This is a genomic window from Jannaschia halovivens (assembly GCF_046452375.1).
Taxonomy (GTDB): domain Bacteria; phylum Pseudomonadota; class Alphaproteobacteria; order Rhodobacterales; family Rhodobacteraceae; genus Jannaschia; species Jannaschia halovivens.
In genome coordinates, this window is the sequence record NZ_JBKFDJ010000002.1 from 712,501 (window position 1) to 767,457 (window position 54,957).

The 54,957-nt window shown below is 69.4% G+C and carries 57 protein-coding genes (2 of these 57 cut by a window edge); 29 read left to right on the forward strand and 28 right to left on the reverse strand.

From position 1 onward, the window contains the following. From ACK8OR_RS17035 to ACK8OR_RS17090, 12 genes are all read right to left on the reverse strand, one after another. Window positions 1-408: the 5' portion of a protein-methionine-sulfoxide reductase heme-binding subunit MsrQ gene (locus tag ACK8OR_RS17035; RefSeq protein WP_410190575.1), read on the reverse strand. 126 nt of this gene lie to the left of the window's left edge; only the first 408 of its 534 coding nucleotides appear in the window; it begins with the start codon at window positions 406-408; its stop codon lies beyond the left edge, outside the window. 77 nt (window positions 409-485) lie between these two features. Then, a complete protein-coding gene (gene msrP, locus ACK8OR_RS17040) occupies window positions 486-1,382 on the reverse strand; it encodes a protein-methionine-sulfoxide reductase catalytic subunit MsrP (protein WP_410190576.1) in 897 nt (298 codons plus the stop codon). A gap of 116 nt (window positions 1,383-1,498) precedes the next feature. Continuing rightward, window positions 1,499-3,004: an FMN-binding glutamate synthase family protein gene (locus tag ACK8OR_RS17045; RefSeq protein WP_410190577.1), complete on the reverse strand. Its 1,506-nt coding sequence runs from the start codon at window positions 3,002-3,004 to the stop codon at window positions 1,499-1,501. Between the two features lie 123 nt (window positions 3,005-3,127). After that, window positions 3,128-3,613, reverse strand: coding sequence for a fasciclin domain-containing protein (locus ACK8OR_RS17050; protein WP_410190578.1), 486 nt, complete (start codon window positions 3,611-3,613; stop codon window positions 3,128-3,130). A 198-nt stretch (window positions 3,614-3,811) separates the two neighbouring features. After that, window positions 3,812-4,549, reverse strand: a complete 738-nt coding sequence (locus ACK8OR_RS17055) for a M48 family metallopeptidase (RefSeq protein ID WP_410190579.1) — start codon at window positions 4,547-4,549, stop codon at window positions 3,812-3,814. Window positions 4,550-4,652: 103 nt separating this feature from the next. Continuing rightward, entirely contained in the window at window positions 4,653-7,268 is a 2,616-nt protein-coding gene (gene clpB / locus ACK8OR_RS17060; RefSeq protein ID WP_410190580.1) for an ATP-dependent chaperone ClpB, read from the reverse strand. 190 nt (window positions 7,269-7,458) lie between these two features. Next, window positions 7,459-7,797, reverse strand: a complete 339-nt coding sequence (locus ACK8OR_RS17065) for a DUF2853 family protein (protein WP_410190581.1) — start codon at window positions 7,795-7,797, stop codon at window positions 7,459-7,461. An 88-nt stretch (window positions 7,798-7,885) separates the two neighbouring features. After that, on the reverse strand, window positions 7,886-8,593 hold the full coding sequence (locus ACK8OR_RS17070) for an extensin-like domain-containing protein (RefSeq protein ID WP_410190582.1): 708 nt from the start codon (window positions 8,591-8,593) through the stop codon (window positions 7,886-7,888). An 82-nt stretch (window positions 8,594-8,675) separates the two neighbouring features. Then, the gene (locus ACK8OR_RS17075) at window positions 8,676-9,911 is read right to left on the reverse strand and encodes a PRC-barrel domain-containing protein (RefSeq protein WP_410190583.1); all 1,236 of its coding nucleotides are present in this window, start codon (window positions 9,909-9,911) and stop codon (window positions 8,676-8,678) included. A gap of 150 nt (window positions 9,912-10,061) precedes the next feature. Next, the gene (locus tag ACK8OR_RS17080; protein WP_410190584.1) at window positions 10,062-10,529 is read right to left on the reverse strand and encodes a PRC-barrel domain-containing protein; all 468 of its coding nucleotides are present in this window, start codon (window positions 10,527-10,529) and stop codon (window positions 10,062-10,064) included. 194 nt (window positions 10,530-10,723) lie between these two features. Beyond that, window positions 10,724-12,109, reverse strand: coding sequence for an adenosylhomocysteinase (gene ahcY, locus ACK8OR_RS17085; RefSeq protein WP_410190585.1), 1,386 nt, complete (start codon window positions 12,107-12,109; stop codon window positions 10,724-10,726). 80 nt (window positions 12,110-12,189) lie between these two features. Continuing rightward, entirely contained in the window at window positions 12,190-12,495 is a 306-nt protein-coding gene (locus tag ACK8OR_RS17090) for a hypothetical protein (protein ID WP_410190586.1), read from the reverse strand. Between the two features lie 111 nt (window positions 12,496-12,606). Between ACK8OR_RS17090 and ACK8OR_RS17095 the strand changes: the two genes are divergently transcribed. After that, entirely contained in the window at window positions 12,607-13,209 is a 603-nt protein-coding gene (locus ACK8OR_RS17095) for an HD domain-containing protein (protein ID WP_410190587.1), read from the forward strand. After that, entirely contained in the window at window positions 13,206-13,661 is a 456-nt protein-coding gene (locus ACK8OR_RS17100; RefSeq protein WP_410190588.1) for a GNAT family N-acetyltransferase, read from the forward strand. Before ACK8OR_RS17095 ends, ACK8OR_RS17100 begins: the two co-directional genes overlap by 4 nt. A 16-nt stretch (window positions 13,662-13,677) precedes the next feature. Here ACK8OR_RS17100 and ACK8OR_RS17105 read toward each other — a convergent pair whose 3' ends face one another. Beyond that, a complete protein-coding gene (locus ACK8OR_RS17105) occupies window positions 13,678-13,830 on the reverse strand; it encodes a hypothetical protein (protein ID WP_410190589.1) in 153 nt (50 codons plus the stop codon). Between the two features lie 108 nt (window positions 13,831-13,938). Here ACK8OR_RS17105 and ACK8OR_RS17110 point away from each other — a divergent pair, with 108 nt between their 5' ends. Then, window positions 13,939-14,811 carry a LysR family transcriptional regulator gene (locus tag ACK8OR_RS17110; protein WP_410190590.1) on the forward strand — a complete coding sequence of 291 codons (873 nt, stop codon included), beginning with the start codon at window positions 13,939-13,941 and terminating at the stop codon, window positions 14,809-14,811. A gap of 60 nt (window positions 14,812-14,871) precedes the next feature. Continuing rightward, window positions 14,872-15,270 (forward strand): DUF2177 family protein, encoded by a 399-nt coding sequence (locus ACK8OR_RS17115; RefSeq protein WP_410190591.1) that lies wholly within the window; start codon window positions 14,872-14,874, stop codon window positions 15,268-15,270. Here the strand turns inward: ACK8OR_RS17115 and ACK8OR_RS17120 are convergent. Both ACK8OR_RS17120 and ACK8OR_RS17125 read right to left on the reverse strand, forming a co-directional pair. Then, window positions 15,267-15,599: a hypothetical protein gene (locus ACK8OR_RS17120; protein ID WP_410190592.1), complete on the reverse strand. Its 333-nt coding sequence runs from the start codon at window positions 15,597-15,599 to the stop codon at window positions 15,267-15,269. The two genes, ACK8OR_RS17115 and ACK8OR_RS17120, sit on opposite strands and share 4 nt — an antisense overlap. Beyond that, window positions 15,596-16,147: an ActR/PrrA/RegA family redox response regulator transcription factor gene (locus ACK8OR_RS17125; RefSeq protein ID WP_298429020.1), complete on the reverse strand. Its 552-nt coding sequence runs from the start codon at window positions 16,145-16,147 to the stop codon at window positions 15,596-15,598. Before ACK8OR_RS17125 ends, ACK8OR_RS17120 begins: the two co-directional genes overlap by 4 nt. 76 nt (window positions 16,148-16,223) lie before the next feature. Here ACK8OR_RS17125 and regB point away from each other — a divergent pair, with 76 nt between their 5' ends. The 8 genes from regB (at window position 16,224) to trxA (ending at window position 28,128) form a co-directional block, all read left to right on the forward strand. Beyond that, a complete protein-coding gene (regB, locus tag ACK8OR_RS17130; protein ID WP_410190593.1) occupies window positions 16,224-17,588 on the forward strand; it encodes a sensor histidine kinase RegB in 1,365 nt (454 codons plus the stop codon). Window positions 17,589-17,660: 72 nt separating this feature from the next. Further along, window positions 17,661-19,259 (forward strand): PAS-domain containing protein, encoded by a 1,599-nt coding sequence (locus ACK8OR_RS17135; RefSeq protein ID WP_410190594.1) that lies wholly within the window; start codon window positions 17,661-17,663, stop codon window positions 19,257-19,259. A gap of 53 nt (window positions 19,260-19,312) precedes the next feature. Next, window positions 19,313-19,792 (forward strand): tRNA (adenosine(37)-N6)-threonylcarbamoyltransferase complex ATPase subunit type 1 TsaE, encoded by a 480-nt coding sequence (gene tsaE, locus ACK8OR_RS17140; RefSeq protein WP_410190595.1) that lies wholly within the window; start codon window positions 19,313-19,315, stop codon window positions 19,790-19,792. Then, window positions 19,789-20,799 carry an aminoglycoside phosphotransferase family protein gene (locus ACK8OR_RS17145; protein WP_410190596.1) on the forward strand — a complete coding sequence of 337 codons (1,011 nt, stop codon included), beginning with the start codon at window positions 19,789-19,791 and terminating at the stop codon, window positions 20,797-20,799. Before tsaE ends, ACK8OR_RS17145 begins: the two co-directional genes overlap by 4 nt. After that, window positions 20,796-21,464 carry a nucleotidyltransferase family protein gene (locus ACK8OR_RS17150; RefSeq protein ID WP_410190597.1) on the forward strand — a complete coding sequence of 223 codons (669 nt, stop codon included), beginning with the start codon at window positions 20,796-20,798 and terminating at the stop codon, window positions 21,462-21,464. Before ACK8OR_RS17145 ends, ACK8OR_RS17150 begins: the two co-directional genes overlap by 4 nt. Beyond that, window positions 21,461-24,400, forward strand: coding sequence for a PD-(D/E)XK nuclease family protein (locus ACK8OR_RS17155; RefSeq protein ID WP_410190598.1), 2,940 nt, complete (start codon window positions 21,461-21,463; stop codon window positions 24,398-24,400). Before ACK8OR_RS17150 ends, ACK8OR_RS17155 begins: the two co-directional genes overlap by 4 nt. Further along, window positions 24,397-27,762 (forward strand): double-strand break repair helicase AddA, encoded by a 3,366-nt coding sequence (gene addA, locus ACK8OR_RS17160; RefSeq protein ID WP_410190599.1) that lies wholly within the window; start codon window positions 24,397-24,399, stop codon window positions 27,760-27,762. The genes ACK8OR_RS17155 and addA overlap by 4 nt, the downstream gene beginning before the upstream one ends. Before the next feature lie 45 nt (window positions 27,763-27,807). Beyond that, entirely contained in the window at window positions 27,808-28,128 is a 321-nt protein-coding gene (trxA, locus tag ACK8OR_RS17165; protein ID WP_298428997.1) for a thioredoxin, read from the forward strand. A gap of 48 nt (window positions 28,129-28,176) precedes the next feature. Here trxA and ACK8OR_RS17170 read toward each other — a convergent pair whose 3' ends face one another. After that, window positions 28,177-28,740: a TetR/AcrR family transcriptional regulator gene (locus ACK8OR_RS17170; protein ID WP_410190600.1), complete on the reverse strand. Its 564-nt coding sequence runs from the start codon at window positions 28,738-28,740 to the stop codon at window positions 28,177-28,179. Between the two features lie 90 nt (window positions 28,741-28,830). On the opposite strand from ACK8OR_RS17170, the gene ACK8OR_RS17175 reads away from it, so the two are divergent. Continuing rightward, entirely contained in the window at window positions 28,831-29,220 is a 390-nt protein-coding gene (locus ACK8OR_RS17175; protein ID WP_410190601.1) for an MAPEG family protein, read from the forward strand. Between the two features lie 70 nt (window positions 29,221-29,290). Here ACK8OR_RS17175 and amt read toward each other — a convergent pair whose 3' ends face one another. Further along, the gene (amt, locus tag ACK8OR_RS17180) at window positions 29,291-30,637 is read right to left on the reverse strand and encodes an ammonium transporter (RefSeq protein ID WP_298428992.1); all 1,347 of its coding nucleotides are present in this window, start codon (window positions 30,635-30,637) and stop codon (window positions 29,291-29,293) included. 25 nt (window positions 30,638-30,662) lie between these two features. Next, entirely contained in the window at window positions 30,663-31,001 is a 339-nt protein-coding gene (locus ACK8OR_RS17185) for a P-II family nitrogen regulator (protein WP_298428989.1), read from the reverse strand. Between the two features lie 309 nt (window positions 31,002-31,310). Here ACK8OR_RS17185 and ACK8OR_RS17190 point away from each other — a divergent pair, with 309 nt between their 5' ends. The 8 genes from ACK8OR_RS17190 to ACK8OR_RS17225 all read left to right on the forward strand — a co-directional run bounded on the left by ACK8OR_RS17190 (window position 31,311) and on the right by ACK8OR_RS17225 (window position 40,118). Then, a complete protein-coding gene (locus ACK8OR_RS17190) occupies window positions 31,311-33,470 on the forward strand; it encodes a transglycosylase domain-containing protein (RefSeq protein ID WP_410190602.1) in 2,160 nt (719 codons plus the stop codon). A gap of 52 nt (window positions 33,471-33,522) precedes the next feature. Beyond that, a complete protein-coding gene (locus ACK8OR_RS17195) occupies window positions 33,523-35,202 on the forward strand; it encodes a type I secretion system permease/ATPase (protein ID WP_410190603.1) in 1,680 nt (559 codons plus the stop codon). Continuing rightward, window positions 35,199-36,560, forward strand: coding sequence for an HlyD family type I secretion periplasmic adaptor subunit (locus ACK8OR_RS17200; RefSeq protein WP_410190604.1), 1,362 nt, complete (start codon window positions 35,199-35,201; stop codon window positions 36,558-36,560). Before ACK8OR_RS17195 ends, ACK8OR_RS17200 begins: the two co-directional genes overlap by 4 nt. A gap of 68 nt (window positions 36,561-36,628) precedes the next feature. Then, on the forward strand, window positions 36,629-37,084 hold the full coding sequence (locus ACK8OR_RS17205) for a RidA family protein (RefSeq protein WP_410190605.1): 456 nt from the start codon (window positions 36,629-36,631) through the stop codon (window positions 37,082-37,084). Next, window positions 37,081-37,821, forward strand: coding sequence for a glycerophosphodiester phosphodiesterase family protein (locus ACK8OR_RS17210; RefSeq protein WP_410190606.1), 741 nt, complete (start codon window positions 37,081-37,083; stop codon window positions 37,819-37,821). Before ACK8OR_RS17205 ends, ACK8OR_RS17210 begins: the two co-directional genes overlap by 4 nt. Window positions 37,822-37,846: 25 nt before the next feature. Then, window positions 37,847-39,034 (forward strand): GNAT family N-acetyltransferase, encoded by a 1,188-nt coding sequence (locus ACK8OR_RS17215; RefSeq protein ID WP_410190607.1) that lies wholly within the window; start codon window positions 37,847-37,849, stop codon window positions 39,032-39,034. After that, complete coding sequence (locus ACK8OR_RS17220) at window positions 39,031-39,270, forward strand: 4a-hydroxytetrahydrobiopterin dehydratase (RefSeq protein ID WP_410190608.1); 240 nt, start codon at window positions 39,031-39,033, stop codon at window positions 39,268-39,270. The genes ACK8OR_RS17215 and ACK8OR_RS17220 overlap by 4 nt, the downstream gene beginning before the upstream one ends. Next, window positions 39,270-40,118, forward strand: a complete 849-nt coding sequence (locus ACK8OR_RS17225; RefSeq protein ID WP_410190609.1) for a mechanosensitive ion channel family protein — start codon at window positions 39,270-39,272, stop codon at window positions 40,116-40,118. The genes ACK8OR_RS17220 and ACK8OR_RS17225 overlap by 1 nt, the downstream gene beginning before the upstream one ends. 16 nt (window positions 40,119-40,134) lie before the next feature. Here ACK8OR_RS17225 and ACK8OR_RS17230 read toward each other — a convergent pair whose 3' ends face one another. Both ACK8OR_RS17230 and rocF read right to left on the reverse strand, forming a co-directional pair. Then, on the reverse strand, window positions 40,135-41,190 hold the full coding sequence (locus ACK8OR_RS17230; RefSeq protein WP_410190610.1) for an ornithine cyclodeaminase: 1,056 nt from the start codon (window positions 41,188-41,190) through the stop codon (window positions 40,135-40,137). Further along, on the reverse strand, window positions 41,187-42,101 hold the full coding sequence (gene rocF / locus ACK8OR_RS17235; protein WP_410190611.1) for an arginase: 915 nt from the start codon (window positions 42,099-42,101) through the stop codon (window positions 41,187-41,189). Before rocF ends, ACK8OR_RS17230 begins: the two co-directional genes overlap by 4 nt. 116 nt (window positions 42,102-42,217) lie before the next feature. Here rocF and ACK8OR_RS17240 point away from each other — a divergent pair, with 116 nt between their 5' ends. Then, window positions 42,218-42,640: an Lrp/AsnC family transcriptional regulator gene (locus ACK8OR_RS17240; protein WP_410190612.1), complete on the forward strand. Its 423-nt coding sequence runs from the start codon at window positions 42,218-42,220 to the stop codon at window positions 42,638-42,640. A gap of 6 nt (window positions 42,641-42,646) precedes the next feature. Here the strand turns inward: ACK8OR_RS17240 and ACK8OR_RS17245 are convergent, their stop codons facing one another. Then, complete coding sequence (locus tag ACK8OR_RS17245; RefSeq protein ID WP_410190613.1) at window positions 42,647-43,135, reverse strand: peroxiredoxin; 489 nt, start codon at window positions 43,133-43,135, stop codon at window positions 42,647-42,649. Between the two features lie 77 nt (window positions 43,136-43,212). On the opposite strand from ACK8OR_RS17245, the gene ACK8OR_RS17250 reads away from it, so the two are divergent. Both ACK8OR_RS17250 and rsmD read left to right on the forward strand, forming a co-directional pair. Continuing rightward, the gene (locus tag ACK8OR_RS17250) at window positions 43,213-44,409 is read left to right on the forward strand and encodes an NAD(P)/FAD-dependent oxidoreductase (protein WP_410190614.1); all 1,197 of its coding nucleotides are present in this window, start codon (window positions 43,213-43,215) and stop codon (window positions 44,407-44,409) included. Further along, window positions 44,406-44,948 (forward strand): 16S rRNA (guanine(966)-N(2))-methyltransferase RsmD, encoded by a 543-nt coding sequence (gene rsmD / locus ACK8OR_RS17255; RefSeq protein WP_410190615.1) that lies wholly within the window; start codon window positions 44,406-44,408, stop codon window positions 44,946-44,948. The genes ACK8OR_RS17250 and rsmD overlap by 4 nt, the downstream gene beginning before the upstream one ends. A gap of 8 nt (window positions 44,949-44,956) precedes the next feature. Here rsmD and ACK8OR_RS17260 read toward each other — a convergent pair whose 3' ends face one another. Next, entirely contained in the window at window positions 44,957-45,988 is a 1,032-nt protein-coding gene (locus ACK8OR_RS17260; protein WP_410190616.1) for a TRAP transporter substrate-binding protein, read from the reverse strand. Window positions 45,989-46,076: 88 nt separating this feature from the next. After that, a complete protein-coding gene (locus ACK8OR_RS17265) occupies window positions 46,077-46,838 on the reverse strand; it encodes an FkbM family methyltransferase (protein WP_410190617.1) in 762 nt (253 codons plus the stop codon). A gap of 114 nt (window positions 46,839-46,952) precedes the next feature. On the opposite strand from ACK8OR_RS17265, the gene recQ reads away from it, so the two are divergent. Both recQ and yaaA read left to right on the forward strand, forming a co-directional pair. Continuing rightward, a complete protein-coding gene (gene recQ, locus ACK8OR_RS17270; RefSeq protein WP_410190618.1) occupies window positions 46,953-48,995 on the forward strand; it encodes a DNA helicase RecQ in 2,043 nt (680 codons plus the stop codon). A 90-nt stretch (window positions 48,996-49,085) separates the two neighbouring features. Then, window positions 49,086-49,832 (forward strand): peroxide stress protein YaaA, encoded by a 747-nt coding sequence (gene yaaA, locus ACK8OR_RS17275; RefSeq protein ID WP_410190619.1) that lies wholly within the window; start codon window positions 49,086-49,088, stop codon window positions 49,830-49,832. Window positions 49,833-49,835: 3 nt separating this feature from the next. On the opposite strand, the gene dapE is transcribed toward yaaA, so the two are convergent. The 3 genes from dapE to ACK8OR_RS17290 form a co-directional block, all read right to left on the reverse strand. Beyond that, entirely contained in the window at window positions 49,836-50,993 is a 1,158-nt protein-coding gene (dapE, locus tag ACK8OR_RS17280) for a succinyl-diaminopimelate desuccinylase (RefSeq protein WP_410190620.1), read from the reverse strand. Between the two features lies 1 nt (window position 50,994). Further along, on the reverse strand, window positions 50,995-51,327 hold the full coding sequence (locus tag ACK8OR_RS17285) for a hypothetical protein (RefSeq protein WP_410190621.1): 333 nt from the start codon (window positions 51,325-51,327) through the stop codon (window positions 50,995-50,997). A 106-nt stretch (window positions 51,328-51,433) separates the two neighbouring features. Continuing rightward, the gene (locus ACK8OR_RS17290) at window positions 51,434-51,679 is read right to left on the reverse strand and encodes a GlsB/YeaQ/YmgE family stress response membrane protein (RefSeq protein ID WP_410190622.1); all 246 of its coding nucleotides are present in this window, start codon (window positions 51,677-51,679) and stop codon (window positions 51,434-51,436) included. Between the two features lie 287 nt (window positions 51,680-51,966). Here ACK8OR_RS17290 and ACK8OR_RS17295 point away from each other — a divergent pair, with 287 nt between their 5' ends. Further along, complete coding sequence (locus ACK8OR_RS17295) at window positions 51,967-52,233, forward strand: DUF6525 family protein (protein WP_410190623.1); 267 nt, start codon at window positions 51,967-51,969, stop codon at window positions 52,231-52,233. A 25-nt stretch (window positions 52,234-52,258) separates the two neighbouring features. Here ACK8OR_RS17295 and dapD read toward each other — a convergent pair whose 3' ends face one another. After that, complete coding sequence (dapD, locus tag ACK8OR_RS17300) at window positions 52,259-53,083, reverse strand: 2,3,4,5-tetrahydropyridine-2,6-dicarboxylate N-succinyltransferase (RefSeq protein WP_410190624.1); 825 nt, start codon at window positions 53,081-53,083, stop codon at window positions 52,259-52,261. A 74-nt stretch (window positions 53,084-53,157) separates the two neighbouring features. Here dapD and ACK8OR_RS17305 point away from each other — a divergent pair, with 74 nt between their 5' ends. Further along, window positions 53,158-53,604 carry a DMT family transporter gene (locus ACK8OR_RS17305; protein WP_410190625.1) on the forward strand — a complete coding sequence of 149 codons (447 nt, stop codon included), beginning with the start codon at window positions 53,158-53,160 and terminating at the stop codon, window positions 53,602-53,604. On the opposite strand, the gene ACK8OR_RS17310 is transcribed toward ACK8OR_RS17305, so the two are convergent. Further along, a complete protein-coding gene (locus tag ACK8OR_RS17310; protein WP_410190626.1) occupies window positions 53,601-54,515 on the reverse strand; it encodes a serine/threonine dehydratase in 915 nt (304 codons plus the stop codon). The genes ACK8OR_RS17305 and ACK8OR_RS17310 overlap by 4 nt on opposite strands. Window positions 54,516-54,575: 60 nt before the next feature. Between ACK8OR_RS17310 and ACK8OR_RS17315 the strand changes: the two genes are divergently transcribed. Next, a protein-coding gene (locus ACK8OR_RS17315) for an LOG family protein (protein WP_410190627.1) crosses the window boundary here: on the forward strand, window positions 54,576-54,957 show its start. The gene runs 473 nt beyond the window's last position; only the first 382 of its 855 coding nucleotides appear in the window; its start codon is at window positions 54,576-54,578; its stop codon lies off the right edge, out of view.

Here is a 54,957-nt window from a genome sequence, read left to right on the forward strand (position 1 = left end):
GAGATAGACGAGGCGGTGCACCCGCTGCCACGTCTGCGTCCCGAGCCACCGTACCGCGGCCTGGTATGAGGTCGCCGCCAGCGGGATGAGTGCCAGGAACCCGATGAAGCCGACGACAATGTAGGGCCGTTTGGTGAGGTCCGTTCCGATCTCTCCCCAGCGGAGCTGCAGGTCGAGCAGGAGCCACACCAGGAAGTGTAGCGTCAGGTATCCGAAGCCGAGAAGCCCGAGCACCTTGCGGAACTTGATGAGGTTGATGCGCGCATAGCGCAGAAGCGGCGTGATCGTGAGCGAGGCGAGCAGGAACTGCAGCGCAAGCGTCCCAAGCCGATGCTCGATGGCCTTGACCGGATCGACGCCCAGCCCACCGGTGAACAGCGACCAGACCAGAAGTCCGCCCGGCACCATACCCAGAAGATAGACGGGCCAGGTCGGGATCTTCCGAACGGCCGAACTGATCGGCGGACCGATACGCGCCGCGAGGTTCAGAACTTCACCGACAGATCCATGCCCTCGTAAAGGGACGCCACCTGTTCGGCATAGCCATTGAACGGCAGAGTATCGACCCGCTTGGCAAACAGCCCGCTGCCGATCACCCGCTCGCTCGCCTGCGACCAGCGGGGATGGTCCACATCCGGATTCACGTTGGCGTAGAAGCCGTATTCCTTCGGCGCGCTCTGCTGCCAGGTGTTCAGCGGCTCCTCGTCGGTCAGGCTGATCCGGACGATCGACTTGATCGACTTGAAGCCGTATTTCCACGGCACGACCAATCGCATTGGCGCGCCGTTCTGGTTGGGCAACGGCTCGCCATAGAGCCCGGTCGCCATCATCGTCAGCGGGTGCATCGCCTCATCCAGCCGCAATCCCTCGGTATAGGGCCAGTCGAGGATCGGTACGTTCACGCCAGGCATCACCTCGGGCAGGACAGCGGTCTCGAAGAGGACATGCGTCGCGCCGGACTGCACCCCGACCTTCGTCAGAAGCTTGTTCAGCTCGAACCCGTTCCACGGGATCACCATCGACCATGCCTCGACGCAGCGGAACCGGTAGATCCGCTCCTCGGTCGGGATGTCGCCGATCAGGTCGGCCAGATCGTATTCGCCGGGATTGTCCACCAGCCCGTCGACCGCCACGGTCCACGGCTCGGTAACCATCGCACCGGCGTGCTTGGCGGGATCTTCCTTGCCAAGGCCGAACTCGTAGAAGTTGTTATAGGTGGTGATCTCTTCCCAGGTGTTGGGCTCCAGCGCCTCCTGCGCGCGCGCCGCGACCCCGAGACCGCTCGCAACCGACCCCGCCCCCATCGCCGCGATCAGCTTACGGCGATTCATCCAGATGCCCTTCGGGGTCACATCGGCACGGGTCAGGTCGGACTTGAACATCGGGGCCTCCGGGTGTCGGTCGTATCGGTTGCCCTTCGTTACCCTATCGGGCGCGGGCGCGTCGCACTAACTAGCGCACCTCACGAAGAAGTAAGGACGCAGCCGCGGATTTGTTCCTACTCGGCAGTCATCCGCGCTTCGGCGGGTCCGCGCGGGTGCAGGATGTGCATCGGGATCGAGGTGCCGTCCGGCTGGACGATCCGCACATGCCGCCGCCGCATCTGGCGCGGCTCGGTCACGCCGACGGAATGGGCGATGACCTCGACCTCCTTGACGATGCCTGTGGCATAGGCGGCGACCCGCGCCCATTTCTCCTCGGCGACGAGGCCCTTCTGGAATCGCTTGTCATGGGTCGTGATCCCGGTGGGGCAGGTGTTCTTGTTGCACTTCAGCGCCTGGATGCAGCCCAGTGCAAACATGAAGCCCCGTGCGCTGACCACGAAATCCGCGCCAGCCGACATGGCCCAGGCGATATCGCCCGGATTGACCAGTTTCCCGCTGGCCACCAGCCGGATGCGATCCTTCAGACCCGCCGCGTCGCGCAGGCCGCTGACCATCGGAAGTGCCTCGCGGATCGACATGCCCACGAGGTCGATCAGCGGCATGGGTGCCGCACCCGTGCCCCCCTCGCCACCGTCCAGCGTGATGAAATCCGGCGCGCAGTCGGCCCCGCGCGCCGCGATCCGTTCGAACAGCTCGGCGAAGCTCTCCTCGGCGCCGCCCACCGTCTTGATGCCCACGGGTTTGCCCGACACCTCGCGCAGCCGTCCGATCAGGTCCAGCAGCTCGTCCACGTTCGACGCCTCGGCATGGCGGTTCGGACTGATCCCGGCCTGACCCGGCTCCAGCCCACGGATCTTGGCGATCTCGGGCGTGACCTTGGCCGCGGGAAGGATACCGCCCTTGCCCGGCTTGGCACCCTGCGCAAGCTTCAGTTCGAACATCTTCACCTGCGGGATCGCAGCCATTTCCCGCAGCTTCTCTTCCGAGAGGTTGCCCTCGATATCGCGAACGCCGAACTTCGCCGTCCCGATCTGGTAGACCAGGTCGCAGCCTCCTTCGAGATGATACTCCGACAACCCGCCCTCGCCGGTATTCATCCAGATGCCCGCCTCGGCACAACCCCGCGACAGCGCCTGCACCGCGGGCTTCGAGATCGCGCCGTAGCTCATGCCAGACAGGTTGAAGATCGACCGCGCGACATAGGGATTGGGCGTCCCCGCCCCGATCACCATCGGTTCGGTCTTGGCCGCCTGCTGATCGAGCGGCGGGAAGGCCGCGTTCACGAAGAGCGGCGTGCCCGCCACCCGGATGTCCCGCGTCGATCCGAAGGCCACCGTGTTCGGCATCCCCTCGCCCGCGCGTTTGATCCAGTCCCGCTGCGCGCGGTTGAACGGCAGCTCCTCGCGATCCATCGCGAAGAAATACTGTCGGAAGAACTCGCCCAGCTCGGTGAAGAGATGCCGAAAGCGGCCGATCACGGGGTAATTCCGCCGGATCGCGTCCTCGGTCTGGGTTCGGTCGATCACGAAGAGGACGGCTGCGATCAACACGCCGAGCCCGACGAGGAACACGAAGCTCAGGGCCAGAACCTCCAAAACCCATGCAGTCCAGTCGATCATCGCTCGGCTCCTCCGTGACGGCGTCACCTTGCGACCCGCGCCCGCTCTTCACAACCCGGCGCCGATCACGAAGACGGGGCGATCCCGTGAGGAACCGCCCCGTCTCCGCGCCTTGAAGCCGGATCAGCTCGCGGGAAGGATGACGCCATCGATCACGTGGATCACGCCGTTCGACGCCTCGATATCGGCCGTCACGACCGACGCGTCGTTGACCATCACCCCGTCATCCAGATCGATGGTCAGCGCCTGTCCTTCCAGTGCCGTTACCGCCTCCATGTCGTCGGTAAGATCGGTGGACATCACCTTCCCGGGCACGACGTGGTAGAGCAGGACATTCGCCAACTGCTCCTGGTTCTCGGGCAGGAGCAGCGTCTCGACCGTGCCCTCGGGCAGCGCGGCGAATGCATCGTCGGTCGGCGCGAAGACGGTGAACGGGCCCTCGCCGGTCAGCGTCTCGACCAGGCCCGCGGCCTCGGCTGCGGCCAGAAGGGTCGTGAAGCTCCCGGCTTCCGTCGCCGTCTCGACGATGTTCTTGGAATGGGCATCGGCAAAGGCCGGGGCGGTCAGGGCGACCGTCGCGAAAAGGGCCGTCAGGGTCTTGCGGATCATGGGGTCTCTCCAGGTCAGGTTTGCAGGGGCCGACCCGACGAGCGGGGCGACTGAACCCGGAGATAGGGGCGCCATGGGACGGGGGCTTTTCGCCGATGCTGCGCCCGGCCGCATTGACGTGATCGGGCAGCCGCCTAAGCCGAGGACCTGCCGGGCATTCAACCAACGTCAGCTGACGAAAATGTCATCGGAAGCAGGTCAGGCAAGGCTCTCGATGACGGCTTCGAGGTTGCGGATCCGACTTCGTGGCGCGGGATGGGTCGACAGGAACTCGGGGCCCCGCGCGCCTTGGGCCGCCTCCATCAGCCGCCAGAGCTCAATCGCGCCCTGCGGATCGAAATCCGCCTCGGCCATGAACCGGACGCCCAGCGCGTCGGCCTCTTCCTCCTGGTCGCGGCCGTAGGGACGCAGGATGCCGACCTCGACCCCGAGGCCCAGCGCCGCCGCGATCTCCTCGGCATATTCCATCTCGCCCCAGTTCAGCAGCCACGCGACCACGCGCACACCCCAGCCGCTCGCGGCCTGCGCGCTCATCCGCTCCTTGGAGTGCTCGGCATCGATGTGCCCGATCTCGTGACCGATCACGGCGGCGAGCTGGTCCTCGGTCGCGGTCAACCGCATCATCCCTTCGTGGATGCCGATCTTGCGGCCCGGCAAGGCGAAGGCATTGGCGCTCCGGTCGGCGAAGACCGCGAACTCCCATTCGCCGGGCGCGTGGCCCGCCGCGCGCAGCAGGCGTCCCGCGACGCGCGCGACGACCTCGGCATATTCGCCATTGGACGAGAGCGGCTTTTGCGCCGTCATGTCCCGCCACGCAGCCAGCCCCATCCGTTCGGCCTCCGCATCCGAGACGAGCGAGACGTCGCAGGCCGAGACGGTCGCGGCGAGGGGCACCACGGTCAGAAAGCGGCGGCGGGAAAGGCAGAGATCGCACATGCACCCGCAACCCGCCGGACCCGCCCCGCGTTCCGCGCAGCAAAAAGGGCGACCCGCCGGGCCGCCCTCCTGCATCTGACCACCCGGCATGCCGGAGTGGCACTCAGTGAACCACGGCGTCTTCGGGCGGCTGCCGGTCCGAGGTCGCGACCCGGTCGCCGATCCTCAGCCCATCCGCCGAGGCGCTGACCGGCACGACCGCGTCGTCCCCGATCTCGCCGGCCAGGATCATCTCGGCCAGCGGGTTCTGCAGCGCGCGCTGGATCACGCGCTTCAGCGGCCGCGCCCCGAAGACCGGGTCGTAGCCTTCTTCGGCCAGCCAGCTGCGTGCTGCGTCGTCCAGCTCCAGCCGGATCTTCCGCCCCGCCAGCCGCTCGGCCAGCCGCGCGATCTGGATGTCCACGATCCCGTCCATGTCCGACCGGGCCAGCCGATCGAAGATGATCGTCTCGTCCAGACGGTTCAGGAACTCGGGCCGGAAGTGGGCCCGCACCGCGTCCATCACGTCCCGCTTCGCGTCCGAGGCGTCGGCCCCGTCCGGCAGCTGGCTCAGGGCCTGCGCCCCGAGGTTCGACGTCAGGATGATCAGCGTCTGCTTGAAGTCGACCGTCCGGCCCTGACCGTCGGTCAGCACGCCATCATCCAGCACTTGGAGCAGCACGTTGAAGACATCAGGATGCGCCTTCTCGACCTCGTCGAACAGCACGACCTGATAGGGCCTGCGCCGCACCGCTTCCGTCAGTACACCGCCCTCGTCATAGCCGACATAGCCCGGCGGCGCACCGATCAGGCGGCTGACGGCGTGCTTCTCCATGAACTCGCTCATGTCGATGCGCACCATCGCGCCGTCATCGTCGAACAGGAACTCGGCCAGCGCCTTCGTCAGCTCCGTCTTGCCGACGCCGGTCGGCCCGAGCATCAGGAACGACCCCAGCGGCCGCGCCTCGTCGTTGAGCCCCGCGCGCGCCCGGCGCACGGCATTGGCAACGGCGATCACGGCCTGCCGCTGACCGATCACCCGACGGCCCAGCTCGTCCTCCATCCGCAGAAGCTTCTCGCGCTCGCCCTCCAGCATCTTGGACACCGGCACGCCGGTCCAGCGCTCGACGACGCTCGCGATCTGCTCGGGGCGCACGGCCTCCTCGACCATCAGGTCGTTCTCGCTGTCCTCGGCTTCACCCAGTTGCTTCTCCAGCTCCGGGATGGTGCCGTATTGCAGCTCGCCCGCGCGCGCGAAGTTGCCGTCGCGCTTGGCCTGGTCCAGCTCGACCCGCAGATGGTCCAGCTGCTCCTTCAGGTCGCGCGCAGAATCGAGCTTGTCGCGCTCGGACTGCCATTGCGCGGTCAGCTCGGCCGAATGCTGTTGCACCTCGGCCAGCTCCTTCTCGAGCGTCTCGAGCCGATCCTTCGATGCCGCATCGTCCTCCAGCCGCAGCGCCTCGACCTCGATCTGCTTTTGCAGAATGTCGCGGTCCAGCGCGTCCAGCTCCTCGGGCTTCGAGTCCACCTCCATCCGCAGACGGCTCGCCGCCTCGTCCATCAGGTCGATCGCCTTGTCCGGCAGGAAGCGGTCGGTGATGTAGCGGTTCGACAGGTTCGCCGCCGCGACTAGGGCGCTGTCGCTGATCCGCACGCCGTGATGCAGCTCGTACTTCTCCTTGATCCCGCGCAGGATCGAGATCGTGTCCGCGACCGTCGGCTCCTCGACCATCAACGGCTGGAACCGCCGGGCCAGGGCCGCGTCCTTCTCGACATACTTGCGGTACTCGTCGAGAGTCGTGGCACCCACGCAATGCAGCTCACCCCGCGCCAGCGCAGGCTTGATGAGGTTCGCGGCATCCATCGCGCCGTCGGCCTTGCCCGCACCGACCAGCGTATGCATCTCGTCGATGAAGAGGATCACCTCGCCCGCCGCGGCGGTCACTTCGTTCAGGATGGCCTTCAGCCGCTCCTCGAACTCGCCGCGATACTTGGCGCCCGCGATCAGCGCGCCCATGTCGAGCGCCATCAGCTTCTTGTTGCGCAGGCTCTCGGGCACGTCGCCATCCACGATCCGCAGGGCGAGGCCTTCCGCGATGGCGGTCTTGCCTGTGCCCGGCTCGCCGATCAGGACGGGGTTGTTCTTGGTGCGGCGGCTCAGAACCTGCATCGCGCGCCGGATCTCCTCGTCGCGCCCGATGATGGGGTCGATCTTGCCCTCGCGCGCCGCCTCGGTCAGGTCGCGCGCATACTTGTCCAGCGCGTCATAGCTGTCCTCGGCGGATGCGGAATCCGCCGTCCGGCCCTTGCGCACATCGTTGACGGCGGCGTTCAGCGCCTGCGCATTCACCGCGCCCGCGTCCAGCGCGTCCTTGGCCCGCGACTTCACCATCGCCAGCGCCATCAGCACCCGCTCGACCGGAACGAAGCTGTCACCGGCCTTCTTGGCCACGGCTTCCGCCTCGTCGAGCACCTTCGTCAGGTCGCGCGACAGGTAGACCTGCCCCGCATCGCCGGACACTTTCGGCAGTTTGGCAACCGCCGCATCCACGGCCGTGCGCACCCGGTCCGGCGCGCCGCCCGCGGCGGAGATCAGGTTGGCCGCCATGCCCTGTTCGTCATCCATGATCGCCTTGAGCAGATGCTCCGGCACCAGCTGCTGATGCCCCTCGCGCGTGGCGATCGTCTGGGCGGCCTGCAGGAAGCCGCGCGCGCGTTCGGTAAACGTCTCCAGGTTCATGACCCGTCTCCTTGCGTCAAAGCGTCCACCGGCGGCCGCCCCGAATGGGCACGGCCAGGTCGCGGACCTCACGCGATGGAGATGGGAGCACTGTTGCCGATCTGCAACCCATGCGTCCGACGAAAATCGGGCGGCGCCCCGGCCAGGGCGCCGCCCGTCTCTCGGGCCCCGAGGGGCCCCGGATCGCGTCTTACTTGTAGACGCTTTCCTTCCCGAAGTGCTTGGTCAGCATGTAGTAGATCACGGCACGATACTTGTTAGTATCCGAGCGGCCATAGGTCTCCATGACGCTGTCGATGGCCTCGTCCAGCTTGGGTCCGTCCGAGAGGCCGAGCTTCTTGATCAGGAAGTTGTTCTTCAGCGTCGCCATCTCGCCAGCCTGGCTCGCCGCGATGGTCTCGCTGTCGGCGTTGTAGATCGAGGGTCCACAGCCGCGCGTGACCTTCCGCAGCAGGTCCGTGTCCAGATCGATGCCCTTGTCCTTGACCACCTGAATATACTTGCCGACCTTCTCGTCCAGCTTGCTCATGACGTCCTTCTCCACTGTCCTGCGCGCGGCGCTCTGGCCCGCTCGGCCGAAGTCTTGCCGACCCTGCCCTGCAAAATAAAGGAAAACTTCAACGGCAGAGGCCCCAGCCCCGTGCCTGCAGGTGGAAGTGGTCGGCATGGGCGGCGTTGTAGTCGGGCCCGAGAGTCGTGGCGAACCAGCGACATGCGCCGTCCCGCGCCGCATGCCAGAAGGTCGCGTCGGGGCCGGTCCAGCCCTGCGCGAGTTCCAGCCGGCGGCCATCGACCAGCGTCACCGCGCGGATATCGATGGCCTCGGCGGTGGCATGAAGGCTCATGCGCGTACCGCCGCGGATCGCGCGGCAGTTGTAGCTGCCCTGATGGTGGAGGCGCGCGACGGCCTGTCCGAGATGCGCGGCTGCGGCGGGTTGCAGCGCGTGCCGCTCCCACATGGTGAGGCGCAGTGCAGTGCTGCAGGTCGTCTCGACGGGCGCGATGGCGGACGAGCCGACCGCAGTCAGGGCAAGGCGCGGATCGATGCCGCATTGCGCCCCGCCATCGAGGGGCGTCATCGGCTCGAACTGCGCGCCGGTGCGAAGGGCCGCGTCGCATCGCTCGTCGGAGGACAGGGCACGCCGAAGCTGCAGTCCCGTAAGCGGTCCGGGCGCGGCGGTCACGTCGAGGGGGATCAGGGGGTTCCATCCAGCGGGCAGCGGGCTGCGCGCGTCCATCAGGAGCCACCAGCCGCCCCAGCACAGAAGGGCTAGGATCGAAAGACGCGTCGCGATGCGGGCGAGTATGCGGAACCGGTCGGACATGGCCCGTGGTCGCAGGAGGGCGCCGACAAGAAAAGGCCCCGCGCATCGCGCAGGGCCTTCGTCGTCGAAATGTCGGGGCGACTTAGTAGGTGTCGCCGACGGTCATGCCGAGGGGCAGAACGTTACCGGTCTCATCCCACTCGGGCATCGCCTCGAGCTCGGCTTCGGTCAGGGCGTTCAGGACGATCGCATCGTCGCCGACCACGAAACGGTCGAGCGGGATGGCGACGTCGTGCTCGCCGAGGCCGAGGAACCCGCCGACGCCCACGATGGCCATCAGCTCGGTGCCGTTGGTGATCAGGCGGTCGACTTCACCGACATCGTTCCCGGTCTCGCCGAGCACGTTCATGCCCACGAGGTCCGACACGCGGTAGTCGGCGAACGCACCATAGAGGCCGGCTGCCGCTTCACTGTCGGCGAGCAGGATCGTGTCGGTCTCGGCCATGGCGGCCTGGTCCGTAACGACGATGTTGGCGTCGCCCTGCTCTTCGAGCGTGACGTTGGCTTCGGCCTGATCGACGAGGATCTCCGCGTCATCGGCTTCTTCGATGTTCACGACCGGATCGGCCTGCGTCAGCTGGACGTTGCCCTCGCCTTCCGACTCGATCGTCACTTCGGCATCAGCCTGAGCGACGGAAACGGCGGCGGATTCGGCGCGATTCACGTTGATCTGGGGCTCGGCCTGCGTGACCTGCACGTTCGGCTCGGATTCCTGGATCGTGATGCGCGGCTCGGGGCGCACGAAACGGACGATCGGCTCCGGCTGCTGGACCGAGATCTCGGGCTGCGCCGTGGCGACGTTCACGTCGGGCTCGGGCATGCGGACCGTGATGGTCGGCTCGGGGATCACGACGACGACTTCGGGCTGGGCCTGCTCGATCGTGATGACCGGAGCCTGCTGCTCGACCGTCACGGTCGGCTCGGCCACGGTCACCGTGATCTCGGGCTGGGCCTGCTCGACGAGAACTTCGGGCTGGGCCTGGTCGACGGTCACGACCGGGTCGGCGACGGACACCTCGACGTCGGCATCACCCTGCTCGACGACGATCTGGCCGCCCATCGCGCCGGCGACGGTCGACGTGGTGCCTTCCATCACGAAGCCTTCGGTCTCGGCCATGCGGGGCTGGCCATCGGCGTCCAGCAGGCGAACACCTTCCGCGTCGGTGATCATGCCTTCGGAATCGGCCATCAGGGCCGTGCCGTCTTCGTTCAGGGCGGCGTTGCCCTCGGCGTCGTAGATGGCGGTCTGGGCGACGATCGGCGTCGCGAACAGCGCGGCGGCAGCCACGCTGCTGAGAAGCAGCTTGTGCGTAGTCATGGGAATCTCCCGGTTGGCGTTTGCAGTGACCCTACAACCCGCCTCCCCCCCGATTCCGTTCCCCATCCAGCCCCAATAATTATCATTGGAACCATGGGGCTGCCCCGCGCGTATAGCCCTTCACGCGGGGCCGGGACCGCCGGATCGCGCCTAGTTTTCGGGCGCCGTGCCGTCGGGCGACGTGGTCTCGAGTTCCACCGCACCGGGTCGCGGCGCGGGTGCACCTGCCACCGTCACGTCGAGCGGCAGCGCCTCGACCTCGGGCGTGGCTTCGAACGCGGGCATCGCCTCGAGCGTCTCGAGGTCCATCTCCTGGAGCAGGACCACGCCATCGGCCGGGGCCAATGCCGTCAGCGGAACCGCCACGTCGTGCTCGCCGAAGCCGAGAAAGCCACCGATCCCGAGAACAGCCTGCATGTCGGCGCCGGCCTTCAGGACCTGCTCAACCTCGCCGATGTTCTCCCCGGTGCCGGTGACCACCGTCAGGCCCACGATGTCGCGGACCGCGACGTCGGCGAAGGCGCCGTAAGCCCCGTCGGCCACCTCCTGCGCGCCCGCGGGCAGACCGGCGATGAGAAGCGCCGCTCCGGCGACGCGGATGGAACTACGGAAATGCATGTCATCCTCCTCGTGATGCGCCGGAACGACCCCGGCTGTCGGAGGCTAGGGGCCGGCGAATGCGGGGCCGATGGCCTGCGGCACGGGGCCCCGGATCGCGCGACGATCCGCCCGTTCGCGCCTTCGCGCCCGGCAGAAAAAGGCCGCATCCCCGACAGTCGGGAACGCGGCCATGATCCGCCGATGGACGGGCGTCAGTAGCGGTAGTGCTCGGGCTTGTAGGGGCCATCCTGGGGCACGCCGATATAATCCGCCTGCTCCTTCGAGATCGGCGTCAGCTTGACCCCGATCCGGTCCAGATGCAGCCGCGCGACCTTCTCGTCCAGGTGCTTGGGCAGGATGTAGACGCCCGGCTGATACTCGTCGCCCTTGGTCCAGAGCTCGATCTGCGCCAGCACCTGGTTGGTGAAGCTGGCCGACATCACGAAGGAGGGGTGACCGGTCGCATTGCCAAGATTCAGAAGACGCCCTTCGGACAGAAGGATGATCCGGCTGCCCGAGGGCATCTCGATCATGTCCACCTGTTCCTTGATGTTGGTCCACTTGTGGTTCTTCAGGTTGGCGACCTGGATCTCGTTGTCGAAGTGGCCGATATTGCCGACGATCGCCATGTCCTTCATCTCGCGCATATGCTCGATGCGGATGACGTCCTTGTTGCCGGTGGTGGTGATGAAGATGTCGGCCGAGGACACCACATCCTCCAGAAGCACCACCTCGAACCCGTCCATCGCGGCCTGCAACGCGCAGATCGGATCGACCTCGGTGACCTTCACGCGCGCGCCCGCGCCGCTGAGCGAGGCCGCCGAACCCTTGCCCACGTCGCCATAGCCCATCACGACGGCGACCTTGCCGGCCATCATGGTGTCGGTGGCGCGACGAATGCCGTCGACCAGCGATTCTTTGCAGCCGTACTTGTTATCGAACTTCGACTTGGTGACCGAGTCGTTCACGTTGATCGCCGGGAAGGGCAGCAGGCCCTTCTTGTGCAGGTCGTAGAGACGGTGAACGCCGGTCGTCGTCTCTTCCGAGACGCCCTTGATCGCATCGCGCGTCTTGGTGAACCAGCCGGGGCTCGCCTCCATGCGCTTCTTGATCTGAGCATGGATCGCCTCTTCCTCCTCCGAGGTCGGAACGCCCAGGTCCTCGCCCGCCTCGGCCTTGGCGCCCAACAAGATGTAGAGCGTCGCGTCGCCGCCATCGTCGAGGATCATGTTCGCGCCTTCGGGGAACATGAACGACCGGTCGAGATAGTCCCAATGCTCGGTCAGGGTCTGGCCCTTGACCGCGAAGACCGGCGTGCCGCCCGCGGCGATCGCGGCGGCGGCGTGGTCCTGGGTCGAGAAGATGTTGCAGGACGCCCAGCGCACATCTGCGCCCAGCTCGACCAGCGTCTCGATCAGGACGGCGGTCTGGATCGTCATGTGGAGCGAGCCGACGATGCGCGCGCCCTTGAGCGGCTTCGTTTCGCCATACTCGGCGCGACAGGACATCAGGCCCGGCATCTCGGTCTCGGCGATATCCAGTTCCTTGCGGCCGTATTCGGCCAGCGCGATGTCGCGGACGACGTAGTCTTCAGCCATGTCCCGGCTCCCGATATCAAGTTTCGGGCGGGGCGTATCACCGTGGCGGCGTCACGGCAACGCGGCCGGTTCGCGCATCCTCAGGACGGGATGCCCGCGACGTGGTGGCGCGGCAGCGCCGGGAGCCAGTCGGTCCCCGCCGCCATGATGCAGGACTGCCCATCAGGATGGGTCATGAGGATCGTCCAGGTGCCGTCGGCGTCGCTGATCCACACTTCGAAGACGGCGGTATCGTTCTGGAGGCCGCCGCCGCTGTAGCGCTCGCCATAGGTCATCGCCAGCTGGTCGATGACATGCTCGCGGGGGCCGCAATTGTGCGATTGGGCCACGGCCGACGAGGGCAGTACGAGAGCGGCGGCGAGGGTCAGGGCAAGGCGCGTCGTCATCGGGGAGATCTCCCGTCAAGCTGGGGGGGCGGCACGTCATCCGCATGGGGATCAAACCGGATCGGCAGCGAAATGGTTGCATGGCGCCCGATCACGGCTATGCCATCAGGCATGAACACGAGGCGACCGAGGGCGTGGCAGCGGATGCTGTCGGGGCGCAGGCTGGACCTGCTGGATCCCACGCCCGTCGATATCGAGATCGCCGACATCGCCCATGGCCTCGCCTTCGTCGCGCGCTGGAACGGGCAGACGCGGGGCGACTGGCCCTATTCGGTGGCCGAGCATTCGCTGCTGGTCGACGACATCCTCTGCCGGACCGGCGCGGCTACGCCGCGTGAACGGATGACCGCACTTCTGCACGACGCGCCGGAATACGTGATCGGGGACATGATTTCGCCGGTGAAGGCGGCGGTCGGGCCCGGATACGGCGCGCTGGACGAGCGGCTGCAGGCCGCGATCCATCTACGCTTCGGGCTGCCGGCCGTGACCGCGCCGCGCCTCAAGGCCCGGATCAAGCGGGCCGACCGGGTGTCGGCCTGGCTCGAGGCTGTGCATGTCGCGGGCTTCTCGGAGGCCGAGGCGGATCGGTTCTTCCGCCGCCCCGACGCGGATGTGATCGCCGGGCTCGGCGTGCGGCTGCGCCCCCCGGCCGAGGCGCGCGCCGCCTATCTCGAACGGCACGCGGGGCTGCTGGCCGAGATGGATGCGCCGTGAGCGGGCTGCATGTACGTCCCGCGCGACCCTTCGACGGGGGCGCGATGGCCGACCTTCTGAACGAGATCATCCGCATCGGCGGCACGACCGCGATCGAAGGCCCGGTCACCGGCGACGAGCTGCGCGGCTGGTTGGCGGACGCGGCGGCGTGGCATGTCGCCGAGGACGCAGGCGAGATCGTCGGTTTCCAATGGGTCGAGCATAGGCCCGACCTGCCCGCCGACGCCGTGTCCATCGCAACGTTCGCCCGGCCCGGACGGCAGGGTCTCGGGATCGGGACGAAGCTTTTCGAGGCGACGCGCGCGGCCGCGCTCGCGGCGGGCATCCGGACCATCCACGCCGTCATCGCCGACTACAACGACAGCGGGCGCGCCTACTACCGCTCGCGGGGGTTCGAGCGGATCGCGGGCGCGCCCGAGGGCAAGGTGGTCAAGCTGTTCCGCCTCCGCTGAGCAGAGGCGCGTCGGGTCACCAGGTGCCGACGCGGGCCATCCAGCCCAGGTCGTCGTGACGCGCGAACTCGCCGCGCGGGCGCGACGGGGTGCGCATGGCACCATGATCGATGGGCGTCCGGCGCGAGAGGGCGGCGCCGAGGAGGAAATCTGCGATGGTGGCGAACATGGGAGGTCTCCGGGGGAGGATGGGGTTCAGATCTGCCTGGCATATGTGCGTGCATCGCCCGCCACGCCAATCTGGACCATTTCGCGGTTGTAAGTCAGACTGACATCCATGATCGACTGGAAGCACATGCCTTCGCTTGCCGCGCTTCGGGCGTTCGAAGCTGCCGCGCGCAACGGATCTCTGTCGGCGGCGGCGCGCGAACTGAACGTCACCCACGCGGCGATCGCCGGGCATGTCCGCGCGCTCGAGACGTTCTTTTCCACGCCGCTTCTCGTCCGCGCGGGCCAGGGGATGGAACCGACGGCGGATGGCGCACTCCTGGCCTACGGGCTGACCGAAGGGTTCACCACGCTCTCGGCCACTTGCCGCGACCTGGCCGATCGGCACGAGGCGCGCCCGTTGTCAGTTTCGACGACACCGACCTTCGCCGAGCATTGGCTGATGCCGCGCATCTCGTCCTTCTGGGCCGAACATCCAGAGATCAACGTCACGATCGCGCCCTCTGTCGTGCCCACGGATCTGCGCCGCGACGGGCACGACCTGGCGATCCGCTATGGCGACGGCGACTGGCCGGGCTTCGAGGTGGAGCCACTGCTGCGCAACGATTTCGCGGTCGTTGCCGCCCCCGCGCGGGCCGAACAACTGGCGGGCGCCGACCGGGACACCTTGCGCGCCCAGCGCTGGCTGATCGCCGACAACCGCGCCGACCTCCCGCATCTGGCGCAGGGGCTCGACGTCGCGCCCGATTCGCTGACGCTTCTGACCTTCGCCACGAACGGGCTGGTGCTCTCGGCGCTCCGGGCCGGGCTCGGGATCGGCCTGCAAAGCCGAACCCTGATCCAGCGCGACCTCGATCAGCGGCGCCTTGTGGAGGTGGCGCCGCTGCATCTCGACGGCATCGGCTATTACGTGGTGACGCGGCCGGGTGCGGCCTCCGACAACCTGCGGCTCTTCCGGCGCTGGCTGCGCCGCGCGGTCTGACGGGACGCGCGCGGCGGCCGCGCTAGATCGATCCGGACCACACCGTCCCGGAGGACTTCCATGCAGATCGCCGCGCTTTACGGCTCCGCCGTCCTGTTCTTTCTCGTCGTCGACGCCATCGTGCTCACCAACGTCATGAAGCCCCTCTTCGAGCGGCATATCGGCCACCTGCTGCAATCGCCGATCAACCTCGTGCCGGCGGCGGTGTTCTACCTCTTCTACGTGGCGGGCGGCGTCTGGCTGGTCGCCCTGCCCGCGCTCCGCGACGGATCGGTCGGACAGGCCTGGATCAACGGCGCGATCCTCGGGGCGCTGGCCTACGGTACCTACGAGTTCACCAGCATGTCGGTCATGAAGGACTGGCACTGGTCGATGGTCGCGGTCGACACGACCTGGGGCGCGGTGCTGACCGGCACGTCGCTGGCCGTGGGCACCTGGGTCGCACTACGTTTCGCCTAGGCGCAGGTTCGACCCGCCGCTCCGGGGGCACCCGACCAGCCGACGAAGCGGCGGCCCTCGAAAACGAGGATCAGGTCGTCCGACGCCGCGAAGGCATCCCGCCCGCCACCGCATGCGACGGGCCGGGGCGCGCGGCCCTCGACCCGCGCGACGCTCTGGAGCACGCCGGCCCGGTCGCGCCCGAAGCCGATCTCCCGTCCGCCCGACCCAGCGACGTCGAGCCCGCCCGGCCCGGGCACGAGGCTGAACCGCGATGGAGCGTCCGGCTGGGATGCGGGGGCGGCCACGCAGCCCGAGAGGATCAGGAGCGCGGCCAGTGCGCGGATCACTTGGGCGACCGCTTGGCGAGGATACGCTGCAACGTCCTGCGATGCATGTTCAGCCGCCGCGCCGTCTCAGAGACGTTGCGATCGCAGAGCTCGTAGACCCGCTGGATATGCTCCCAGCGCACCCGGTCGGCGCTCATCGGGTTCTCGGGCGGCGGCGGCAGGTCGCCCTCGCGGCTCAGGAGGGCGTTGGTGATGTCGTTGGCATCGGCAGGCTTCGACAGGTAGTCCGTCGCCCCGATCTTCACCGCGGCCACGGCCGTCGCGATGGCCCCGTAGCCCGTCAGCACGACGATCCGGCAATCGGGCCGCCGTTCGCGCAGGCGTTCGACCACGTCGAGACCGTTGCCATCCTCCAGCCGTAAGTCGATCACTGCATAGGCGCTGGGCGCGGACTGGGCCTTGGCGATGCCTTCGGCGACGCTGCCGACGGCGGAGACGTCGAAGCCGCGCTTCTCCATCGCCCGTTCGAGCCTGCGCAGGAACGGCTCGTCGTCATCGACGAGCAGCAGGGAGCTGTCCGGTCCGATCTCCTGCAATGTGGCGGTCATCCTCGGTCCTCGCGGTCTGGGTCTCTTTGAGATATGTGCAATCCTGCACTGGTCAAATCCCGGACCCCCACGCGTCATGCCCACGCAGCCCACCCGCAGCCTTCTGCCGCCCGAAGCCCATCGCCACGGGGTGCGGCTCGAGACGCTCGTGAACCTGCGATGGTTCGCGCTTCTGGGGCAGTCGGTGACGGTGATCGTGGCCGTGCTCGGCCTCGGCTTCGACGTGCCGCTCTATTATTGCGCGGGCGCCATCGCCGCCGGGGCGCTGGCCAATATCGTCGCTGCGATGCGCGCACCCGCCAGCGGCCGCCTGACCGAGGGCCAGGCCTTCGCGTTCCTGCTCTTCGACCAGGTCCAGTTGACGGCGCTGCTCTTCGTGACGGGCGGGCTGCACAACCCTTTCGCGCTTCTCTTCATCGCGCCGGTCACGATCTCGGCCACGGCGCTCGGGCTGCGACCGACGCTGGCGCTGGGTGCGGTGGCCATCGCGTTCATCTCGCTTCTGGGCGGGTACCACCTGCCGCTGCGAATGCAGGACGGAACGGTGCTCGGACTGGCGCCGATGCAGCTTGCCGGGTCCTGGGTGGCGATCGTCGTCGGGACGTTGTTCCTGTCAGGCTTCGCCTTCCGCCTGACGCGCGAGACGGGGCAGCTCGCCAGCGCGCTGCTCGCGACGCAGACGGCGCTGGCGCGCGAACAGAAGCTGCAGGACCTGGGCGGCGTCGTCGCGGCGGCAGCCCATGAGCTGAACACGCCGCTGGCCACCATCAAGCTGGTATCCTCCGAACTGGTCGAAGAGCTGGCCGACCGGCCCGACCTGCGCGACGACGTGGCGCTCGTCCGCAGCCAGGCGGATCGCTGCCGCGATATCCTCCGGTCGATGGGGCGCACCGGCAAGAGCGACCGGCACCTCGAAGCGGCCCCCATCGAAGCGGTCCTCCGGGAGGCGGCAGGCCCGCATCTCGACCGCGGCATCGACGTCGAATACGACCTCCAGTCCGAGTCCGGCCAATCCGAGCGCCAGCCCCAGATCCAGCGCCGTCCGGAGGTCATTCACGGGATGCGCAACCTGATCCAGAACGCCGTGGATTTCGCGGAAACGTCCGTCTGGGTCGATGTGCGCTGGACACCCGAGATCCTGACCGTGCGCGTGACGGATGACGGCGCGGGGTTCATGCCCGAGGTCCTGCCGCGTCTCGGGAACCCCTTCCTGCGCAGCCGCAACCGCCCCGGCTACGAGGGGATGGGGCTCGGGCTCTTCATCTCGAAGACCCTGCTGGAGCGGACTGGCGCGCGGGTCGCATTCGCCAACGCCACGAGGCCGGGACGCGCCCGTCCGCGCATCCGGGGCGGGGCCGTGGCCGAGGTCACCTGGCCCCGCAGCGCCATCGAGGCCCCCATCGGTCCGCCCCTTGGCGACAACGCGCCGCTCGCAAGTTGACGTGCAGGTCATGTTAACCCGCCCTTAACCAGAATCGTTCACCGTCGCGGCCAGATTGCGAGAGGTGATGCGATGTCGGTCGCGCTACAGATGCTCTTGCCCGCCCTGGGCGGCATGATCGCCGGGATCGGCGCATTGGGTGCCGTTCTGTGGCTGGCGCCGCGCTCCGTCGGTCGCGGCAAGGTCGCGCTCGGCTCCGATGCCGGGGACATCCTGTCGGAGCCGCGCCAGTTCCGTTTCCGCCATGGCTACCTGCTCGATCATTCCGACAATGTGGGCTTCCTGCTGCCCGCGCCGATCAATCATCTGAAAGCATGGGACGAGCTTTCAGATGCGCTGGCCGATATCGCCCAAGGCACGCAGGCCGCGTTCGACGGGCTGCGCGATGCGGGGCGGCCGTTCCGCCTCGAGGGACGGTTCGGACGCGATCGGATCATGGTGCTGGGCCAGCGCGACGGCGACGATATCCGCGTCACCGTCTCCTCGGCCGATCGCGACCAGGCCGCCGTACGGATCGACGTCGCCGCCCTTCAGGCCATCGAATCCGAGACGGCGCTCCTCACGCGCGCCAGCGACGCCTCGCCCGCGCTGGGTTGGGCGACCGATCCCGACGGGCGCGTGATCTGGGCCAACGCAAGCTACCTCGCACTGGTGGATCGCTGCGTCGGGTCGGACGCGGCGCGGGGCTGGCCCATCGCGGCGCTGTTTCCCGACGATGCCAGCGCCCCACCGGGCACGGTGCGCCGCAAGGTCGTCGACCGGCGGGGCCGCGATCTCTGGTTCGAGGTGACCACCGGCGCCCCCGATGCCGAGGGGTTGCGCCTCGTGAACGGGCTCTCGCTCGACGCGGTCATCCAGGCCGAGGACAGCCTACGCACCTTCATCCAGACGCTCACCAAGACCTTCGCCCACCTGCCCACCGGGATCGCGATCTTCGACCGCGCGGGCCAGCTTGCACTGTTCAACCCCGCGCTAATGGACATGACGGGCCTCGACGGCACGTTCCTGTCGCGTCGTCCCCGCCTCAACGAGGTGTTCGACGCCCTCCGCGACCATCAGCGCCTGCCCGAGCCGCGCGACTACAAGGCCTGGCGCGATGCGTTGTCGGATCCGGCGCGCACCGATGCCGGGGGCACCTATACCGAGACCTGGACCCTGCCCTCGGGCGTCACCTACCGGGTAACCGGCCGACCGCAGGCCGACGGCGCGGTCTCGCTTCTCCTCGAGGACGTGACCGCCGATGTCAGCGAGAGCCGGCGCGCGCGCCTCGACCGCGACATGCTCGGCGACCTGATCGACAGCGTCGACGAGGCGCTCGTGGTCTTCGATGCCGATGGCAGCCGCCTGGCGGCCAACATGCTGGCGCGGACCGATCTCGGCGGCGGCCGGGGACCTGCGCTGCTGCCGCCGACGCTCGAAGGCTGCATCGACCGCTGGTCGGGCCGATGCGCACCAAGCCCCGTCTGGGGCGAGATCCGCGCCCTGCCGCGCCTGCCGGGCTCCGAACGGGCCGCCTGGGCCGAAACCCTGCGTCAGAAGGACGGGACCGAGATGACGATCAAGGTCACGCCGCTCTCGGGGGACCGGTTGTCGCTCGGCTTCGTGGAATCGACGCCCCGGATCTCGATCCTGCCGGATGCGGGGGCGTTGGTGCGGTCCGTCCGGGCCTGAGCCCCCGCCGAGACGCTTGCGCCCGTGCGGCACGGGCGGCACACCCGGAGGCGATGACGACCGACACCACCATCCCGTTGCCCGATGCCGCCGCGACCGACGCGCTGGCCAGCGCCGTCGCGCCACGGCTCGCGGCCGGGGACACCCTCCTGCTCGAAGGTCCGGTCGGCGCGGGCAAGACCGCCTTCGCCCGCACGCTGATCGGGGCGCGGCGCGCCCACGCGGGCCTGCCCCCCGAGGACGTACCCTCCCCGACCTTCACGCTGGTCCAGACCTATGACGCGGGCGCGGTCGAAATCTGGCACGCCGATCTCTACCGCCTGACCGACCCGTCCGAAGTGCTCGAACTCGGGCTCGACGCCGCCTTCGAGGACGCGATCTGCCTCATCGAATGGCCCGACAGGCTGGGACCGGCCACGCCGCCCGAAGCGATCCGCCTGACCCTCGCGACGGCGGGCGAGGGCCGGATCGCGACGTTGCGCGCACCGGCGCAGACCCTCGCCCGGCTCCTGCCGGAAAGGATGACCGCATGACCGACCGGGCCACGCGCCTCGATGCGTTTCTCGACCGGGCCGGCTGGGGCATGGCAACGCGCGCGCCGCTGGCCGCCGATGCCTCCCGCCGCAGCTACATCCGGCTGACCAAGCCGGACGGCGCGCGCGCCGTGGTCATGGATGCCCCGCCCGACGCGGGCGAGGACGTCCGCCCGTTCGTCGCCATGGCCCGCCATATGCGGGGTCTCGGCCTATCCGTTCCCGAGATCCGCGCCGAGGACGTGGCGGACGGGTTCCTCCTCCTCGAAGATCTCGGCGACGACCTCCTGGCCCGGCATGTCGCGGCCCATCCCGGCGACGAGCCCGCGCTCTACGCCGCCGCCGCCGCGGCCCTCGCCCCGCTGCAGGACGCGCCGCCGCCCGACATTGTCGCCGATTACGCGCCGCTGATGCCCGAACTCGCGGCACTTGCGATCGACTGGTACGCCCCCGAGGCGGCGGCCCACCGTTCCGATCTGGTCGCGGCGATGGCGGACGCGCTGGACGCACTGACCGGCGCGCCCGTCCTGGTGCATCGCGACTATCACGCGGAGAACCTGCTCTGGCTGCCCGAGCGGCACGGGGTCGCGCGGATCGGCATGCTCGACTTCCAGGATGCCATGCGCGGCCCGGCCGCCTACGACCTGGCATCGCTGGTCCACGATCCCCGGCGCCCCGTCTCGGGGGCCGCCCGCGACGCCGGGATCGCGGCCTATGCCGACGCAACGGGCGCGGGCGATCTCTCTGGCGCGCTCGCGACCTCTTCGGCCCAGCGCGCGTTGCGCATCCTCGGGGTCTTCGCGCGGCTCTGCCTGCGCGACGGCAAACTTCGTTACCTCGACTTCATCATGCCGACCTGGGCCGTGCTCGCGCGCGACCTCGAACACCCGACCCTGGCCCGCCTGCGGCGCGTGGTGGCGCATCTGCCCGCGCCCGATGCCGCGCGGCTCGACGCCCTGCGCGCAAACGCCGGAACCTGCGCCGGGCGGGACCGGGTCTCCCCATGATCGCCGCGATGGTCTTCGCCGCAGGCCTCGGCACACGGATGCGTCCGCTCACCGACGACCGCCCGAAGGCCATGGTCGAGGTGGCGGGCCGGCCGCTCATCGATCACGCGCTGGAGCAGGTCGCGGGCGCCGCCCCCGTCGCGGTCAACGCGCATCACTTCGCCGACCGCCTCGCCGCGCATCTCGCCGGGCGCGACCTGACCGTCATCCGCGAGGACCCGCTTCTGGAAACCGGGGGCGGGCTCAGGAACGCGCGACCGCTTCTCGGGAACGGCCCGGTCCTGACAATGAACGCCGATGCCGTCTGGACCGGGCCTGCGGCCATCGCCACCCTTCGCGCGGCCTGGACGCCCGAGCGGATGGACGGGCTCCTCCTTCTCGTGCCGCCCGATCGCGCGGCGGGCCGGATCGGCGCGGATTTCGGGCTGGAGGCGGATGGGCGCCTCACACGCAAGACGCGGCCCTACGGCTATACAGGGGCCGGCATCGTGAAGACCGACGGGCTCGATGCGGTCGCCGATTCCGTTTTCTCACTCTGGAGCCTGTGGCAACCGATGCTCGAGGCGGGGCGTCTCTTCGGCGTGGAGCATCCCGGAGGCTGGGCGGATGTCGGCTCGCCCGCCGGGATCGCCGAGGCGGAAGCGATGCTGGCGGCAGCGACGTGAACGGCGCGCCGATCCGGGGCCTTCACCACGAGCCGCCAGGCGTCGACTTCAGCCGGATGGTGGTCGCGGGTCTGCGGCGGCGGCTAGGGGACGCGCCGCCCGAAGCGCTGGCCCGCGTCACGATCCTCGTCAACACGAGCCGCATGGCCCGCCGCATCGAAGCCGCTCTGGCCGAGACCGGCGCGACCCTCCTGCCGCGGATCGGCCTGGTCTCGGACCTTGCCCTGCTCCTGCCGCCGGGCCGCGCACCGCAGCCCGAGATCGGGGGGCTCGCGCTGCGGCTGCGGCTGACCACGCTGGTGGATGCGGCCCTGCGCCGGAGCCCCGACCTCGCGCCGCCCGCTGCGGCCTTCGACCTGGCCTCGAGCCTCGCCACGCTGCTGGGCGAGATGCAGGAGGAAGGGATAGACCCGTCCGCGTTGGAGGCGATCGACGCGGGCGACCTGTCGCATCACTGGGCGCGCAATCTCGATTTCCTGCGGATCGTCGCCGACTGGCAGAGCCGCGACGGCAGTTTGACCGAGGCGGGGGCGCAGGCCGTCGCATTGGACCGGCTGCTCGATCACTGGCGCGCGGCGCCGCCCGCCGATCCGGTCATCGTCGCGGGCTCGACCGCGTCGCGCACGCCGACGCGGCGCCTGATCCGCGCGGTGCTGGATCTGCCGCAAGGGGCGGTGATCCTGCCCGGCCTCGACGGGGACATGCCCGACCCGGCCTGGGCCGCGCTGACCGCCGAGGCGCCGGGGGAACAGGACCACCCGCAATATCGTCACGCGGCGCTTCTGGCCGAACTCGGGCTCCGGCGCGCCGACGTTCCGCGCTGGGGTGATGCCGGTCCCGTCGCACCTGCGCGTAACGCGCTTCTGTCACTGGCCCTGCGTCCCGCACCCGCCACCGACGCCTGGCGCACCGAGGGTCCAGAGCTTGCCGACCTCGCGGAGGCCTGCGCGGGGATTACCCTGCTCGAGGCGCCCTCCCCGGCCGCGGAGGCCGCCGCGATCGCGCTAGGCCTGCGCGGCGCCGTGGCGGAGGGGCGGCGCGCGGCGCTCATCACGCCGGACCGGGTGCTGTCGCGGCAGGTGGCTGCCCAACTGGACCGCTGGGGCATCGAAGCGGACGATTCCGCCGGGCGGCCGCTGAACCAATCCGCGCCGGGCCGCCTGCTGCTGCACGTGGCCGAGATGCGGGGCCGCCCCGTCGAGGCCGAAGACCTCGCGATCCTGCTCAAGCATCCGCTGACGGCCACGGGTTCGGATCGTCTCGAACATCTCGCCCACGCGCGGCGGCTGGAGCTGGAGCTCCTTCGCCGCAACCAGACCGCGTTTCCCGATGCCGCCGCCCTTGCGGCGTGGAGCGGAGCGCCCGAGGCGTGGAGGGCCTGGCTCGGCGGTCTTCTGGAGGATCTGGCCGCGCCGACCGATGGCGCAGACCTTTCGGATCACGCGCGCGGGCATCTCGACCTCGTGGAGCGGCTCGGGGCGGGGCCCGGCGGCGCGCCCGGCGGCGCGATCTGGGACGGCACGGCGGGGCGCCTGGCCCGGCGCGTCGCCGACACCCTGGCCGAGGCGGCGCCCGAACGCGGACCGGCGCCGGTCCCGGCGGCGGACCATGCCCGCATCCTCGGGGCGCTGCTGGCCGCCGAGGAGGTGCGCGAGAGCTACGCCCCCCGGCCCGACGTGATGATCTGGGGCGCGCTCGAGGCGCGCGTCCGGACGGCGGACCTCGTGATCCTCGGGGGGCTGAACGACGGCACTTGGCCCGACAGCCCCGGCGTCGATCCGTGGCTCAACCGCGCGATGCGGAGGCAGGCGGGACTGCGGCTGTCGGAGCGGACGGTCGGGCTCTCGGCGCATGACTTTCAGCAGGCCGCCGCCGGACCTGAGATCTGGCTCAGCCGCGCGGTGCGGGATGCCGAGACCGACACGGTCCCGTCGCGCTGGCTCAATCGCCTGACCGGGCTCCTGGCGGGGATCGGCCCAGAAGCCGAGGCCGCACTTGGGGCGATGCGTCGACGGGGCGCGGATTGGCTGGCACAGGGCGCGCGTCTCGAAACCCCGGATCACCGTCATGCCGCCGACGCCGCCCCGCGGCCTGCGCCGAACCCGCCCGCCAGGACCCGTCCCACCGAGCTGGGCGTGACCGCGATCGAAACGCTGATCCGCGACCCCTACGCGATCTATGCCCGGCGCGTCCTGCGGCTGAGGCCCCTCGACCCCCTGCGGCTGGGCCCCGACGCCCGTGTGCGCGGGCGGGCCGTGCATGACGCCATGGAGGCCTTCTCTCGCGCCTATCCCGACGCCCTGCCACCCGAGGCCGATGCGCGGCTGCACGGGATGCTGGCCACGAGTCTCGAGGATGCGGCCCCCTGGCCCGGCGCGCGGCGGCTTTGGCTGGGCAAGTTCGCGCGCGTCCTTCCCGATCTTCTGACCGCCGAGGCGGCGCGACGGATCGAGGGCCGCCCGACCGCCCTCGAGGAAGAGGGAAGGCTCGTCCTGACCGAGCCGCCTTTCACCCTGACCGCCCGCGCGGACCGCATGGACCTGCGCGGCGACGCCGTGGCGATCTACGACTACAAGACCGGCCCGGCGCCCAGCGAAAAGCAGCAGAAGGTCTTCGCCAAGCAACTCCTGCTCGAGGCGATGATGGTCCAGCGGGGCGCCTTTCCCGGCCTGACCCAGCGCCGGGTGGACGAGGTCGCCTATCTGAGCATCGGGTCCGGCTACAAGGCGCAGCGCGTGGAGACCGAGGACGACCTGCTGGAGGCCACCTATCACGAACTGGCGGATCTCCTGCTGCGCTACGCCGAGGGGCAGCCCTATATCGCCCGGCTCGCGCCCGATGTCATGACCTATGCGGGTGACTACGATCACCTGTCGCGGTTCGGCGAATGGGACGACACGGTTTCGGCCACGATCATTCCCGTTGGTCGACCATGACGACCGCCCCGCCCGACGCCGCCACGCGCGCGCAGATCGCGGCCGCCGACCCCGCCGGATCGGTCTGGCTCGCGGCGAACGCGGGCTCGGGCAAGACCCGCGTCCTGACCGACCGGGTGGCGTGGCTCCTGCTCGACGGGACACCACCCGAGCGTATCCTCTGCCTGACCTACACGAAGGCCGCGGCGGGCGAGATGCAGAACCGGCTCTTCGGGACGCTCGGGACTTGGGCGATGCTGCCGGACGATGCGCTCCGGGCCGCGATCACGCGCCTCGGCGCCGCACGCGGCACCGTCTCGAGCGATCAGCTCCGGCGCGCGCGCACGCTCTTTGCCCGCGCGATCGAGACACCCGGCGGCCTGAAGATCCAGACGATCCACGCCTTCTGCGCGTCCCTTCTGCGGCGCTTTCCGCTCGAGGCCGGCGTCACGCCCGCCTTTGCCGAGATGAATGACACCGCCGCCGCGCGCCTTCATGCCGACGTGCTCGACGAGATGGCCGCCGATCCCGGGACGTTGCCGCTGGTCGACGGCATCGCCCGCCGTCTCTCGGAGGAGCCATCAGCCTTCCTTCGCTCCATCATGAGCCACCGGGAGGGCTTGGCCGAAGGGCGTGATGACAGGGCGCTACGCCGCGCGCTCGGCATCGCCGATACCTCGCCGGATTCCATACGCGACACCGCGATCACGGCCGAAGACGTCGATCTGATTGAAGCCGTGCGCGCGGCCACGGTCGGGGAGTCCGGCGTCACGATGCTTCGCCTGAACACGGCCCTGTCGCAGGCGCTCCTGGCGGATGGCGCGACCCGGTTCGATCTTCTGTCGGACGCGCTTCTGACCAAGGAGGGCCAACCCCGCAAATCGCCGGTTACCAAGCCCGTGGCAGCGCGCATCGGGGAGGCAGCCGTCGAGGATCTCTCGGCGCTCGCGCACCGTTTGGCCGACGCCCTTGCCCGCATCGCCGCATTCGAGGCGCTGGCCCAATCGCAGGCCCTCCACGCCTTCGCGCCCGAATTCATCGCGCGCGTCGAGGCGCGCAAATCCGCTCGCGGCTGGCTCGACTTCGACGACCAGATCGCCCGTGCCCGCGCGCTCCTGTCGACCTCCGACATGGCGCAATGGGTCCTCTTCAAGCTCGACGGCGGGCTCGATCATATCCTCGTGGACGAAGCACAGGACACTTCGCCGCGGCAATGGGACGTGATCGCGGCGCTCGCCTCGGAGTTCGCCGCCGGCGCCGGGGCGCGGCCCGACGTGTCGCGGACGCTCTTCGTCGTCGGCGACCGGAAGCAATCGATCTACCGCTTCCAGGGCGCCGACCCGGACGCGTTCGACCGGATGCGCGACCTCTTCGGCGCGCGCCTGACCGATCCGCCGCTGGCCGATCACGCGTTGCGCCACTCCTTCCGCTCCGCGCCCGCGATCCTCGACTTTGTGGATGCGGTCTTCGACGGCGACAGCGGCCTCGGCGAGCGTCCCGAGCATATCGCCCACGACCCCGCCAAGCCCGGTCGGATCGATCTTTGGCCCGCGATCGAGCAGCCGCCGGAGGAGGACGACTCCGACCGCCACTGGTTCGACCCCGTCGACCGGCCCGCCGCCGATGATGCCGAGGTCGTGCTGGCCCGCCGGATCGCCGACGCCATCCGCCGGATGATCGACGACGGCACGCCGATCACCACCCGCGACGGCCGCCGTCCCGTGCGCGAAGGCGATATCCTGATCCTGCTGCAACGGCGCAAGTCGCTGTTCCACCACGTCATTCGAGAGTGCAAGGCGCGCAACCTCGACCTCGGGGGGGCGGACCGGCTGTCGCTGGCGGACGACCTTGCGGTGCGCGACCTGATGGCCGTTCTGACCTGGGTCGCCACGCCCGATGACGACCTGTCGCTGGCGACGATCCTGCGTTCGCCGCTGGGCGGGCTGGACGAGGCGGCGCTCTACGATCTGGCCCAGCCGCGGGGCGGCACGCTCTGGCAGGCGCTGCGCGAGGACGGAACGCATCCGCGCGCCGCCGCGATGCTGGCGGACCTTCTGCGCGGCGTCGATACGCTCCGGCCCTACGAACTTCTGCAGCGCATCCTCGTCCGGCATGACGGCCGCCGCCTGATCCTCGCGCGGCTGGGGTCCGAACGGGCCGAGGCGATCGACGCGCTGCTCGGCCAGGCACTGGCCTATGAACAATTGCAGGTCCCGAGCCTCACGGGCTTCCTCGGCTGGTTCGCGACGACCGATGTGGACGTCAAGCGGCAGCCTGGCGGCGGGTCGATCCGGGTCATGTCGGTGCATGGCGCCAAGGGGCTGGAAGCGCCGGTCGTCATCCTGCCCGAGACGCAGGTACGGCGGGCGACGGCGCCGTCGGGTCTCATGGCGCTCGACGACGGGACGGTCACGTGGCTGCCCGCCAAGGCGTCCCGCGCAGGGCCCCAGACCGAGATGGCCGAGGCGCGTCAGACCGCCGATGCCGAGGAACGCGACCGCCTCCTCTACGTGGCGCTGACGCGGGCCGAGAGCTGGCTCATCGTGGCGGCGGCGGGCCAGACCGGCGAGGCGCCCGAGGACAGCTGGCACGCGCGCGTGCGGGCCGGGTTGGAAGCGCGGGGGGCGGCGCCGCTGGCCCTGCCCGACTTCGAGGAGACGGGTCTGAGGATCGAGACGGGCGACTGGACGCCGCTGCCCCGTCCCGCACCGGCAGCAACCGGCGCCGCGCCCGACGCCCCGCCCTGGCTCGAGGCGCCGCCCGATCCCGCGCCCCGCCCCGCAGGGCGGCTGACGCCCTCGGACCTGCCGGGCGCCAAGACGCTGCCGGGGGACAGCGATCCCGGCGATACCGACGCGGCCCTCCGGCGGGGGACGGCGATCCATGCGCTGCTCGAACATCTGCCGCGCCTCGATCCGGCCGTGCGATCCGCGTCCATCTCCGCCATCCTCGCCCAATATGCCGAACTGCGCCCCGAGGACGACGCGGACGACATCGCGCGAGAGGCGTCGGACGTACTCGCCGCGCCCGATCTGGCCCATCTCTTCGCGCCCGGCACGCTGGCGGAGCTGCCCTTCGCGTTGCCCGCCGAAGGCCCGCGCCCGGCGATGTTCGGCACGATGGACCGTGTCCTCGTCGCGCCCGAACGGATCACGATCGTGGATTTCAAATCGAACCGAACGGTGCCCGATACGCCGGATGCCACGCCCGCGGGCCTTCTGGCGCAGATGGGGGCCTATGCGCATGCCGCGCAAGCGATCTGGCCGGGACGCACGGTGACCTGCGCGATCCTCTGGACCGCGACGCCGAGGCTCATGCCGCTGCCGCACGATCTGGTGAAGGCCGCGTGGGACGCCATTGACCCGGCCGCGGGGGGTGCCTAGCTTCGCCCTCCGCACGTGACACATCCAACCGCCAGGAGAGCCCGCATGGCCACCGTTCCCGCCACCGACGCCGATTTCGATCAGGTCGTGAAGCAGTCCGACATCCCCGTCGTCGTCGATTTCTGGGCCGAATGGTGCGGCCCCTGCAAGCAGATCGGCCCCGCGCTCGAGGAGCTGTCGGCCGAGTATGACGGCCGGGTCAAGATCGTGAAGGTCAACGTGGACGAGAACCCGCAGTCGCCCGCCGCCATGGGCGTGCGCGGCATTCCGGCGCTGTTCCTCTTCAAGGATGGCCAGCCCGTCGATCAGAAGATCGGCGCCGCGCCCAAGGCCGCGCTGAAGGACTGGATCGAAAGCGCCGTCTGAGACCGGATGCCCGGTGCGGCCTGGGCCGCGTCGGGCACCCGCCAAGGATCAGGTCGCGGGTGGCAACATCGCGTCGAGTGCGTCCCATGCCCCGTTGAGCAGCGTCGCCTGCGCCGCGCCGGATTCCAGCGCTGCCGCCGCCCCGATCGCCCCCGTCGCCAGCGCCAGCGGCGCGGCGAAGTCCTCGGGCGCGCGATCCGTTCCGCGCGCCAATTCGCCCAAGACCTCCGACCAGGCCGCCTCGAACGCCGACCGCACATCCGCGGGCGCGCGCGCGATGTCGCCCGACAGCGCCGCGAACGTGCAGCCGGTGCGGACCGCGTCGAGATGGGCCGGGTCGAGATAGTCCCGCAGGATCCGCCGCGCGCCCGCCATAGGCTCGCCTTCGCGCGCGCGAAGCTTGTCGAGCAGCGGGTGACAGTCCCGCGCGACCGTCTCCAACAACGCCTGTTTGGTCGCGAAATGCGCGTAGAAGGCCCCGCGCGTCAGGCCCGAACGAGCCATCACGGCGTCGATATTGACGGCGTCGAAGCCCCCTTCCCGGAACGCGGCCGCCGCCCCTTCGGCGATGCGCCGCGTCTGGGCCCGCTTGTTCTCCTCCGTCATCCGCATGGCTGCCCTCGCTTTTTATATATGTTGACTAACATGTATTCTTCGCCTTTGTTCGGGACAAGCCCACGACACCGCCCCGGAGTGCCCGTCATGACCGTTGCCATCACCCCTATCTACGCCGCCATCGTTGCCCTCCTGATGGCGGGTCTGTCGATGCATGTCGGAATGATGCGCGGCCGGTACGGCGTGGCGCTCGGCGACGGGGGCGCGCGGCCGCTGGCGCTTTCGATCCGCCGCTTCGGGAATCTCTCGGAATATGCCGCGATGCTCGTCCTGCTGATGCTGGTGATGGAGCTGACCGGCACGGCGGCCCGGACCCTCCACCTCTACGGGATCGCCATCGTCCTCCTGCGTCTGATCCATCCCATCGTCCTCTTCGACGACATGGCCGCCCCACTCTGGCGGAAGGCGGGGCGCTTCGTCGCCGCGGGTGGCACGGCGCTCCTCCTGGTGCTGGGCGCCGCGGCGATCCTGCTCTGACCGATCCCGAAATGCGAAAGGGGCCCGGTCTCGCGACCGGGCCCCTTCTGTGTTCGGATCACGCCGGGCGTCAGCCGCGGGCGAATTCCGGATAGGCCTCCATGCCAAGCTCGGTCGTGTCGAGACCGGCGATCTCGGCTTCCTCGCTGACGCGGATGCCCATGGTCGCCTTCAGGATGAACCAGACGACGATCGAGACCACGAAGACGAAGATGCCGATCGACGCGAAGCCGATGAACTGCGTCACGAAGCTGGTGCCGTCGGTGTAGAACGGAACCGCGAGCGTCCCCCAGAGACCGGCCAGAAGGTGGACCGGGATGGCGCCGACGACGTCGTCGATCTTCATCTTGTCCAGCATCGGGACCGCGAAGACCACGATCACGCCGCCGATCGCACCGATCCAGAGCGCCCCGAACAGCGACGGGTCGAGCGGCCCGGCCGTGATCGACACGAGGCCGGCCAGCGCGCCGTTCAGCACCATGGTGAGGTCGACCTTCTTGTACATCACCTGCGTCAGGATCAGGGCGGCCACCGCACCGGCGGAGGCGGCCATGTTGGTGTTCGCGAAGATTCGGCCCACGTCGGTGATGTCGCCCACGGTGCCGGCCGCAAGCTGCGAGCCGCCGTTGAAGCCGAACCAGCCGAGCCAGAGGATGAACGTACCCAGTGTCGCGAGGGCCAGGTTCGAGCCGGGCATCGGGATGACACGGCCGTCCTTGGCGTACTTGCCCAAGCGCGGGCCGAGCACGATGGCACCGGCCAGCGCGGCGAAGCCACCCGCGGCATGGACGAGGGTCGAGCCGGCGAAGTCGCTGAAGCCCATCTCGCTCAGCCAGCCGCCACCCCACTGCCAGGATGCTTCGATCGGGTAGATGAAGCCCGTCAGCACGACGACGAAGATGAGGAACGGCCAGAGCTTGATGCGCTCGGCCAGCGTGCCCGAGACGATCGACGCGGTGGTGGCGCAGAACATCAGCTGGAAGAAGAAGTCCGATGCGACCGAGGCATAGCCGAGATCGGCATCCGCCGCCGCCAGTCCGACCGGCTCCAGCTCGGTGAACCAGCCCTGCAGCGCGAAGTAGCCGTTGAAGTCGCCGGGATACATGATGCCATAGCCGATCAGCCAGTACATGATGCCCGCGATCGAGAAGAGCGCGATGTTCTTCGTCAGCTGGGTCGTGACGTTCTTGGACCGGACGAGGCCGGCCTCGAGCATGGCGAACCCGGCCGCCATCCAGAACACGAGGAAGCCGCCGATCAGGAACAGCAGCGTCGTCATCAAATAGGGGCCGATTTCGTCGAAGGTCGGCGCGGCGGCCTCGGCGTCTTCGACCACGACGACCGTCTCCTGGGCGAAGCCCACGAGCGGCACCATGGCGAGTGCCAGGCCGAGGGTGAGTGTCTTGTTCAATTGCATGTCCGTTTTTCCCCTTGGCGGTCGTTCAGATGGCGTCGTCGTTCAGCTCGCCGGTCCGGACGCGGACCGCCTGCTGCACGTCGAGGACGAAAATCTTGCCGTCGCCGATCTTGTCGGTCTTGGCGGTGCTGGCGATCGTCTCGACCACCTGGTCGGCCATCGTTTCGGGTACGACGATCTCGAGCTTGACCTTCGGCACGAAGTTCACGGCGTATTCGGCGCCGCGATAGATCTCGGTATGGCCGGACTGGCTCCCGAACCCCTTGATCTCGGTGACCATCATGCCGCGCACGCCGAGAGTGGTGAGCGCCTCGCGCACCTCCTCGAGCTTGAACGGCTTGATCGCTGCGATGATGAGTTTCACATGCTTCCCCTTCTCTCATGGCCCGTGCGTCGGGGCCCGGATGGGGGCAGATCAGAGGCGAGAGGGCCGAAATCGCAACGAGTCGTCCCCGGCGGATTGGGCTCTCCGACGGCGGGGATGCGAATAAATGCGGAATCGCTAGGCAGTGCCTAATATTTGTGCATTGCACGGATGCTGCATTAGCGAAGGATTCACGCCTCCGGGTGCACAACCGGTCCGGCAATGTCTATCTTGACGGAAAATCCGCACTGGGCGGGCTGGGGCGGGTCCATCCGCCGGTGGCCGCGCCTCGAATTGGACGGGCAGCAGATGGCGAAAACCGGCAAGACGCGGCTCGTAGCCGACCGCAGGCGCAGCGCGCCCGCCGCGAAACCGGCGGCGACGGCGCGCAAGGCACCGGCGCGGCGCCGCAAGGCCGCACCAAAGCGCCGCGGCCCGCTCGGCTGGCTGATCTGGCCGTTCCGGATGCTGATCCGCGTCGGCTGGGCGCTTTCGTGGCGCGGCGCGCTCGTGGTGCTCGCCATCCTCGCGGCGGCGACCTTCTACAACTACGCCCGCATCCCCGACATGGCGACGCTGGCCGACGGGCGCGCACGCGGTTCGGTCACGCTTCAGGACCGCTCGGGCGAGACCTTCGCGTGGCGGGGCGACAATTTCGGCGGTCTGGTCACCACCGACAGCGTTTCGCCCTATCTTCGCGACGCGGTCATCGCTTCCGAGGACAAGCGCTTCTACCGTCATATCGGCGTCAGTCCGCGCGGCATCGCGGGCGCGATCCGGACCAATCTCGCCGCTGGGCGCGGGCCGCTCTCGGGCAATGGCGGCTCGACAATCACGCAGCAGGTCGCCAAGCTCCTCTGTCTCGGCAACGACTGGGACCAGACGCTCGGCATGACCGAGGCCGAGTTCGAGGCCGATTGCCGCGCCGGGTCCGTCTGGCGGAAGATGAAGGAGATCCCCTACGCGCTGGCGCTCGAGGCGAAATTCTCGAAGGACGAGATCCTGTCGATCTATCTTAACCGCGCCTACCTAGGCGCAGGCGCGCGGGGCTTCGCCGCCGCAAGCCAGCGCTATTTCGGCAAATCCGTCGCGCGGGTGAACGCCGCCGAGGCCGCGATGCTTTCGGGCCTTCTGCCGGCGCCCAGCTACTACGCGCCGACCAACGACCTGCAACGTGCGCGCGACCGCGCCGCGACCGTGCTGCGCCTGATGCGCGACCAGGGCCTTCTGACGACCGCCGAGTTCACGCAGGCGATGGAAAACCCCGCCAGCCTCTCGCCCGCCGCGCGTCAGGATACGGGCGGCTACTTCGCCGACTGGGTCATGTCCGACGCCCCCGATTTCCTGACCTCCGAGACGACCGAGGACGTGATCGTCCGCACCACGCTCGACAAGGACATCCAGGCCGCTGCCGAAGGCGCGCTCGAATGGGTCTTCGAGGAAAAGGTCCGCGCCGGCTCCGAGGCGCAGGCGGCCATCGTCGTCATGAGTGCTGACGGCGCCGTGCGCGCCATGGTCGGCGGACGCAATCTCCGCGGCGGCGGCCAGTTCAATCGCGCCACGCAGGCCGTCCGGCAGACCGGGTCGAGCTTCAAGCCCTTCGTCTATGCCGCCGCGCTCGATCTCGGCTGGCGGTTCGATTCGACCGTCCTCGACAGTGAGCTTGCGATAGATGTGCCCGGATCCGGGATCTATTCGCCATCGAATTACACCAACCAGTTCTACGGCGAAGTCAGCCTGACCGATGCGCTGGCCCGATCGCTCAACGCCGCGACCGTTCGATTGTCCGAGAATGTCGGGCGCGATGTGGTCCGCACTGTCGCCGAGCAGTTCGGCATCCGCAGCGACCTCGCGCAAGGCCCCGCGCTGGCCCTCGGTGTCAGCGAATCGACCCTGCTCGAGATGACCGGCGCCTATGCGGGCATCCTCAACGGCGGCACCAGCGTGACGCCCTATGGCCTGACGTCGCTCGCGCTGCGCGGCGAGGATGGCTCGCTCCTCGACCACGAGGGCGGGCTGGGCGAGCGCGTCATCACCGAAGACGCCGCGCGCCAGCTGGTCTACATGATGTCGCGCGTCGTCGCGGCCGGCACCGGCACGCGTGCCGCGCTACCCGGCGACCGGCCCGCGGCGGGCAAGACCGGCACGACGCAGGCCGCGCGGGACGCCTGGTTCATCGGCTTTACCGGCGACTACGTCGCGGGCGTCTGGATGGGCTACGACGACAACACGCCCCTGACCGGGGTCACCGGCGGCGGCCTCCCGGCCGAGATCTGGCGCGAGACGATGGCCCGCGTCCATGACGGCGCCCCCGTCACGCCCTTGCCGATGATCGACGCCCCCCGCGAAGCGCGGCCCATCCCCCAACAGACGCAGCCCGCGCCGCAGCAACAGGCTCCCGCCCGCCAACCAGACATCGCAGAGCGCATCTTGATGGATGTGCTCGGCGGCATCTTCGGGCGCAACTGACCATGGCGGTCACCCCGGGATGAGGCCCCACCGATGGGGCGGAGCGGTCGCCTTGCCGACCCTCCGCACCGTCGGGACACCCGCGTTAACCATGATCGCGATCTTCTCGGTCGCGGTGAACCTGCTGATGCTCACCGGTCCGCTCTACATGCTGCAGGTCTACGAGCGCGTACTCACCTCGCGGTCCGAGGCCACGCTCGTCGCATTGTCGATCCTGGCCGCGGCGCTGTTCGTCGCGATGGCCGTGCTCGACCACCTGCGGGCCCGGATCGCGCTGCGGCTCGGTGCGCGCCTGCAATCCGCGCTCGACCGGCACGTCGCCACGGCCACGGCGTCCCGGATCACGCAGCCAGAGACCGATATCCGCGACATGGCGCGGGCCATCGACGCGATCCGCGCGCTGCCCGCGGCACCGGTCTTCCTGGCCCTGTTCGACCTGCCCTGGACACCGGTCCTGATCCTCGCGATCGGGGTGTTCCATCCGATGCTCGGCGCAGTCGCCCTCGCGGGCGCGCTGCTCCTCGTCGGACTGGATCAACTGCAACGGCTCGCGATCGCCGCACCACGCGCCGAGATGTCCACCGCGAGCCGCGCCGCCGAGGACGCGGACGCCACCCTCCGCGATCAGATTGCGACCGCCCGGCTCTTCGGCATGGCGGATGCTACGGCGTCGCGCTGGCGCGGTGCGCGCGCCGCCGCGCTGGACCGGATCGTCGTACTCTCGGACCGCGCCGGCGCGTTCACGACCGGCGCGCGGACGCTCCGCCTCGGGCTGCAATCCGCGATGCTGGGCGCGGCCGCATTCCTCGTGATCCACGACGAGCTGACGGCGGGGGCGATGTTCGTCTCGGCCCTGATGCTCGGTCGCGCGCTCGCGCCCTTGGAGCAGGCGATCGCGGGCGGGCCCGTGATCCGCGCGGCCCGCGACGCGCGCCACAGCCTCGCGGCCCTGATCGGGCCCGCCGATACCCCGCCGCGCGCCGCGCGGGACCCGCTCACCGCACGGCCGCCCCTCGTGATCCGACATCTCTGCGTGGCGCCCCCCGGCGCGACGCGACCGATCCTGCGCCATATCGACCTGACGGTGCCCGCCGGGGCCGCGCTGGGCGTGATCGGACTCAGCGGAGCGGGCAAGACCGCGCTGGCCGGAACGATCGCCGGGGCACTCGATCCGTTCGATGGCACCCTGCGGCTGGGGGACGGGGACCTGACCGCCCTGCCGCCCGACACGCGCGCCGCGCTGATCGGCTACCTGCCCCAGATGCCGTGCCTTCTGCCCGGTTCCATCGCCGAGAACATCGTCCGCTTCGACCCATCGGCGAGTGTCGCCGAGGCGAGCGCCACGGCCCGCGCCGCCGGTGCGGATGCCATGATCCGGTCCCTCCCCGACGGCTATGCGACGCGGTGCGATGGCGTCTTGCCCGCCGGGCTGGTGCAGCGCATCGCGCTGACCCGCGCGCTCCATCGACGCGCACCGCTTCTGGTCCTCGACGATCCCACCGCCGCGCTGGACGATCCGGGCCTGGCCGCATTCGGGCATGCGGTCCGTCAGGCGAAGGCCGGTGGTGCGGCGGTCGTGATCATGGCCCATCGCGCGCTCGCGTTGCGCGACTGCGAAACGGTGGTCGTCCTGTCCGAGGGTCGCGTCATCGATCACGGCCCGCGCGACGCAGTGCTGCGGCGGCGCGCCGGACCCGAGGCGCAGCCTTCCCGCGCAGCGGCGCCGTCATGAACGCGCTGAACACGCCCGTTCCGGCGTCGCCCCGCCCGCCCGCGCCGCTGGACGCGATCCACACCCAGGCCCCCTCCGACCGGGACTGGCCGATCCGGGCCTTCGTGCTGCCGGGGCTAATCGCGCTTGCCATGCTCTGCGGTGGGCTCGTTGTCTGGGGCGCGACGGTCCCCATCTCGGGTGCGGTGATCGCCGCGGGCCGGATCGCCGGCGCGGGCGATGCGGTGACGGTCGCGCATCTCGACGGCGGCCGGGTCGCGATGCGCGCCGTGTCCGAGCATGACCGCATCCTGGCCGGCGACCTGCTGATCCGACTCGAGGGCGACGGCCTGACCGAGGAGGCGGCGCGGGTCGCCCGGCGGCGGTCCGAAATCGCAGCCCGCATGGCCCGCCTGGAGGCGGAGCGCGACGGGCGCGACACCCTGCGCCCGCCGCCCGCATTCCTCGACCCGATTCCCCCCGAACAGGTCGCCATGCTGCGCGGCCAGCAGGACCTTCTGGCCGCGCATCGCCAGACTCTGGCGGACATGACCGCCCATCTGGCAGACCGCACCGCGCTCCATACGCGCGAACGCGATGCGCTCGGGGTGCAGGACGCGGCGCTGGCCGACCAGATCCGCCTCGTCTCGGAAGAGCGGGACGCGCAGACGGCGCTGATGGAACGCGGCTTGACCCAGACCGCGCGCCTCTCGGGGCTCAATCGCGAGGTCGCGCGGCTGTCGGCGGCCCGCGCCGCCATCCGGGCCGAGATGGCACGACTCGACGGGCGCGATGCCGATCTCGCGCAGGGCGTCACCCGCCACCGGGCCGAGGCGCGGAGCCGCGCCGTCGCGGAACTGCGCGATCTCGCCCTGCAAGCGGACGATCTCGCAGCGCGCGCTGCCGAACTCGACGCCCGGATCGCGCGGCTGGACATCCGCGCGCCGGTCTCGGGCACCATCCACGAGGTCGAGCGGGTGGCTGCCGGCGCCGTCCTCATGCCCGGCGCGCCGGTGGCCCGGATCGTCCCCGACGGTCGGGTGGCCACGGTCGAGGCGTCCGTCGCGGCCGCCGATATCGAGGACGTGCGACCGGGCCAGACGGCCCTGCTGCGCTTTCCGACACTGGACCCGACGCGCACGGGAACGGTCGCGGGCCATGTGCGGGCCGTGGCGCCCGATGCCCACGAGGCGGCACCGGGCATGATGCGCTACCGGCTGACGATCAAGATGGAGGCCGGGGCGGCAACGCGCCTGGAGGACATGTTGCGGCCCGGCATCCCCGTCGACGCGTTCCTGCGCACCGGGGACCGCACGCTCCTTCGGTACTTGGTCCAGCCGCTTGAGCGGTATTTCGGGCGCGCCTTCCGCGAGCCCTGAGCCCGGCTTCACAATCGCGCGCCCCCGTGCCAGCGTCGCGCAACCGCATCGCACCGGAGCCACATCCCATGTCCATCGCCCAGCGCCTCGCCGATCTCGGGATCACCTTGCCGGACGCGCCCGCGCCGCAGGCCAATTACGTCCCGGCCGTGCGAACGGGCGACCTTCTCTTCGTGTCCGGCCAGATCAGTGCGGGGCCCAATGAACTGATCACGGGCCGGCTGGGCGACGACATGTCCGTCGAGGACGGTGCCGCCGCCGCACGGGCCTGCGCCATCAGCCTGCTGGCCCAGGTCCGCGCCGCCTGCGACGGCGATATCGAGCGGCTGCAGCAGGTCGTCAAGCTGACCGCCTTCGTCAACAGCACCCCCGATTTCACCGACCAGCCGAAGGTCGTGAACGGTGCGTCGGACGTGCTGGTCGAGATCCTCGGGGATGCGGGCCGTCACAGCCGGTCGGCCGTGGGCGCGGTGCTGCCCTTCGGTGTCGCGGTCGAGATCGAGGGCATCTTCCGGGTCGCATGATCCGGCTGCCCGTCCATATCGCCCATCGCGCGCTGCACGACCGCCGCGACGGGCGCCCCGAGAACAGCCGCGCGGCGATCCGCGCGGCGCTCGATCGGGGCTACGCGATCGAAATCGACATCCAGCCGTCGTCGGACGGCGTGGCGATGGTGTTCCACGACGCCGTGCTCGATCGGCTGACCGATGCGACCGGGCCGGTCGCCGGGCAATCCGCCGACGATCTGAGCAGGACCCGGCTGCGCGGCGGCGCGGATGGCATCCCGACGCTGGCCGAAGTTCTGACGATGGTGGACGGCGCGGTTCCGCTGCTGATCGAGGTGAAGGATCAGGACGGCGAGATGGGCCCGAATGTCGGCCCGCTGGAGGATGCGGTGATCGACGCGCTACGCTGCTATGGCGGCGAAGTCGCGGTGATGTCGTTCAACCCGCATTCGGTGGCCCATATAGCCGAACGCGCGCCCGACCTGCCGCGGGGCCTGACGACGTCGGCCTTCGACCAGGCGCATTGGCCCGAACTGGGTGCCGCGACCCGCGAGCGGCTGCGCGCGATGCCCGATCTCGGCCGGATCGGCGCGCAATTCATCAGCCACGAAGCGGCGGCCCTCGACATGCCGGAGGTGGCGCGGGTCCGCGCCACGGGGCGCGCGATACTCTGCTGGACCGTGCGCTCGGCGGCGGCTGAGGCCACGGCCCTGCGCGTCGCCGACAGCGTCACCTTCGAAGGCTACTTGCCCTGACGGGCGAGCACCCCAACTCTGGTCGATGACCGACACCGCCGTCGAACTCCACGTCCTGCAGGGCCTCGACCAGATCGACGCCGCCGACTGGGATGCCTGCGCCTGCCCCGAGGCGGCCGACGGTGGCCCGCCCGACGATCCATTCACGACCTATCGCTTCCTGCGCGCCCTCGAAGAAAGCGGCAGCGTCGGGCCCGGCACCGGGTGGCAGCCGCACTACCTGACCGCGCGTCGCGGCGAGGACGTGATTGCGGTCGCGCCGATGTACGCCAAGGGCCACAGCCAGGGCGAATATATCTTCGACCACAACTGGGCGCATGCGTGGGAGCGAGCGGGCGGCGACTACTATCCCAAGCTCCAGGTCGCGGTGCCGTTCACGCCCGCGACGGGACGCCGGTTCCTCGTGCATCCCGACCATGCGGCGATCGGGTTCGATGCGCTGGTCCAGGGCATGGTGGCGGTGACCGAGCAGAACGACCTGTCGTCGCTGCACGTCACCTTCTGCACAGAGGCCGAGCGTGATGCGGGCGCAGCGCGGGGCCTGATGGCGCGGAGCAGCCAGCAATACCACTGGTTCAACGACGGCTATGCGGATTTCGACTCCTTCCTCGCCGCGCTCTCCAGCCGGAAGCGCAAGACGCTGCGCAAGGAACGGGCCACGGCGCAGGGCTTCGGCGGCGTCATCCGCGCCTATACGGGCGACGATCTGAAGCCGCATCACTGGGACGCGTTCTGGCGCTTCTATCAGGACACGGGCGCGCGCAAATGGGGCCAGCCCTACCTGACGCGGGCGTTCTTCGACCGCGTGCAGGAGACGATGCGGGACGACGTCCTTCTGGTGCTCGCCGAACGCGAGGGCGAGCCGGTGGCGGGGGCCCTGAACTTCATCGGACGCGACGTGCTCTACGGTCGCTACTGGGGCTGCGCCGAGCACCACCCGGCCCTGCATTTCGAGCTTTGCTACTACCAGGCCCTCGAGCACGCCATCGCGCGGGGCCTCGGCCGGGTCGAGGCGGGCGCGCAGGGCGATCACAAGCTGGCGCGCGGCTACCTGCCCGTGGTCTGCCATTCGCTGCACCACATCCCGAACGAAAGCTTCCGCCGGGCCATCGCGCAATTCCTCGACGCCGAGGCCGATGCCATCGAGCAGGACATCGAGGTGCTGACCGCCTACGGTCCGTTCCGACGCGACCGACAGGAGGAACAGGAATGACCGAAGGGGAATGGACCATACGCGACGGCGGGCTGGAGCGCCGCTTCGTCTTTGCCGACTTCGCGGAGGCCTGGGCCTTCATGTCGCGCGTGGCCCTGTTGGCCGAGCGCCACGATCATCATCCCGACTGGACGAATGTCTGGAACCGCGTCGATATCCGCCTTACGAGCCATGACGCGGGCGGGATCACCGACAGGGATCACCGTCTGGCAGAGGCGATCGACGGACTGACCTGATGAACGAACTGCTCTCGACCGAGATCTACGCCGGCAAGACGCTGGGCGATTTTATCTCGTTCGATTTCCTCGCGGCCCTGCTGGGCGATATCCTCGCGGCGATCCTCGTCCTCTTCGTCGGCTTCCTGATCTCGGGCTGGGTCGGCCGCCGCATCAAGGGCCTGGCCGACCGGCACGCGCGGCTGGACCAAACGCTGTTCGACTTCCTCGCCAATATCGCGCGCTACGTGGTGATCGGTCTGGCGTTCCTGATTGTGCTGAACACGTTCGGCATCCAGACGACATCGCTCATCGCCGTCATCGGTGCGGCGGGCCTCGCCATCGGCCTTGCGCTGCAAGGCACGCTTTCGAACGTTGCGGCAGGCGTGATGCTGATCTTCTTCCGCCCCATCAAGCTGGGCGATTTCGTCACGATCAACGGCGAGAGCGGGACGGTGAAGTCGATCAACCTCAACTTCACGGAACTGGCCAGTATCGGGAACGTACAGATCATCATCCCCAATTCCGAAGTCTGGGGAAACACGATCACCAATTACTCGGCCTATGACACGCGGCAGGCCGAATGGATCTTCGGCGTGGCCTACGACGCCGACCTGGGCTTGGTCGAGCAGGTCATCCGCGACACGATCACGTCCGACGCGCGCTTCCTCGGTGAGCCGGAGCCGACGATAAAGGTCGACGCGCTGGGCGCTTCCTCGGTCGATTTCCTCGTCCGGGCCTGGGTCAAGCGGACCGACTTCTTCGGCTACTGGAAGGACATGAACCGCGACGTGAAGCTGGCGCTGGACGCGGCGGGTGTGGACATCCCCTTCCCCAACCGCACGGTGCACATCGTTCGCGAGGACTGAGGCAGACCACGCGCCGTCACGCGGCGGCGGCGCGGCTCACCATCCCGAAGAGATCGCGCGGATCGTCCGGGTCGGCCAGCATGTCGAGATCGACATAGAACCCCGTCCGCTTCATCTCGCCGTGGATGTGGCGCAGGGCGCTGAAATCCTCGGTCGCGAAGCCCACGCTGTCGAAGAGCGTGATCTGCCCCTCCGACGTCCGCCCCGGCACCTCGCCCGAGAACACGCGCCAGAGCTCGGTCACCGGATGATCGGGCGCGAGCTGCTGGATCTCGCCCTCGATCCGCGTCTGCGGCGGGTATTCGACGAAGATGTCGGCGCGGTGCAGGATGTCGCGATGCAGCTCGGTCTTGCCGGGGCAGTCGCCGCCGATGGCGTTCAGATGCACGCCCGCGCCGACCATGTTGTCACTGAGGATCGTGGCCTGTTTCTTGTCGGCGGTGCAGGTCGTGATGATCTGCGCACCGGTGATCGCCTCCTCGGCGGAGGTGCAGGGCACGACCCGGAGGTCCGTGCCTTCGAGATTGCGGGTCGCCTTCTTGGTCGCGGCCGGGTCGATATCCCAGAGCCGGACCTCCTCGATCCCGAGGACGTGGTGGAAACCCAGCGCCTGGAACTCGCATTGCGCGCCATTGCCGATCATCGCCATGACGCGGGCATCCTTCGGCGCGAGATGTCGCGCCGCGACGACCGACATCGCCGCCGTCCGCAGTGCGGTCAGAACCGTCATCTCGGACAGCATCACCGGGTAGCCGGTATCGACGCGGGCCAGCACGCCGAAGGCCGTGACGGTCTGAAAGCCCCGCGCCATGTTGGCGGGGTGGCCGTTGACGTATTTGAAGCCGTAATGCTCGCCGTCCGAGGTCGGCATCAGCTCGATCACGCCCTCTTCGGAATGGCTGGGCACGCGGGCGACCTTGTCGAAATCTTCCCACCGGAGGAAGTCGGCCTCGATCCGGTCGGCGATGGCCGCGATCGTCTCGGCCACGCCCGCATCGTTGACGATCCGCATCATGTCCTCGACCGACACGAAGGGCACCATGGCCAGTTTGGAGGGGCTCAGATCGGTCATGTGCGGCTCCGGGTCGGGCGGTCGAGGACGGATTTTCCGAAGAGCGACGAGACGAGGTCCACCAGCAGCGTGGCGGTCCGGCCCCGGTCGTCGAGAAATGGGTTGAGCTCGGCGAGGTCGAGCGATGTGACGAGGTCCGCGTCGTGCAGCATCTCCATCACCAGATGTGCCTCGCGGAAAGTGGCGCCTCCGGGGACCGTGGTGCCGACGGCGGGCGCGATGGAGGGCTCGAGGAAGTCGACATCGAAGCTGACATGCAGGTCGCCGCCCGCGTCGCGCACGCGGTTGAGGAACGCGCCCAGCGGGGCCGCGATGCCGCGCTCGTCGATGGCGCGCATGTCGGTCACGTCGATGCCTGCATCGGCCAGCGCGGCCTTCTCGAACGGGTCGACCGAGCGCAGGCCGATCATGCAGATGTTCGCCGGATCGACCGTGGCGCGCGGGGCCGGGAAATGCGGCGTGAAGTGGGCGCGCCCGGCGTAGTAGGCGACCGGCGTGCCATGCAGGTTGCCGCTGTCGGTCGATGTCAGGTCGTGGATATCGCTATGGGCGTCGAGCCAGAGCACGAAGAGCGGGCGCTCGGACCGCGCCGCCATCGCGGGCACCGTCCCCGCCGCCATCAGGTGATCGCCACCCATGAAGATCGGAACCGTGCCGCCCGGGACGTCGACCGACTGCAGCGCCTCGACCCAACCGGCGCAGAGGTCGAGATCGTGGATCGCGGGGTTCGGCGCGGGCGGGCGCGGGGTCGTCTCGGACGTGAGATTGCCGCGGTCTGTAACGTTGTGGCCAAGCTCGGCCAGCGCGCGGGCCAGCCCGGCGGTCCGCAGCGCATCGGGACCCATGACGCAGCCGCGCCGGCCAGCGCCGGATTCGACGGGGGCCCCGATCAGGGTGATCTCTTTGGTCATGGACGCCTCTCCTCGGTGTTGTGCGGAGAGTGTCCGTCTGGACGCGCGACGGACAGGCGTCTAATTGACCATAATGGGCGACGGATCGCCCGAAACGATAAACAGGATTGTGTAGAATGGACGATCTTGATCGACGCCTGCTGGCGGTACTCGCGACCGATGGGCGCGCCCCGATCTCGACGCTGGCGGGAACGCTGGGCGTGACGCGGGCCACGGTCCGCGTCCGAATGGAGCGCCTGGCCGAGGCGGGCGAGATCCTCGGCTACCGTGCAATCCTGAAGAGCGATCTGGCCGACCGGCCCGTTCGCGGCATCATCCTGATCGAGATCGAGGGACGCGGGGCGGCGCGCATCGCCCGCGGCATCGCCGCCATGCCCGAGGTCGAGGCGGTGCATTCGACGCATGGGCGCTGGGACCTGATCGCGGAACTCGGCGCCGACACGCTCGAAGCGCTCGACGTCACGCTGAACCGCATCCGGCTGATCGAGGGCGTCAGCCGGTCGGAAACCAACCTCTACCTCTCGACCCGCCGGAGCTGAGCGCGGCTAGACCGTCGCCAGCAGCGCCTCGCCACCGGACGTCTCGCAGACGCCGGGGCTCTCTTCGGCATGGAGCGTCTTGACCACGCCGTCCTCGACGATCATCGCGTAGCGCCGCGAGCGGCCGTGGAACCCCGCGGGCGGCGCGTCGAAGCCCATGCCGACCGCGCGCGTGAAGGCCCCGTCGGCATCGCCGAGCATGTGGATCCCGGCATCCGTCGCACCGGTATCGGCGCCCCAGGCCTTCATGACGAACGGATCGTTCACCGCGACGCAGATCACCTCGGACACGCCCTTGTCGGCGAACTGGTCCTTGGTGCGGATGAAGCTGGGGACATGGGCCGACGTGCAGACACCGGTATAGGCCCCCGGCAGCGCAAAGAGCGCCACCGTCTTGCCCGAGACGAGCGAGGCGAGCGACACCGCCTCGGGCCCGCTGTCGCCCATGCGCAGAAGCTCGGCGTCGGGGAGGCGGTCGCCTTCTTGGATTGCCATCGGTGCGGTCCTCGCGTTTGAAACTCTGACCAAGGGCATATAGCCCTGCCGGAGCAACGCGGCCAGTGAGGGGCGTCATGGATCATATCGCCATCATCGGCGCCGGCCAGGCGGGGGCCACCTGCGCCGAGACGCTGCGCAAGCGCGGCTTTGCCGGTCGCGTCACGCTCTGGGGCGACGAACCCGAGATGCCCTACCAGCGACCGCCCCTGTCGAAGGACTATCTCCTCGGCGACATCACGCGCGAGCGGCTCTACCTGCGACCCGCCGCGTTCTGGGTGGAACAGGGTGTCGAGCTTAGGACGGACACCCGCATCACGGCCATCGACCCGGAGGCGCGGACGCTGACACATGCGGGCGGCACCGAAGGCTGGGATGCGCTGGTCCTCGCCACCGGATCGCGCGCCAATGTCCTGCCCCAGCGCTGCACCGGCGGCCTGCCCGGCACCCATGTCGTCCGCACGCTCGCCGATATCGACCGTCTCGCCCCCGAAATGACGGAGGGCCGCCGGATGCTGGTGGTCGGAGGCGGGTATATCGGCCTCGAGGCGGCGGCGGTGGCCCGCAAGATCGGGATGGAGGTCGTGCTGGTCGAACTGAACGTGCGCCTTCTGAACCGCGTGGCCTGCAAGCCGACGGCGGACTGGTTCCGCGCGCTCCACCGCGACCAGGGCGTCGATATCCGCGAGGGCGTCGGCCTCGACACGCTTCTGGGCAACGGACGCATCACGGGGGCGCGGCTGACCGACGGTGCGGAGCTGGAGGTCGAAGTGGTCATCGCCGGAATCGGCGCGCAGCCCGAGACATCGCTTGCCGAGGCGGCGGGCCTGACGCTCGACAACGGGATCGCCGTGGACGACCGCGGTCGCACATCGGCGCCGAGCATCTGGGCCGCTGGTGATTGTTGCTCGTTTCCGTATCGGGGCGACCGGGTGCGGCTCGAATCCGTGCCGCATGCCATCGATCAGGCCGAGGCCGTCGCGGGCAACCTCATGGGCGACGACGCGCCTTACGTGGCCAAGCCCTGGTTCTGGTCCGATCAGTACGACGTGAAGCTGCAGATCGCGGGGCTGAACGCGGGCTTCGACGACATCGTGACGCGCGATGGCGAGGGCCGGTCACACTGGTACTACGCCGGGGACACCCTGCTGGCCGTCGATGCGATGAATGCGCCCCGCGCCTATACGGTCGGCAAGCGCCTGATCGAAGCCGGACGCTCGCCCGACAAGGCGGCGGTGGCGGATGCCGGGGTCGCGATCAAGTCGCTGCTGTGAGGATCGTCGGCGGGCGATGGCGCGGGCGCAGGCTTGCCGCGGTCGGGGCCGGCGATGCGGCCGCGCATCTTCGCCCGACGACCGACCGGGTGCGCGAGTCGATCTTCAACCTCCTGCTCAACTCGCATGGACTGGACCTCGATGGCGCCCGCGTCCTCGATGTGTTCGCGGGCACCGGCGCGCTGGGACTCGAGGCGCTGAGTCGGGGGGCCGCGCATGCGACATTCGTCGAAAGCGGCCGCGCGGCGCTGGCGATCCTGCGCGAGAACGTGGCCCTGCTGGAGGCACCCGCGACCATCCTCGCGCGGGACGTCCGGCGCATCGGGGCGGGCACGCCGCACGACCTAATCCTGCTCGATCCGCCCTACGGCAAGGGGATGGGCGAGGCCGCGCTCGACGCGCTCCGGGCGGGCGGTTGGCTGGCACCCGGCGCGACCATCATGTGGGAGGACGGCGCGGCGCCACGCCTGCCGTCCTTCCTGTCGCTCGCCGATCAGCGGAGCTATGGCGGCACGGTCGTGACCCTCGCCACGGCCTGACGCATCTCCTAGCGTGCCTCGGCGGCGGCCATCGCGGCGCGCGCATCCTCGACCAGCGCCGCGCCGTCGAAGCCCTTGCCGTCCATTTCGGCGATCCAGGCGTCGATCACACCGGCACCGAGCGCTTCGATCTCGGTCGTCACCTCGGGCGACATCTCGGCGATCTGGTTGCCCGATGCCTCGATCACCGCGCGGCCCTCGACATCGCCGGTGTCATGCGCACGGCCCGCCCAGGCCGAGGCCATCGCACCGGAATTGGCATCGATCACCGCGCGCAGATCGTCGGGCAACCCCTCGTAGACGTCGCGGTTCATGGCCCAGAGGAAGTAGAGGTTGTAGAGAGACCGGTCGCCCGCCACGTCGGTATGGCTGTCGGTCAGCTCGTCGAGCTTCAGGGACGGCGCCTGCTCCCAGGTGATGACGCCCCCGTCGAGCACACCCTTCGACAGCGCCTCGGGGAAGGCGGGGACGGGCATCCCGATCGGGTTGGCGCCCATCGCGTCGAGCAGGAGCGTCGCCGGGCGCGACGGGCCGCGCAGGTTCAGCCCCTCGAAATCGGCGACCGTTTCGGGCGCGGCGCCCTTTTTGTGGACCAGGCCCGGCCCGTGCATATGCGCCGCGATGACGTGGATGTCGGCGAAGTCATCCATCAGATGCACCTGGGTGAAGTCCCACGCAGCGACCGAGGCCGCCTCGGCTGATTTGGGCGTCATGAAGGGCAGCTCCAGAGCCTCGGCCTCGGGAAAGCGCCCGGCCTGGTAGCCGGGGATGACCCAGCCGCCATCGACCGCACCGTCGGCGATCAGGTCGTACATATTGGGTGCCGCCCCGCCGAGTTGCATGAACGGGTAGAGCTGCACCTCGATGCGACCCTCGGACTGTTCCTCGATCGCGTCGGCCCAAGGCTGCATGAAATGCGTGGGGTTGGCCGAGGCCGGGTTCACGAAGTGCTGGAATCGTAGTGTCACCTCGGCGGCGGCGACGGGCAGAGCCGCGACCGAAAGAGCCGTGGACAGGGCGATGAGACGAAGGCTGGTCATGGTTGCGACCCCCATATTTTGCGTCAGGGTCTCTTACCTATCTGAAAGAACGCCCAAGGGGAAGCAAAAACTTGCGAACGATTCGCAATCAGGAATCGAGCGCGCGGCCATAGGCGATCACGTCCTGCTCGCGCTCGATCCTGTGCAGCCCGGCCCGCGCGAGTGTTTCCGTGATCGCATCGACCCCGGCCTCGCCATAGCCATAGACAGCCGGATGCACCTCGAGGACGACCGCGTCGCAGCGCCGGAGGGTCTCGACCTCGGCGGCGATCATCGCCGTCTCGGCGCCCTCGATGTCGGAGACCAGCGCGAACCGGCCCGGCAGACGCGCGGCAAGGTTGGCCAGCGTCACGGCGGGCGCGTCGAACCCGTCCTCGTCGCCGCGCGCGACATGGCCGACATGCTGGTTGTGGCCGCGGGCGAAGCGCACATGGCTCGCACCCGAATAGTCCACCGCCGCCTGCACCAGCTCGGTGCGGTCGGGTTGCGGTCCGGTCGCGTTGGCAAGCGCGAGGGGGGCGATGTCGGGATTGGCCTCGACGAGGATGTGTCGGGCGTCCGGGCCGATCCGATCACGGATCGTGGCCGAGACGATGCCGATGCAGCCGCCCAACTCGATTACGTCGGTGCCGGGGGCGACATGCGCCCGGATGAGCCGGGCCTCCGGCGCCTCGTAGGGACGGCCCCGCGCCAGGAGATAACGCAGCGCGAGATCCGCACGCTCATCCACCGTCACGTCGATCCCGTGGGGGCGAAAGACGCCACCGTTCCCGGTCAGCCGACCATGTGCCCAGACATAGCCCGCGCGCCGCGCGCGCACCTGCATCCGCTTCAATGTCGCGATCATCATCTGCCCTCTCGTCTCCGCCGTTCCCGCGGTTGGCCGCGATCCTACCGCGCAATATGGCGGAACTGTGGAACCCGCCCCCTTGCCGCGCGAATCGTCATATGGGAGTCACGCCCCATGTCGTCCTCCCCCGCACCCGAAGCCCTTCTGTCGACCGTCTTCGGCTTCGACGCGTTTCGCCCCGGACAGGCCGAAATCGTCGAGGCGGTCGTCGCGGGCCGCGACGTGCTGGCGATCATGCCGACGGGCGGGGGCAAGTCGCTCTGCTTCCAGCTCCCGGCGCTCTGCCGCGAGGGACTGACGGTCGTAATTTCGCCGCTGATCGCGCTGATGCGCGACCAGGTGCGCGCGCTGACGGCGGCGGGCGTGGCGGCCGGCGCGCTGACGAGCGGGAACACCGAGGAAGAGACCGAGGCCGTCTGGGATGCGATCGACGCGGGCACGCTGAAACTCCTCTACATCGCGCCCGAACGGCTGGCTTCAACGGCGACCGAGCGGATGCTCAAGCGCGCGAACACCACGCTGATCGCCGTGGACGAGGCCCATTGCGTCAGCCAGTGGGGTCACGACTTCCGGCCGGACTACCTCAAGATCGGGGCGCTCCGGCGCACCCTCGGCGCGCCCCTCGCCGCCTTCACCGCAACCGCCGATGCCGAGACCCGCGCCGAGATCGTCGCCCGCTTGTTCGAAGGCGAACCCGAGACGTTCCTGCACGGGTTCGACCGCCCGAACCTCACGCTCGCCTTCAGTCCCAAGAACCAGCCGCGCCAGCAGATCCTGTCCTTCGCTGCCGCGCGCAAGGGGCAGTCGGGCATCGTCTATTGCGGCACCCGCGCCAAGACCGAGGGCCTCGCCAAGGCGCTGCGCGACGCGGGCCACGCCGCCTGCCACTACCACGCGGGCATGGAAGCCGACGACCGCCGCGAGGTCGAGATGCGCTTCGGGCGCGAAGACGGGCTGATCGTGGTGGCCACAGTTGCCTTCGGGATGGGTATCGACAAGCCGGATATCCGCTGGGTCGCCCATGCCGACCTGCCGAAATCGGTCGAGGGCTACTACCAGGAGATCGGCCGCGCGGGCCGCGATGGTGCCCCCGCCGATACGCTGACGCTGTTCGGGGCCGACGACATCCGCTTTCGCCGTCAGCAGATCGACGAAGGCCTCGCCCCGCCCGAGATGAAGCAGGCCGATCACGGGCGGCTCAACGCGCTGCTGGGTCTGGCCGAGGGGCAGGTCTGCCGCCGGGTGAACCTGCTGGGCTATTTTGGCGAAGCGCCCGCGCCCTGCGGCAATTGCGACCTCTGCGCGACGCCGCCGGAGTTGTTCGATGCAACCACCGAGGTGCGCAAGGCACTGTCGGCGATGCTGCGGACCGAGGAGCGGTTCGGCATCGGCCACCTGATCGACGTGCTGACGGGCACCGAGACCGACAAGACGCGCCGCTTTTCCCACGACGCGCTGCCCACATGGGGCGTCGGGCGCGACACGCCGAAGCCCCAATGGCAGGCGATCTTCCGACAGATGATGGGGCTCGACCTCGTGCGGCCGGATGCCGAACGCCACGGCGCGCTCCGGATGACCGATCCTGCCCGCCCGATCCTGCGCGGCGAGGCCTCGGTGACGCTGCGTCGCGATTCGATCGTGCGGGCCGAACGTCGCCCGGCGGTGAAGCAACTGGTGAGCGAGGAGGACGCGCCCCTTCTTTCAGCCTTGAAGGCCAAGCGCCGCGCGCTGGCCGAGGCGCAGGGCGTCCCGGCCTATGTCGTCTTCACCGACCGCAGCCTGATCGAGATGGCCGAGACGCGGCCCGCCGATCTCGACGCGATGGCCCGCGTGTCCGGCGTGGGCGCCACCAAGCTGGAACGCTACGGCGCGGCCTTCCTGTCGGTCATCACTGGCGAGACGCCCGATGCGCCCCACCCCGCCCGTCGCAAGCTGGCTGGCCGTGCGGAGGGCGCGATCTACGACCGCCTCCTGTCGGTGCAGAACGATCTGGCGCGCGGACCGGGCGGGGTCGACAAGCCGATGACCTGCTCATCGTCGCAACTGGCCAAGATCGCTCGCGCCCCCGCCGACCCCGAAGCGGTCGCCCGGATCCTCGGGGACCGCCATGCCGAGCGCTTCGGCGACGCCTTCCTCGAGGTCCTGCGCGACGGCTGACGCGCCATCCGCCCCGACGTCCTGCAATCGGGACCTTGAGCCCGGAGCCCGAGCCGCTACCTTGCGCCCGGTCCGCAAGACAAGGTCGCCATGCTCACCGTAATTTCGCCTGCGAAAACATTGGACTTCGCCCCGACAGACCGCGCCGCCACCGCGCCGCGATTCGCCGAGGACACCGCGAAGCTGCTGGTTTCGGCGCGTCGGCAGGGGATCGGCGATCTCGAACGGCTGATGTCGATCTCGACGAAGCTAGCACGGCTGAACCGCGACCGGTTCCGCGACTGGGACAGCGCGCCCGAGAAACCCGCGATGCTCGCCTTCGCGGGCGACACCTATTCGGGCCTCGACGCGGCCACGCTCTCGGATGACGCGATCCGACGGGCGCAGTCGCATCTGCGAATCCTTTCGGGGCTCTACGGGCTGCTCCGCCCGCTCGACGCGCTCAAGCCCTACCGGCTGGAAATGGGCGCGCGCCTGCCGACGCGGCGCGGCAAGGACCTCTACGCCTTCTGGGGTGACCGGATCGCGCGGGCCCTGAACGAGGACGCCGAGGAGACGGGGGCCGCGCATCTGCTGAATTGCGCCAGCCAGGAGTATTTCGGAGCCGTGGACCGCAAGGCGCTCGACCTGCCGGTGGTCACGCCGACCTTTCTCGAAGACCGGCCCGGCGGCGCGAAGGTCGTCAGCTTCTTCGCCAAGCAGGCGCGCGGCGCGATGGCGCGCTTCGTGGCCGAGCATCGGATCACCGATCCGGCCGACCTGCGCGCGTTCACCTCCGGCGGCTACGCCTGGCAGGAGAGCCCGCTCGACGCGCCGGTCTTCCTGCGCGCCGGCTGAGCGTCAGCGGGGCGTGTCCGTCCCGAAATAATCGCGCAGAATGCGGGCATAGATCGCCTTGAGCTGACCGATCTGCTCGACCCGGACCCGTTCGTCCACGGCGTGCATCCGGTGGCCGATGAGGCCGAATTCGACGACCGGGCAGTGATCCTTGACGAAGCGCGCATCCGACGTGCCGCCGGTGGTCGACATCTCGGGGGTTCGGTTCGTCTCGACCTGCACGGCGTCCGCCACGAGGGCGGAGAGGTCGCCCGGCGGCGTCACGAAGCTCTCGCCCGAGATCTTGACGCGCATCCCGATGGCCACCCCCGTCTCGGCGGCGACGCGATCCGCCTCGTTGCGCAACCAGTCGGTCAGGGAGGCGCCGGAATGGGCGTCGTTGAAACGGATGTTGACGGTCGCGCGCCCCTCGGCGGGGATCACGTTCGTGGTCGCGTTTCCGACATCCATCGTCACGACGGCGAGGGTGGAGGCATCGAAATGCTCCGTCCCCGTATCCAACTCGTGCGCCGCGAGATCGGCCATCAGGCGCGCCATCGCGGGCAGCGGGTTCAGCGCCCGGTCGGGATAGGCGGCATGGCCTTGTGTGCCGGTGAATGTGAACCAGGCCGACATCGAGCCGCGCCGGCCGATCTTCATCATCTGGCCCATGTGGTCAGGCGAGGTCGGCTCGCCCACGAGGCAGACATCCATCCGTTCGCCCTCCGCCTCCATCCAGTCCAACAGCGCCACGGTCCCATCGGTCGCATCCCCCTCCTCATCGCCGGTGATGGCGAGGATGACGGCACCGTCGGGCGGCGTATCGGTCACGAAATCAACCGCGGCGGCGGCGAAGGCCGCGACGCCCGACTTCATGTCCGTGGCCCCGCGGCCGTAGAGCCAGCCCTCCTCGATCACCGCGCCGAAGGGGTCGTGGGTCCAGGCGGCGGCGTCGCCCACGGGCACGACGTCGGTGTGGCCGTTGAACCCGAAGGTCCGAGCAGCAGCCTTCCCGCCCCAGCGTGCAAAGAGATTCGAGACGCCGCCCCGGTCGACGCGCGTGCAGGCGAACCCGGCCCCGGTCAGGAGGTTTTCGAGGAGGACCAGCGCGCCGCCTTCCTCGGGGGTCACGCTGGGGCAGCGAACGAGCCGCGCGGTCAGGTCGACGGGATCGACGGCCATGTCAGTCCTCCCGGAAGACGGTGCTCTGGGCGACGACGACCGAGTTTTCCGCCAGCGCGCGATCCATCAGCGCGCGTTCGCCATCCTCGATGTCGTGGCCGTCCTCCAGCCGCTCCTCGAGCGAGCCGTAGCCGGTGACTTCCAGCACGTTCATGTCGGCGGTCTTGAGGACGGCCACGGTCTCGCGGACGGCCTCGTCCTCGTCCACGCCGCTGGCGTAGCACATCAGCGCGGCCCCCGATGCGCCGTCGGGCAGGCCGTCGCCGGTCTTCCGCCCCACTTCGACCAGCAGGGTGTAGACGTGATGCGGGCGCTTGGGCTTCTTCTCGGTCATGGCTCCGGGGTGCGGCGCGCGGCCCCTCGTGTCAACCGGCCGCCCGCAAACGCGAAACGCCGCCCCCGGTTGGGGACGGCGCATCGGTCCTTCTGGTCGTGTCGCGTCAGCTGCGGACGGCGCGCACCCCGAAGATCAGGATGCAGGCGCCGACAATGCCGACGATAAGCTGCGGGATCCATGCGTCCGCGGCGTAGATGCCGAAGAGCCCCAGGATCAGGTTCAGCACGACGGCACCGACGATGCCGAGGATGATGTTCATCAGACGGCCGGTATCCGCCTTCATGATCATGCTCGCGATCCAGCCGGCGAGGCCGCCGACAATGATGGAGCCGATAAGTCCGAGACCCATTCTCAGGTCCTCCGTTCAGGTTGTGCACTGGCGATCCAACGCCGGGCCCGCCGGGATGTTCCGCTCCGGAGGCGTGTCGGGGCGTCTTTTTACATTCCCTGTGCGCGAGTCCGTGCCGATAGGGTTCGAACCGGCATCGGATGCGGCATCGAACCGTTCGTATCGCGTCGGTTGACGTGATTCCCACGCCGAGCCGATGGTGCGCGACATGGATGCGGGCCTCGGGATGGCGGCCGCGTTTGACAGGGTTTTCCCGCGACCCCATCTCAGGCGTCGGGAGGTCCGATATGGCGGACAATCAGCGCACGTCCCTCAAGCTGGCGCAGGCACGGCGACACAACATGGACGATTTCGACGCACTGCCACCGGTGCTGCGCGGCTGGTTGGCGACGGCGCGACTGCCGTGGTCGCCGGCATCCGCCCACCGGGCCTGGCGGCGCGCGCTGGTCAAGAGCTTCTGGCGCACGGATGCCGCCCTCGCGCGGATGGATGCGCTCGAGGAGGAGCGGCTGGCGCAGGATGCCTGGGCGAGCCGGATGGACCGGACGCCCTAGGGCGCGATGGCGTCCCCGGTGCGCGTCAGTCCCGAAGGAGTTCGTTGATCGACGTCTTGGAACGCGTCTGCGCGTCCACCCGCTTGACGATCACGGCGCAGTAGAGGTTCACGCCGTTCTTCGACGGCATCGAGCCCGCGACCACGACCGAGCCCGCGGGCACCTCGCCATAGGTGACCTCGCCCGTCTCGCGGTCGACGATCTTGGTCGACTTGCCGATGAACACGCCCATGCCGAGGACCGAGCCTTCGCGCACGATGCAGCCTTCGACCACTTCGGAGCGCGCGCCGATGAAGCAATCGTCTTCGATGATAGTCGGGCCGGCCTGCATCGGCTCCAACACGCCGCCGATGCCGACACCGCCCGAAAGATGCACGTTCTTGCCGATCTGCGCGCAGGAGCCGACCGTGGCCCAGGTGTCGACCATCGTGCCCGTGTCGACATAGGCCCCGAGATTGACGAAGGACGGCATCAGCACCACGCCCGGCGCGATATAGGCCGAGCGGCGCACGATGCAGTTCGGCACCGCGCGAAAGCCCGCCTGCTCCCACCGGGCGGCGTTCCAGCCGGCGAACTTCGAATCGACCTTGTCCCACCAGGTGCCGCCCTGCGGCCCGCCTTCCTGCGGGGACATGTCCTTGAGACGGAAGCCCAGCAGCACCGCCTTCTTGGCCCATTGGTTGACGTGCCAGTCGGCGCCGCGCTTCTCGGCCACGCGAAGTTCGCCCGAGTCAAGCGCGTCGAGCGTCGTCTCGATGGCATCCCGTGTCTCGCCCGTGGTCTGGGGGGTGATCCGGTCGCGGGCGTCCCATGCGGCTTCGATGGCGGCTTCGAGCTGTTCGTTCGACATGGGGCGCAGACCTTTCGTTGACTGCCCGCCTCCTATCCGCCACGCCGGTTCCGCACAACATCGGAGCCGTCCCCATGTCGCCCCAGGTCCTGCTGCCCGTCGCCATTGTGTTCCTCGTCGGCATCGGCTTCGCCATCCAGGCGCCGCTGAATGCCTCGCTGGGCAAGGCGATCGGCAGCGGCGTGGGCGCGGCGGCGATCTCGTTCGGCGTCGGGTTCGTGGCGCTGACAATCCTCACGCTGGCCTTTGGACAGGGCCCCGCCTTCGCGCGTGCGCTGGCCGCGCCGCCGCTTCTGTGGATCGGCGGGCTTCTGGGGGCGGGCGTCGTCTGGGCGATGCTCTGGTCGGTGCCGGTGATCGGCATCCTCACGGCCTTCGCCGCACTCCTGCTGGGACAGCTCGGGGCGGCGCTGGTGCTCGACGCGATGGGCGCGTTCGGCGCGCCGGTGACGCCGATCACGCTCAAGCGCGTGCTGGCCCTCGCGATGGTGGCGGGCGGCCTGATCCTGTCGCGGCTCTAGCCGATGGGATCGGGCGCGGGATTCGCTCCGCAGACCAGCACGGCGACACGCTCGTCCGGCGCAGGCACGTAAGCCCCGGAGAGCAGCGCGGCGAGGGCACAGGCCCCCGCGGGCTCGACCAGTTGCCGCGCCTCGCGCCAGAGCATCGCCTGCGCCTCGAGGATCGCCTCGTCGGTGACCGTGACGCTCTGGCAGCCGCCCCCATTCGCCAGATCGAAGCAGATCGATCCGATCCGCTTGGCCCCGAGCGCGTTGGCCCCGACACCCGAGACGTCCACATCGACCGGTTCGCCCGCTTCGAGCGCGGCGTGGAGCGCCCGCGACTGTTCCGGCTCGACCGCGACGACCGTCCTCCGCCCCCCGAACCAGGCCAGCGCCCCCGCGATCAGCCCTCCACCGCCGACCGCGATCAGCACCGTGTCGGCGTCGAGGCCCTGCGCCTCCCATTCGGCGAAGCACGTCCCCTGCCCCGCGACCGTCGGCACGGCGTCATAGGCATGGACCTGCATCGCCCCCGTCTCGGCCTCGTGCGTCCGCGCCCGCTCCAGCGCGTCGGCATAGAGGCCGGGCACCACGTGGCAGGTCGCGCCCGACCGCTCGATCACCGCGATCTTGGCGGGGCCCGCCACCTCGGGCACGAAGATATGCGCGGGATAGCCCAGCGCGGCCGCCGCGAAACCCACCGCCGCGCCGTGGTTCCCGCCCGAGGCCGCGACGACCCCGGCGGCGGGCACCTCGGCCGAGAGCAGCGTGTTGAACGCACCCCGCGCCTTGAAGCTGCCGGTGTGCTGCGCCTGCTCCAGCTTCACCTGGACCGCGTGCCCGCCGAGCGTCAGGTCCATGACGGGCGTCACCCGCGCATGGCCCGCGATTCGCGTCCGCGCGCCCTCGATCTTCATCGTCCAATCCATGTCGCGTCCCCCTTGCGGGCCTGTTACACCGCCCGGATGCCCGCGATGCAAGGAGCCCCCATGGACCACGACCGCCGCCACCCGATGCGCCATTCCCGCGAAGACCTGGAGACGGCCGAGGGCGTTCCCTCCACGCCGCAGACCGAGAACCCGGCCTATCGCCTGGCCTTCGCCGACGAGGACTTCCTCTGCCGCGAGGAGTTGCGGCCCGTGCGCCTGCAACTGGAGCTCCTGAAGCCGACGCTTCTGATGGACGAGGCGGATGTCCGTTCGACCGTGGTGATGTTCGGCGGTGCCCGTGTGCCCCGGCCCGCCGATGCCGACGAAGCCCGCACCGAGACGCTGCGCGGTCTGGCCAGCCAGTACGAGGAGGCACGCCGCTTCGCCCGGCTCGTGACCGAGCGCAGCCTCGCCGAGACGGGCGGGCGCGAGAACGTTGTCG

Bases quoted from the DNA above. Each gene is read 5' to 3' on its own strand.
- ACK8OR_RS17135 (WP_410190594.1), top strand. From the start codon at position 17,661: ATGTCGGTCGCGCTACAGATGCTCTTGCCCGCCCTGGGCGGCATGATC.
- yaaA (WP_410190619.1), top strand. From the start codon at position 49,086: ATGCTCACCGTAATTTCGCCTGCGAAAACATTGGACTTCGCCCCGACA.
- recQ (WP_410190618.1), top strand. From the start codon at position 46,953: ATGTCGTCCTCCCCCGCACCCGAAGCCCTTCTGTCGACCGTCTTCGGC.
- rocF (WP_410190611.1), bottom strand. From the start codon at position 42,101: ATGACCAAAGAGATCACCCTGATCGGGGCCCCCGTCGAATCCGGCGCT.
- ahcY (WP_410190585.1), bottom strand. From the start codon at position 12,109: ATGGCTGAAGACTACGTCGTCCGCGACATCGCGCTGGCCGAATACGGC.
- ACK8OR_RS17210 (WP_410190606.1), top strand. From the start codon at position 37,081: ATGATCCGGCTGCCCGTCCATATCGCCCATCGCGCGCTGCACGACCGC.
- ACK8OR_RS17150 (WP_410190597.1), top strand. From the start codon at position 20,796: ATGATCGCCGCGATGGTCTTCGCCGCAGGCCTCGGCACACGGATGCGT.
- dapE (WP_410190620.1), bottom strand. From the start codon at position 50,993: ATGGCCGTCGATCCCGTCGACCTGACCGCGCGGCTCGTTCGCTGCCCC.
- ACK8OR_RS17055 (WP_410190579.1), bottom strand. From the start codon at position 4,549: ATGTGCGATCTCTGCCTTTCCCGCCGCCGCTTTCTGACCGTGGTGCCC.
- ACK8OR_RS17225 (WP_410190609.1), top strand. From the start codon at position 39,270: ATGAACGAACTGCTCTCGACCGAGATCTACGCCGGCAAGACGCTGGGC.
- ACK8OR_RS17050 (WP_410190578.1), bottom strand. From the start codon at position 3,613: ATGATCCGCAAGACCCTGACGGCCCTTTTCGCGACGGTCGCCCTGACC.
- regB (WP_410190593.1), top strand. From the start codon at position 16,224: ATGCCCACGCAGCCCACCCGCAGCCTTCTGCCGCCCGAAGCCCATCGC.
- ACK8OR_RS17070 (WP_410190582.1), bottom strand. From the start codon at position 8,593: ATGTCCGACCGGTTCCGCATACTCGCCCGCATCGCGACGCGTCTTTCG.
- ACK8OR_RS17265 (WP_410190617.1), bottom strand. From the start codon at position 46,838: ATGATGATCGCGACATTGAAGCGGATGCAGGTGCGCGCGCGGCGCGCG.
- ACK8OR_RS17175 (WP_410190601.1), top strand. From the start codon at position 28,831: ATGACCGTTGCCATCACCCCTATCTACGCCGCCATCGTTGCCCTCCTG.
- ACK8OR_RS17220 (WP_410190608.1), top strand. From the start codon at position 39,031: ATGACCGAAGGGGAATGGACCATACGCGACGGCGGGCTGGAGCGCCGC.
- dapD (WP_410190624.1), bottom strand. From the start codon at position 53,083: ATGTCGAACGAACAGCTCGAAGCCGCCATCGAAGCCGCATGGGACGCC.
- clpB (WP_410190580.1), bottom strand. From the start codon at position 7,268: ATGAACCTGGAGACGTTTACCGAACGCGCGCGCGGCTTCCTGCAGGCC.
- ACK8OR_RS17310 (WP_410190626.1), bottom strand. From the start codon at position 54,515: ATGGATTGGACGATGAAGATCGAGGGCGCGCGGACGCGAATCGCGGGC.
- ACK8OR_RS17090 (WP_410190586.1), bottom strand. From the start codon at position 12,495: ATGACGACGCGCCTTGCCCTGACCCTCGCCGCCGCTCTCGTACTGCCC.
- ACK8OR_RS17110 (WP_410190590.1), top strand. From the start codon at position 13,939: ATGATCGACTGGAAGCACATGCCTTCGCTTGCCGCGCTTCGGGCGTTC.
- ACK8OR_RS17285 (WP_410190621.1), bottom strand. From the start codon at position 51,327: ATGACCGAGAAGAAGCCCAAGCGCCCGCATCACGTCTACACCCTGCTG.
- ACK8OR_RS17245 (WP_410190613.1), bottom strand. From the start codon at position 43,135: ATGGCAATCCAAGAAGGCGACCGCCTCCCCGACGCCGAGCTTCTGCGC.
- ACK8OR_RS17305 (WP_410190625.1), top strand. From the start codon at position 53,158: ATGTCGCCCCAGGTCCTGCTGCCCGTCGCCATTGTGTTCCTCGTCGGC.
- ACK8OR_RS17295 (WP_410190623.1), top strand. From the start codon at position 51,967: ATGGCGGACAATCAGCGCACGTCCCTCAAGCTGGCGCAGGCACGGCGA.
- ACK8OR_RS17290 (WP_410190622.1), bottom strand. From the start codon at position 51,679: ATGGGTCTCGGACTTATCGGCTCCATCATTGTCGGCGGCCTCGCCGGC.
- amt (WP_298428992.1), bottom strand. From the start codon at position 30,637: ATGCAATTGAACAAGACACTCACCCTCGGCCTGGCACTCGCCATGGTG.
- ACK8OR_RS17260 (WP_410190616.1), bottom strand. From the start codon at position 45,988: ATGACCAGCCTTCGTCTCATCGCCCTGTCCACGGCTCTTTCGGTCGCG.
- ACK8OR_RS17205 (WP_410190605.1), top strand. From the start codon at position 36,629: ATGTCCATCGCCCAGCGCCTCGCCGATCTCGGGATCACCTTGCCGGAC.
- tsaE (WP_410190595.1), top strand. From the start codon at position 19,313: ATGACGACCGACACCACCATCCCGTTGCCCGATGCCGCCGCGACCGAC.
- ACK8OR_RS17125 (WP_298429020.1), bottom strand. From the start codon at position 16,147: ATGACCGCCACATTGCAGGAGATCGGACCGGACAGCTCCCTGCTGCTC.
- ACK8OR_RS17045 (WP_410190577.1), bottom strand. From the start codon at position 3,004: ATGATCGACTGGACTGCATGGGTTTTGGAGGTTCTGGCCCTGAGCTTC.
- ACK8OR_RS17105 (WP_410190589.1), bottom strand. From the start codon at position 13,830: ATGTTCGCCACCATCGCAGATTTCCTCCTCGGCGCCGCCCTCTCGCGC.
- ACK8OR_RS17080 (WP_410190584.1), bottom strand. From the start codon at position 10,529: ATGCATTTCCGTAGTTCCATCCGCGTCGCCGGAGCGGCGCTTCTCATC.
- ACK8OR_RS17095 (WP_410190587.1), top strand. From the start codon at position 12,607: ATGAACACGAGGCGACCGAGGGCGTGGCAGCGGATGCTGTCGGGGCGC.
- msrP (WP_410190576.1), bottom strand. From the start codon at position 1,382: ATGTTCAAGTCCGACCTGACCCGTGCCGATGTGACCCCGAAGGGCATC.
- ACK8OR_RS17145 (WP_410190596.1), top strand. From the start codon at position 19,789: ATGACCGACCGGGCCACGCGCCTCGATGCGTTTCTCGACCGGGCCGGC.
- ACK8OR_RS17170 (WP_410190600.1), bottom strand. From the start codon at position 28,740: ATGCGGATGACGGAGGAGAACAAGCGGGCCCAGACGCGGCGCATCGCC.
- ACK8OR_RS17075 (WP_410190583.1), bottom strand. From the start codon at position 9,911: ATGACTACGCACAAGCTGCTTCTCAGCAGCGTGGCTGCCGCCGCGCTG.
- ACK8OR_RS17250 (WP_410190614.1), top strand. From the start codon at position 43,213: ATGGATCATATCGCCATCATCGGCGCCGGCCAGGCGGGGGCCACCTGC.
- ACK8OR_RS17065 (WP_410190581.1), bottom strand. From the start codon at position 7,797: ATGAGCAAGCTGGACGAGAAGGTCGGCAAGTATATTCAGGTGGTCAAG.
- ACK8OR_RS17200 (WP_410190604.1), top strand. From the start codon at position 35,199: ATGAACGCGCTGAACACGCCCGTTCCGGCGTCGCCCCGCCCGCCCGCG.
- addA (WP_410190599.1), top strand. From the start codon at position 24,397: ATGACGACCGCCCCGCCCGACGCCGCCACGCGCGCGCAGATCGCGGCC.
- ACK8OR_RS17240 (WP_410190612.1), top strand. From the start codon at position 42,218: ATGGACGATCTTGATCGACGCCTGCTGGCGGTACTCGCGACCGATGGG.
- ACK8OR_RS17190 (WP_410190602.1), top strand. From the start codon at position 31,311: ATGGCGAAAACCGGCAAGACGCGGCTCGTAGCCGACCGCAGGCGCAGC.
- ACK8OR_RS17230 (WP_410190610.1), bottom strand. From the start codon at position 41,190: ATGACCGATCTGAGCCCCTCCAAACTGGCCATGGTGCCCTTCGTGTCG.
- ACK8OR_RS17215 (WP_410190607.1), top strand. From the start codon at position 37,847: ATGACCGACACCGCCGTCGAACTCCACGTCCTGCAGGGCCTCGACCAG.
- trxA (WP_298428997.1), top strand. From the start codon at position 27,808: ATGGCCACCGTTCCCGCCACCGACGCCGATTTCGATCAGGTCGTGAAG.
- ACK8OR_RS17115 (WP_410190591.1), top strand. From the start codon at position 14,872: ATGCAGATCGCCGCGCTTTACGGCTCCGCCGTCCTGTTCTTTCTCGTC.